The sequence below is a fragment of the Streptomyces sp. HPF1205 genome (genome assembly GCF_020400825.1).
Lineage (GTDB): Bacteria > Actinomycetota > Actinomycetes > Streptomycetales > Streptomycetaceae > Actinacidiphila.
Map to the genome: position 1 here is coordinate 346,028 of NZ_JAINVH010000001.1, position 57,671 is coordinate 403,698.

Below are 57,671 nucleotides of genomic sequence, written 5' to 3' on the forward strand. Positions count from 1 at the left end.
GACACCTGCCGTACGGCCCGACGACGTACTGTCCGGCCTCCAGGCGACGGCCGACCTCGCGCCGCCGGTCCCCGCAGCGGTGACCAGGCTGGCGCAGGGGCCGCTCGACGAGGAGTCCGGCACGGTCACCGACCCGCTCGCGAACGATCGCGACGCCGTGGCGGTGCCTGCCGGTTCCGTGTAGGTACGCCGTCGACGCGACGCCGACGAGACCGGGAGCCACCCGGGTCCGGCGCCGCTGACCACATGAGACTTTCGTCGGTTCCGCGAGGGCGGCCCGACGAGCGAGACAACAGCTCCCGTGCGGCGCCCGCGCCCGGCGGAGGGCGGCACCGCGCAACCAAGCGGCAGGCCGCCCCGGCCGACGGCACGGCGCCCGGGAGCATGACGGGAGCACAGCCCGAATGCCCGAGACCGATTCCACCGTTCAAGGTCGGACCCCCGAGACCCCTGACGCCGCCTCCGCCGCTTCCGCGGCCGAGGACAGCGCGGCCCCGCGCCGCCGCCGTCGTGCCGCGTCCCGCCCCGCCGGACCACCGGCCGGCACCGAGAGTGGCGGGAACGCCGAGGTGACGGCCGCCGGCGGCGTCGCCGAGCCCGCTGCCGAGGGCGAGGCCGCGCCCGCGCGGACCCGGCGCCGTACCACCCGCAAGGCGACCACGTCCGCCGCTGAGGCGTCCGCCGAGAGCCCCGAGGCACCCGCGGCTGACGAGGCCGCGCCCAAGCGGCGCCGTACGACCCGCAAGGCCACCGCATCCGACACGGCCGAAAGCGCCGCCGAACCCACGCAGCCCGCCCCTGCCGCTAAGGCCGAGGCGCCTGCCGCCGAGGAGGAGGCCGCTCCCGCGCGTACGCGGCGTCGGGCGACCCGTAAGCCGACGGCCCCTGCCGGTGCCCCTGCCGAGGCCGAAGCCGTCGTCCCGGCTGCCGAGGCCGAGGTGCCCGTGGCCGAGGAGGAGGCTGCTCCCGCGCGTACGCGTCGCCGGGCGACGCGTAAGGCGACGGCGCCCGCGGGTGCTCCTGCCGAGGCGGAGGTCGTCGTCCCGGCTGCCGAGGCCGAGGCCGAAGCGGCGCCCGCCAGGACGCGCCGTGCCACGCGTAAGACGGCCGCTGAGGCCGAAGCCGTCGTCCCGGCTGCCGAAGCCGAGGCGCCTGTGGCCGAGGAGGAGGCTGCTCCCGCGCGTACGCGGCGTCGGGCGACGCGTAAGGCGACGGCGCCCGCGGGTGCTCCTGCCGAGGCGGAGGTCGTCGTCCCGGCTGCCGAGGCCGAGGCGCCCGCTGCCGACAGCGAGGCGGCGCCCGCGCGGACGCGGCGCCGGGCGACCCGTGCGGCCTCCGCCCCCGCCGCTGAGGCCGAGGTGCCTGCCGCCGAGAGCGAGGCCGCTCCCGCGCGGACGCGGCGCCGGGCGACGCGGGCGGCCTCCGCCCCCGCGCCCGCCGAGCAAGCGGCCGCCGCCGTGACCGAGGCGCCCGCCGCCGAGGAGGAGGCCGCGACCGGGCGGACGCGGCGCCGGGCGACCCGTAAGGCCGCCGAGCCCGCCCCCGCGCCCGAGCCGACCCCGGCCGAGGCGCCCGCGCCCGCCGCCGGACGCGGCCGGGGCGCCCGCAGGACCGCCCCGCTGCCCACCTTCTCCGCGGGCGAGGGTTCGCGCCGGCTGAAGTCCGGAGCGCTCGCGCCCAAGGAGCCGGAGGCCGGGCAGCCCGCGCCGGAAGCCCGCGCGTACACCGGCATCGCCCTGCGCGACGGCGACCACTGGACGGTCGAGGTCGACGACGCCTACGAGATCCGCGGCTACGGCGAGACGATCGAGGAGGCCACCGCCGAGGCGGTGATCGCCCTCTCGACGGCCTTCGACGTGCCCGCCGAGTCCGTGGCGATCGACGTGCGCACCGAAGGGGGCGCGCGGGCCGAGCAGCGCGGCGAGCCGGCGGAGCCCACGGGACGCGGGCGGCGACGCGCCGTACGCCCCGCGATGGCCGTCTTCCAGGCGCCCGTGTTCCAGGCCCCGCAGGCCGGCGCCGGGCAGCCGGCCGCCGAGGAGCCCGCCGGGCACGGAGAAGCCGAGGAGCAGAGCGGGCGCGACGAAGCCGAGAAGCACGCCGAGCGCGGTGACCACGCGGAGGAGACCGAGGAGCGCCCCTCGCGCCGTCGCCGCCGCCGTCGCGGCCCGGGCGAGCAGGCGTTCACGGGCACGACCCCGGCCGACGAGCCGGAGGCCGAGACCGCCGCCGACACCGACCTCGACGAGGAAGCCGCGGAGATCGAGGCCGAGGCCGAGGCGGAGACGGGCGCCGAGGAGCGTCCCTCGCGTCGCCGCCGCCGCGGTGGCCGCCGCCGTCGGCGCGGCGAGGCCGCCGAGCACGGCGAGTCGTCCGCCGACGAGGACGGCGAGGACGAGACCGAGGCCGAGCAGGAGCACGAGGATGCGGAGGACGGCGAGGAGGACGGCACCCCCTCCAGCGCCTCCAGCCGTCGTCGTCGCCGTCGCCGTCGCCGCGGCAGCGACGCCGCCGCCGAGGAGACGTCCGCGGACGACCCGGAGCGCACGGTGGTCAAGGTCCGCGAACCGCGCCAGCGCGCCGAAGGCGGCACCGGCGTGGACGAGGTGCAGTCCATCAAGGGCTCGACCCGTCTGGAGGCCAAGAAGCAGCGCCGCCGCGAAGGGCGCGAGCAGGGCCGCCGCCGCGTGCCGATCATCACCGAGGCCGAGTTCCTGGCCCGCCGCGAGGCGGTCGAGCGGGTCATGGTGGTCCGGCAGAACGGCGACCGCACCCAGATCGGCGTGCTGGAGGACGACGTCCTCGTCGAGCACTACGTCAACAAGGAGCAGGCCACCAGCTACGTCGGCAACGTCTACCTGGGCAAGGTCCAGAACGTGCTGCCGTCGATGGAGGCCGCCTTCGTCGACATCGGCAAGGGCCGCAACGCCGTGCTCTACGCCGGCGAGGTCAACTTCGAGGCGCTCGGCCTGTCCGGCGGTCCGCGCCGGATCGAGTCCGCCCTGAAGTCCGGCCAGCCGGTGCTCGTCCAGGTCACCAAGGACCCGATCGGCCACAAGGGCGCCCGCCTGACCAGCCAGGTCTCGCTGCCCGGCCGGTACCTGGTGTACGTGCCCGAGGGCTCGATGACCGGCATCAGCCGCAAGCTGCCCGACACCGAGCGGGCCCGGCTGAAGACCATCCTGAAGAAGATCGTCCCCGAGGACGCGGGCGTCATCGTGCGCACCGCGGCCGAGGGGGCCAGCGAGGACGAGCTGCGCCGCGACGTCGAGCGGCTCCAGGCCCAGTGGACCGACATCCAGAAGAAGGCCAAGACCGGCAACGCGCCCACGCTGCTGTACGGCGAGCCGGACATGACCGTGCGGGTGGTCCGGGACATCTTCAACGAGGACTTCTCCAAGGTCGTCGTCAGTGGCGACGACGCCTGGGACACGGTGCACGAGTACGTGTCCCACGTGGCGCCCGACCTCGCCGACCGGCTCTCGCGCTGGACCTCCGACGTGGACGTCTTCGCCACGTACCGGATCGACGAGCAGCTGCTCAAGGCGCTCGACCGCAAGGTGTGGCTGCCGTCCGGCGGTTCGCTGGTGATCGACAAGACCGAGGCCATGGTCGTGGTCGACGTCAACACCGGGAAGTTCACCGGCCAGGGCGGCAACCTGGAGGAGACCGTCACCCGCAACAACCTGGAGGCGGCCGAGGAGATCGTCCGCCAGCTCCGGCTGCGCGACCTCGGCGGCATCGTGGTCATCGACTTCATCGACATGGTGCTGGAGTCCAACCGCGACCTGGTGATGCGGCGGCTGCTGGAGTGCCTGGGCCGGGACCGGACCAAGCACCAGGTGGCCGAGGTGACCTCGCTCGGCCTGGTGCAGATGACCCGCAAGCGGGTCGGGCAGGGGCTGCTGGAGTCCTTCTCCGAGACGTGCGTGCACTGCAACGGACGCGGCGTCATCGTCCACATGGACCAGGCGACGACCACGGGCGGCGGCGGCAAGCGCAAGCGCCGCGGCGGTCGCGGCGCCGGTGCCGCCGAGCACGAGCACGAGCACGTGCTGGAGCCCGCGGCCGAGGCGGCCGTGGCGGAGGTCGAGGCGGCCGAGGAACCGGCGGCGGCCCTGGCCGGGGAGCTGGAGGAGATCGAGGAGATCGAGGAGCTGCCCGAGCTGGAGCCGATCGAGGTCGGCGAGTCGGACCTGGTGCCGGCGATCGGCGACCCCGAGGAGGAGTGGTTCGGGACCGCCGCGGAGGCCGAGGCGGCGGCCAACGGCGGTCGCGGCAGGCGCCGGCGCGGCTCCCGCAAGGTCACCGCGCCCGCGGGCGCGCCCGCGGTGTCCGACCGTAAGCCGGAGCCGGCCGTCGTGGTCGTCCCGGTGAGCGAGCCGGTGGCCGAGCCCGAGCCGGAGGCCGAGCCGGAGGTCGCGACCGCGGCCCCCGCCCGCCCCCGCCGGCGCGCCACGCGCAAGGCCACCGCGCCCGCCGGTTCGCCCCCGGCGGCCCAGGAAGCGGCGATCGTCGTCGTGGGTCCCGAGCGCGCGGACGCCCCTGCCGCGGCGCCCGCCGAGCCGGAGCCGGAGGTCTCCACGGAGCCCCCGGCCCGTCCGCGCCGCCGTGCCACCCGTACGGTCGCCCCGGCCGGCGAGGACGCCGCGGTCGTCGTGGTGCCCAACGCCGGGCAGGCCCCCGAGGGCGAGGCCGCGCCCGGCGGCGCCGAGCCGGCCGACTCCGCCGAGCTCGCCGACTCCGCCGAGCCGAAGAAGCGCGCCGCGCGCAAGACGGCGGCCAAGAAGACGGCGAAGAAGGCCGCGGCCAAGAAGGCGACGGCGAAGAAGGCGGCCGCGAAGACGACGACGGCGAAGAAGACGTCGGCGAAGAAGGCCGCGACGAAGAAGGCGGCTTCGACGGCGGAGTGAGTCCGGGGCAACCCCGCGACCGGCCGGCGACCGGGCCGCGCGTCGTGACCGCCCGCAAGGGTGGTCGACGACCGCGGCCCGATCCCGTCGGTGGGTCGGCCGCGTCGGGGCGACCGTCGGTGGGTCGGCCGCGTCAGGCCGCCGCCGACAGTGGACCGTGTCCGCCCCCTCGCCCGGACCAGCGGCAATGTCCGGCCCTCGCCAATGGTGGGCCAGGTCCGGCCGCTCGTCGGCCCGCGGTGTCGCGTCCGGCCGCCGTCCCGCCGGCCGGCCGGTGGGGCCACGTACAACTCCCCGCCGGCCGGTGGACGGCTGCTCGCGGTGAACCGGGGCCGTCCCTCGGGGGCGCTCCCGGCGAACCGGGGTCAATTTGACCCCGCAGGAGGCGCTTCCGTAGTCTTGACCTTCGGCGTTTGTGCGCCTACCCCTGAGCACCTTCCTCCCGGCGGTCGGCCGGGAGAGGCCTCCCGACGCGCGTCATGGGGCGGCTGGCATCCGGGGTCCGATTCGAGCGAGAGAGTGAGTTCCGCGTGTACGCGATCGTGCGTAGCGGTGGCCGCCAGCACAAGGTGGCCGTCGGCGACATCGTCGAGGTTGACAGGATTCCCACCGGCAAGGTCGGTGACGCGGTCGAGCTCTCGACGCTGCTCGTCGTGGACGGCGAGGCCGTCACGAGCGACCCGTGGGTGCTGGCCGGGATCAAGGTCGAGGCCGAGATCGTGGATCACCACAAGGGCCAGAAGATCGACATCCTGCGCTACAAGAACAAGACCGGTTACCGCCGGCGGCAGGGTCACCGCCAGCAGTACACGGCGCTGAAGATCACCGGCATCCCCACGGCTGCGAAGTAAGGGACTGAGGAGAGATGGCACACAAGAAGGGCGCATCGTCCACCCGGAACGGTCGCGACTCCAACGCTCAGCGGCTCGGCGTGAAGCGCTTCGGCGGTCAGGTCGTCAACGCCGGTGAGATCATCGTCCGCCAGCGCGGCACCCACTTCCACCCGGGTTCCGGCGTCGGCATCGGCAAGGACGACACGCTGTTCGCGCTGTCGGCCGGTGCGGTCGAGTTCGGCACGAAGCGCGGCCGTCGCGTCGTGAACATCGTTCCCGCCGCCTGAGCCCAGGCCACGCGGAACTCCTAGAGGGCGGACCTCGCCTCCCGGTTCGTACGTCGTCCGGGACGCGGGTCCGCCTTCGCCGTCACAACCCCGTACCGCATCTGGAGGAAAAGCCACCATGACCACCTTCGTGGACCGCGTCGAACTGCACGTCGCCGCGGGCAACGGGGGCCACGGCTGCGCCTCCGTGCACCGGGAGAAGTTCAAGCCGCTCGGCGGGCCCGACGGCGGGAACGGCGGGCGCGGCGGCGACGTGATCCTTGTCGTCGACCAGGACGTCACGACGCTGCTGGACTACCACCACAGCCCGCACCGCAAGGCCACCAACGGCAAGCCGGGGGAGGGCGGCAACCGCTCCGGCAAGGACGGCACCGACCTGGTGCTGCCGGTGCCCGACGGCACGGTGGTGATGGACAAGCACGGCAACGTGCTGGCCGACCTGGTCGGCCAGGGCACCGCCTACATCGCCGCCCAGGGCGGCCGCGGCGGCCTCGGCAATGCCGCGCTCGCCTCGGCCCGCCGCAAGGCGCCCGGCTTCGCGCTGCTGGGCGAGCCGGGGCACAGCGGCGACATCGTGCTCGAACTGAAGACGGTGGCGGACGTGGCGCTGGTGGGGTACCCCAGCGCCGGGAAGTCGTCGCTGATCTCGGTGATGTCGGCCGCCAAGCCGAAGATCGCCGACTACCCGTTCACCACGCTGGTGCCCAATCTCGGCGTGGTGACGGCCGGCGCGACCGTCTACACCGTCGCCGACGTGCCGGGGCTGATTCCCGGCGCCAGCGAAGGGCGCGGGCTGGGCCTGGAGTTCCTGCGGCACGTCGAGCGCTGCTCGGTGCTGGTGCACGTGCTGGACACCGCGACGCTGGAGTCCGACCGCGACCCGGTGAGCGATCTCGACGTGATCGAGGCGGAACTGCGGGCGTACGGGGCGGGACTGGAGGACCGGCCGCGCGTGGTGGCCCTCAACAAGATCGACGTGCCCGACGGGCGCGACCTCGCGGACATGATCAGGCCCGAGCTGCTCGCGCGCGGCTACCAGGTCTTCGAGGTGTCCGCCGTCTCGCACGAGGGCCTGAAGGAGCTGTCGTACGCGCTCGCGAAGATCGTCGCCGAGCACCGCGCGGCCCAGCCGGCCCAGCAGGCCACCCGTGTCGTGATCCGGCCGCAGGCAGTGGACGACGCGGGCTTCACCGTCACCCACGAGGGTGAGTTCTTCCGGGTCCGCGGTGAGAAGCCCGAGCGCTGGGTCCGGCAGACGGACTTCAACAACGACGAGGCCGTGGGCTATCTCGCCGACCGGCTGAACCGCCTGGGTGTCGAGGACGAACTCCTCAAGGCCGGCGCCAAGCCCGGCGACGGTGTCGCCATCGGCCCCGATGAGGACGCGGTCGTCTTCGACTGGGAGCCCTCGCTGGCCGCGGGCGCCGAGATGCTCGGCCGCCGCGGCGAGGACCACCGCCTGGACGCCCCCCGCCCCGCCGCCACCCGCCGCCGCGAACGCCAAGCGGAGCGCGACGAGGCGGAGCAGGAGTACCGCGGCTTCGACCCCTTCGCCTGAGGGGGCCGGTCCGTACGGGCGGACCTCCTCGCCTGAGGGAGGCGGTCGCGCCCGGGCGGACCCCCTCGACCGGGGGACCGCCCCACCCGGGCGACGCCTCCGGGACGTTCGTTCCCCGGGCGTCCGTGCGGCGGCCTCAGCGCGTCGACAGCGGTTCGCGCGGCAGGTCGTCCGGGGCAAGGTCGGACGACCTGCCGCCCTCCTTGGCGGTCAGGATCCGCCGGGACAGCACGTACGTGAACGGGATCGCCGCGGCGGCCGCCGCCAGCGGCGCGATCTTGTCGTTCATGTGCACCCATTCCACCAGGACGAAGACACCGACGCTCGTCACCACGTAGTTGGTGAGGTTGGTGAGCGGGAAGAGCAGGAACTTCCGCCACGTCGGCCGGGTGCGGTAGGTGAAATAGGTGTTGAGGAAGAACGAGCCGATCATGCTCAGCACGAACGCGCACGTGTACGCCAGGAAGTACGGCAGCCACGGGTGCAGCGCCAGGTAGAAGCCGTAGAACGTGGCGGTGTTGACGACACCGACCAGCGCGAAACGGACCACCTGCATGCGCTGGGGCGTGAGGAAGGACCGGCGCACCCCCGCAGGGTGCGGCCTGGCGTGGCTCCCCGTCAACGCAGCTCCAGCGGCGACGAGACCCGCTGCTCCCTCCGCGGCGGAACCGGTGCCGCCGCCCCCGCTCCCGCCCCGGCGTCGTGCCGTCCCTCGTGCCGCGTCTCCGGCCGTGCCTCGTGCCGCCCCGCGTGCCGTGCCGTTCCGGTGAAGGTCCCCGCGGTGTTGGTTTCCTTGACCAGGTAGTGGGGGCGGCGTTTGGTCTCGTAGTAGATGCGGCCGATGTATTCGCCGATGAGGCCGAGCATGAGCATTTGCAGGCCGCCCAGGCCGGTGACGGCGACGAGGAGGGTGACGTAACCGGGGGCGTCGGGTCCCTGGATCATGGCCAGGACGGTGATGACGACGGCGTAGACGGCCGCGACGGAGGCCAGTGCCAGGCCGGTGTAGATGGCAAGGCGCAGGGGGCGGTTGTTGAAGGAGATCAGGCCGTCGATTCCGTAGTTGACCAGCGCGCCGAAACGCCATTTCGTCTCGCCCGCTTCACGGGCGGCGTTGTGGTAGTCGAACGTGACGGTGTCGTAGCCGATCCAGGAGAACAGGCCCTTGGAGAAGCGGTTGTACTCGGGCATGGCCAGCAGGGCGTCGGTGGCGCGGCGGGAGAGCAGGCGGAAGTCGCCGACCCCGTCGGTGAGCTCGACGTCGACCCACGTGTTGACCATGCGGTAGTACAGGCGGCTGAGGGCGGTGCGCAGGGGCTTGTCGCCCTCGCGGGTGCGCCGGGCGATGATCTGGTCGTGGCCGGCCTGGTAGAGCTCCAGCATGCGCGCGATGAGCTCGGGCGGGTGCTGCAGGTCGGCGTCCATGATGACGACGGCGTCTCCGGTGGCTTCCTTGAGGCCGGCCAGGATGCCGGCCTCCTTGCCGAAGTTGCGGCTGAAGGAGACGTAGCGGGTGGTGGCCTGGCGGCCGTCGGCCAGGGCGCGCAGGCGTTGCAGGGTGGCGTCACGGCTGCCGTCGTCGACGTAGCACAGCTCGTACTCGACCGGCAGGGTCTGCAGGGTCTCGCGGATCCGTGCGTCGAACCGCTCGATGACGGCTTCCTCGTTGTAGCACGGCACTACGATCGACAGTCGCATGAGTCTCAGGGTCACTTTCTGCGCCGTACCGTCGGTACGGAAGGGGCGAGGCGTGGCGCATCCCGCGCTGTTTCGCCAGAGTAGGGCGCACAGAGCCGGGTAACCGGGCGCTTGTCGTACGGGCGCTCAATGTTCAACAAGGCGTCCGAATGGAAACCGGAAGAGTTCACCGCGGCGTGGGCAACCGAATGCGGTAATCAATACTCTGTGGCCCCGAAGAAGATCGCGGAAGTGAAGTGCAGAAGTGAGGCCCCTTGAAGGCACGTGTCAGCGTCGTCGTGATCACATTCAATGACGCCGAGCATGTCACCGAGGCCGTACGGTCGGCACTGGCCCAGGGGGACGAGGTCGGTGAGGTGATCGTCGTCGACGACTGCTCGACCGACGCCACCCCCGACGTGCTCGCCGAGATCGCGCGGGCGCAGCCGCGGGTGCGGGTGCTGACCCGGACCACGAACAGCGGCGGCTGCGGAACGCCGCGCAACGACGGCCTGGGCGCGGTCCGAACGCCCTACCTGCTCTTCCTCGACAGCGACGACGTCCTCGCGCCGGGCGCGGTCGAAGCCCTGCTGCCCGTCGCCGAGAAGCGGGGCGCCGACGTGACGGCGGGCCGGGCGGTCCGCCGCGAACTGCCCGCCGGCCGTGAGACGCTGTGGGCGCGGCGCGTCTACGGCGACGGCGCCCCCCTGCTCGGCACGGTCGTCACCGGCATCGAGGACCACCCAGAACTGCTGTGGGACACCCTGTCGGTCAACAAGCTGTACCGCACCGCCTTCCTGCGCGAGCGCCGCGTCACCTTCCCCGACGGCGCCTTCCACTACGAGGACTTCGTCTTCACCGCCCGCGTCTACGCCGCCCGCCCGCGGATCGCCCTCACCGACGCGCCCGTCTACGTGTGGAACGTGCGCCGCGAGGCCGACCGCCCGTCCATCTCGCTGCGCCGCGCGGAGCTCGCCAACTGGCGGCACCGCATCGCCGCCCACCGCGGCGTGGTCGACACCCTGCGCGACGCGGGCATGTACGGCCTCGCCGAGGCCGCCCAGGCGAAGTTCCTCGACTACGACCTGCCCCTTTACGTGCGGGAGCTCCCGCGGCGGCCGGCCGGCTACGTCTCCGGCTGGTGGCAGATCACCCGGGACTACGTGGCCGGGTTCGACAAGGAGGCCCTCGCGCTGGCCGCCGTGACGTCGCGGTGGATGGTCCGCGCGCTGACCGCGCCCGGCGCGGACGAGCCGGAGCCGGGCGCCGCCGGCACGGGCCGGCTGGTCGAGCTGGCCGCCCGCCCGCCGCGCCTCATCCCCCCGTACGGCACCGTACCGCCCCCCGACCTGGGCGAACTCGGGCCGGCGCAGCTGCCGGTGACCGTGGAGGGCCGGATCAAGGCGGGCGCCCGCACCCGGCTGTCGCTGCGCGTGCACGAGCTGTACGGGCGGCTCGCCGCGCTGCGTCCGGTGTCGCTGCTGGTGGAGCTCACCGAGCGCGGCACGACCGGGCCCGCGATCGGCGTCGAGGGCCCGCTGATCGGCGAGCGCTCCGGCTGGACCGCCGCGGTCCGCGTCGACACCGCGGACCTGGCCCGCGGCGGGCGGGTGGCCGTCTGGGAGATCCGGGCGCGGATCCGGTACGCGGGCACCGCCGAGCGCACCCCCGTCGAGGTGCGGGCCGCCGACGGCCAGGAGGCGCGCCGGGCCGCCGTGTTCCGCCCCACCGGCCGGGTGCTGCTGGTGCAGACGCACGTCGCGCCGGGCCGCGCGCTGGTGCTGCGGGTCGCGGACGGCGTGCAGGGCGCCCGCCGTGTCGCCGGCGGCCGGCTGCGCAGGCTGCTGCGCAAGTAGCCTCCCCGTACACCGAACCCGGCGCACCGAACCCGGCGCACCGAGCCCGTGCACGCAACGCCGGGCGGACGTTCCCCGCGCACCCGACGCCGTGCGCCGAACCCCCTGTGGACGTTCCCGCGGGGTGTCCTGCCTCCCGTTTCACCCGGGTCCCGAAAATGTGATGGAACGACTGAGTTAACATCGGCCGTAGATTTTGCATCCGTCAGGTAATGGTCAGGGACGCCGGTGCCGCAAACGCCGGTAATCGAAAGGGGAGGGGGGCCCGTCGTGCGCAATCCAGAAGCGCCTCGGCTGCTGGGGGTCTACCGCAGAGCCGTTCCGGAAGGGGCCCGCCGGGCAATCGCCTCACGAGTCGACGCCGATCTGCGAAAGCAGGTGAAGCTGCGAATCGCCGGAGCCACCGCCGCGGCCGAACGGGTGCGCGCCGCCCGGGTCGGCAGGCGGCACCAGACACTTCTCGAGGGCGGGAACCGCACGGTGGTGACCGTCGGCGCCGAGGCGAAGATCGCCCTGGTGATGCCCGGCGCGACCCCGCTGGCGGCCCGCCGGGCCAACCTCGATGCCGTACTGCGCTGCCTGGACGGCGCCGGCCTCGACCACTTCTGCGTACGGGGCAGGTCGGACACCGCCGCCGCGGTCGCCGTCCACGCCGCCGACCGCGCCGCCGTGCTGGCCGCGCTCGCCGAACTGTGCGCGGCGGAACCCGGCTACGTCACCGTCGTCGACGGCAACAAGCCGGTGCCCGAGGCATCGGTGCCCGGCTACGAGCCTGTGGTGTGGCGGCGGCTCGCCAAGACCGACGTGATCCGCCTGACCTGGTACCGGACCGACGAGACCGGGCAGCTCGCGCTGGGCACCCGCTACGGCTGCGACGTGGAGTTCTGGAAGACCGAGGACGGCCTCCTGGAGGCGCCCAGGCCCGGCAGACTGGCCGCGGCCGTCCCCGCGGACTCGCGGACCGTGGACGCGCCGGAGGAGTTCTTCACCGACCTCGCCCCGCGCGTCGACAACGACCCCACCGGCACCGCCCCGCGCTTCGAGGTCCGCACCCGGGAGCACTTCGCCATCCGCGCCACCGAGGAGGTGCCCTTCCCCATCGACGTGGTCTACACGTGGGTGGACGGCTCCGACCCGGCCTGGCTCAGGCGCCGCGCGGAGTTCTCCGGCGAGAGCTACCACGCCGAGGCCGCCAACGCCGCCCGCTACCTCAGCCGGGACGAACTGCGCTACTCGCTGCGCTCCCTGCACATGTACGCCCCGTGGGTGCGCACGGTGTACCTGGTCACCGACGACCAGAAGCCCGAGTGGCTGGACCCGACGGTCCCCGGCATCCGGGTGGTCAGCCACAAGGAGATCTTCGCGTCCGGCTCCTCGCTGCCCACCTTCAACTCGCACGCGATAGAGAGCCAGCTGCACCGCATCGACGGCCTGTCCGAGCACTTCCTGTACTTCAACGACGACGTGCTCCTGGGCAACGAGGTCACCCCCCAGGACTTTTTCCTGGCCAACGGCCTGACCAAGTTCTTCCCTTCGCCCGCCCTGGTGCCGCTCGGTGAGAAGACCACCGACGACCCGCCGGTGGCCGCCGCGGGCAAGAACAACCGGCGGCTGATCGAGGAGCGCTACGGCACGGTGCTGGTGCAGAAGATGAAGCACATGCCGCACGCGCTGCGGCGCAGCGTCCTGGCCGAGATCGAGACCGAGTGGCCCGACGAGTGGCGGGCGACGGCCGCCAGCCGCTTCCGCAGCGTGACCGACATCTCCATAGCGTCCTCGCTGCACCACTACTACGCCTTCCACACCCGGCGCGCGATACCGTCCGACCTGCCGTACATGTACTTCGACCTGGCGCACCCGTGGACCGACGCCCGGCTCGGCCGGCTGCTCGCCAACCGCGACAAGACCGTGTTCTGCGTGAACGACACCACCTCGACGGGACACGACGTGCAGGGGCAGAAGGACCTGATCACGCCGTTCCTGGAGGCGTACTTCCCGGTGCCTAGCCCGTTCGAGAAGCCCCGGCCGGGCCGGTCGGCGGACGGCGGCGGGCAGGGCACGGACCAGGACGGCGAACGCGGCGGCAGGCAACTGGCCGGCAACGCCGGGCTCTGAGCGCGCAAGCGGACTCCGAGCGCGCACGAGGGCCCCGGGGCGGTCGCGCCGCCCCGGGGCCCTCGTCGTCCGCTCCGGTCGCCCGGTCGCGCTCGAAGCGGGTCGCTCAGTCGCGCTCGAAGCGCGAGCGCACCGGGAAGTAGGCGCTCAGGAACGCCCGCAGCACCCGGTCCTGCTCCTCGGCCGGCACCTCGGCGTCCGGCGACTCGCCGATGCAGAACACGTCGTTGCCGCGGGTGGCCAGCAGGCGGCTCAGCACCGAGTGGTGCTCGTAGTTGCCGGCGTTGACGTAGCTGCACGAGATCTGCGACGGCACGCTCGTGCCGGTCAGGTAGCCGTAGTGGTGGTGCAGCGACGACGTGATCGACAGGTCGGAGGCGGACCGGAACGGGTTGGCCGCCGTACGCGACACCTCCTGCGGGAACCGCTCCGCGATCTCCGCCAGCACACTGCGGCGCAGGGCGTGGGGCGTGTGCAGGAAGCTGTGGGTGGCCACCCGGCCGAACGCCTTCTCCAGCAGCGCCCGGTTGTTCTTCGCGGCGGCGAAGTAGGCCTCGTCGTCGTCCGACAGCTCGGTGGGCGGCACCGTCGTCGGCGAGCGGAAGAACTTCGCGGCGCCGTTGCTCAGGAAGAACGCCTCGGGTCCCACCGGGCGGCCGATGAACACGTCGTCGTTCAGGTACAGGAAGTGCTCGGACAGGCCCTCGATGCGGTGCAGTTGGCTCTCGATGGCGTGCGAGCTGAACGTCGGCAGCCACGAGCTGTCGGCGAAGATCTCCCGGTGCGAGACGACCTTCACGCCCGGCTGGGAGGTGTCCAGCCAGCTCGGCACCTGATCGTCCGTCACCAGGTAGATGGTGCGCACCCAGGGCGCGAACATCTCCAGCGACCGCAGCGAGTACCGCAGTTCGTCCCGGTTGCGGAACCGCTGCGCACCGTCGTCCGCCTTGTGCACGGGCATGCCGTGCGCCCGCCTGGTCGCGTTGCGCCGCTCCCGCCAGGCGGGATCCGTGTCGTCCACCCACGTGTAGACCACGTCGACCGGGAAGTCGACCTCCCACATCAGGGTCTTGGTGAACTGGGCCAGCGTCGGGTAGTCGCGGTCGCCCACCCGCAGTTTCGCGGTCGGCTCCAGCGAGGGCAGCCGCTTGCCGAGGAGGGTCGCGCCGCGCGGCGTCACCCGCCAGCCGTCCTCCTCGTCGGTCATCCAGAACTCCACGCTGCAGCCGTACACCGGGCCGTACCGCAGGGTCCGGCTGGCGCTGGTGATCGGCTTGAACACCCGCAGGCCCGCGACCTCGCCCACCCCCCGCAGCCGCTCGGCCAGCACGGCGCCGGGCGCGGCGGTGCGCGGCCCCAGCAGCTCGGCGTAGACGGGCCGGCCGTGCAGCGCGCCGGCCAGCGCCTCGATCACCCGCTCGCGGTCCTCGACGGCCACCGCCAGCCGGTACGCGACGCCGTCGGCCCGCAGCAGGATGTACGGGATCCCGGCGTCCTCCAGCACCTTGGTGGTCAGTTCCAGGTTGATCCTGGCCATGCCGCGGCTGGTGACGTCGTCGCGCTCCTCGGCCAGCCGGCCGGCCGAGCGGATCAGGCCGCGGTCCTGCGCCTGGAGCAGCACCTCCCTGGCCTTCTGCTCGTCGGCGGAGTTCGCCAGCGACGAGGCGGGCGCGGCCACCGTGAAGTTGCGGGTGCCGCCGGCGGCTATGCGCAGCGCCGCGCGGTCGGCGCGGCGGCCGTGCCGCTCGGGGTTGTCCCGCTCGGCCACCAGCCGCTGGAACAGCTCCTCCCACCGGGCCGTGATCTGCGCGCCGCCGAACCGCTCGTACACGCCCGCGCGGGCGGCCTCGCCGTAGGCGTGCCTCGTCTCGTCCTCGCTCATCAGCCGGGCCATGGCCTCGGACAGCCGCTCCACGTCCCCCGGCGGCACCAGCAGCCCGTCCACCCCGTGCCGGATGATCTCGGCCGGGCCGGTCACGATGTCGTACGCGATCGCCGGCACCCCCGCGGCGAACATCTCCAGCAGCACCAGCGGGAACGCCTCGTTGCGCGAGGGCAGCAGGCACAGGCTCGCCTTGGCCCACTCCTCCTCCATCTGCGCCGAGCGGCCCACGAGTTCGACCCGCAGGTGCAGGCCCAGGCTCTCCACCAGGCGGCGCAGCCGCACCTCCTGCGGGCCGTCGCCGAAGACCCGCAGCTGCCAGTCGGGGAAGTCGGCGGCGACCTTGTGGAACGCCTCGATGGCGTGGTCGATCTGCTTCTCCGGTGTCAGCCGGGCGGCCAGCACGATGAGTTTGCCCTCGCGGTCCGAGCGCGGCCGGTATCCGTCGGGCACCGCGTTGGGGATGGCGACCAGCTCGGGCGCCGCGTCGCCGAGCGACTCGGCGAACCAGTCGTTGGTGCGCTCGGTCAGCGACACCAGCGCGTCGATCCTCGGCCCGTACACCAGCAGCGGCTCGCCCGGCGTCCCGCGCAACTGGGAGGCGCGGTGCTCCTCGTGCACGGTCACCACCCGCTCGGGGGCGAGTTCGGCCGCGGCGGCCATCAGGGCCGGCGTCGTGGTGACCAGCACGTCGCAGTCCAGGCTGTGCAGCGCCGCGGTCATCTCGACGTCCGACAGGCGGTTGAAGGTGCTCTCCCAAACCGGCTTGATCAGCTCACTGGGCAGCGAGGCGAGGGTGCGGCACGCCTTCTCGTCGAGTACGGAGGAGCGCACCGGGCGCTCGTAGGACCCGGTGCGGTCGACCAGGTAGCGGCGCTTGACCTGAAGGGCCGCGCTGAAGAAGGGCTCGGGCCGGGTCTTGAAGACGCTGAGCACCTCGACGTCGTGCCGCAGCGACAGGTGCACCGCCTGGTTGTAGGCGGCCATCTCGGTGCCGCCCATCTCGTCGCCCCAGGTGAGCAGAAAGGTGATCTTCATGCGTCCTCGTCGGTTCCAAAAGCGGCGCAGGCTACGGCCAGGGCCCCGGCCGCGGTCAGATGGGCGTGCACGCGCGCAAGGGAGCCGTCCGCGAGCGCGACGATGCGGTAAGGGGTGCGGTACACCTGCTTCGGGTGGCGCACATGGGTCAGCCGCCGGGCCAGGCGCAGCCGGGTCCGGCCGGCCTGCAACTGCACCTCCCAGGTGCGCTGCACCCGCTGGCCCGCGATCATCGCGTCCAGCGGTACGTCGAAGGAGAACGTGTCGCCGTCCCACACCGGCCGCACCGGCAGGCCGCCCGCGGAGCCCCGGCGCACGATCTGGGCCGCGTACTCGCCGTGGGGGTGCCGGGGCGCGATCACCCTGCCGTGGACCGTGATCCGGTCCCAGCGCAGGTCGAGCCCGGTCAGTTCGGCCTGATGGGCAGGCGCGGACACCTTCAGCATCGCCCGGTTGTCCACCGACCGCACCACCCGGAAGACGGCGCCGCTGGCGCGGGAGACCGGGTTGGCGAGCGTCGGCCCGTCGGCGTTGCCGAACGGCGCTGCCGCCAGCCCCGAGCGCGTCTCGCGGCCGCCCGTGTCGGTGGTCACCACCGAGAAGCGCCACAGGCCGCTGTCGAGCACCAGGCCCCTGGACCCGCCCTCCGGGTACCCCGCGTGCCGCAGCGGCACGGTCGCGGTCAGCAGCAGCCCGCCGTCCTGCCACGGCTCGGCGGTCAGGTCGACGCTCATGCGGCGGCTGCCCCTGGCCAGTTCCAGGCGCGCGGCGGCCAGGCCGGCCCGGTCGCCGGCGAAGGGCACCGCGACGTTCAGCGTCCGGCCGCCGAGCACCGACAGGTGCACCGGGGCGAGCAGCGCGCGCGGATGCACCCCGCCGCCGAGAGTCGGCACGGTGTTCATCCGCTCGACCCTGCGCCGTACCTTCACCACCACCGTGCGGGCGCGCTTGGCCGCGCTCACCGCATAGGGCAGGAGCGTGTCGCTCACGGTATCCGTACCCCCCTGTCCTGCCATGGTGGGCAGCTCGCGCTGCCCGCGCCGTCCGTCGTGCGCACGGTCCCCGCCTTCCGCTCGGGCGTCTGGCCGCCCGGGTCGGCCATGTGACGTGGGTCACCGAGCCGGAGGAAACCCGCGGTCCCGGCCGCCCCTCTTTTGAACGGGGCGCCTGTAATAGTCGCACAACAGATGAACGGAGCAGGACGTTGGATCGTCTGCTGGGGCGGACACGGCCGGGGCTGACCCGGCGGTCCGCGGCGGGGGCAATGGGCGGGATGCTGGCGGCACTGGCGACAGGCTGCCGGGGTGGCAAGACGGCTCAGGTGCGGTACGGCAAGCCGTTCAAGTCCGCGGTGACACTGGCCGACCGGCCCGGGTTCGGCGCGGCGGGGCGGGCCCTGGTGCTGCAGGTCGTGGCCCATCCCGACGACGACCTGTTCTTCATGAACCCCGACACGCTCGGCGCCATCGAGCGCGGCGTGCCGGTGGTGACCGTCTACATCACCGGTGGCGGCTCCTTCGGCGTCAACCAGGTGCCGGGCGGGCCCAAGCCGCCCGCGAACATCCCCGCCTACGTCGGCGCCCGCCAGCAGGGACTGCACCAGGCATACGCGCGGATGCTCGGGGCCGGCCTGTTCACCCCCTGGCGGCGCACCGCGCTGGACCTGCCCGGCGGCCACCAGGCGGAGCTGCACAGCCTCAGCCACGGCGGCAGGAGCGCCGAACTCGTGCTGCTCAACCTGGACATGCACACGAAGGTGCCGGGCGGCAGGACCAACCTGTCGCGGATATGGGCCCAGTCCGACGCCAAGGGCAGGACCATCGTGGTCCCCGGCTCCCCGGTGCGCCGCTCGACCTGGTACGGGCGGCAGGACCTGATGGACGCCCTCGTCTCCCTCTTCCAGCGCTACCGGCCCACCCTCGTGTGCACCCTGGACCCCGACCCGGACATCCAGGTGCACGACAAGACCCACCCCCGCGGCAGCGACGCGGTGGGCTACTCCGACCACCCCGACCACACCGCGGCCGCCCAGCTCACCTGGCAGGCCCTGGCCCAGTGGGTGGACGCCGCGGTGACCCAGGACGGCCGGGTGCCGGCCTTCCTGACCAACGTCTACCGCGGCTACTACAACCAGCGGTGGCCGTACGATCTGCCGGCCGGCCTCGTGCAGACCAAGTCCGAGATCCTCAACGACTACGGCGGCAGCCCGTCGTGGCACTGCGGCTCGCCGCTGGGGTGCGGTGACTACAGCGTCGGCGACGACAGCACGCTGCGTTCCAAGAAGGGCTGGGTGCGCAGCACCCACTACCGCTACCCGACCGCCGGGCCGCAGGTCGTGCCCGCGCCGCCGGTCCTCTCGCGGTCCTCCCCGGGCAGCCCCAGGCCGAGCGACGCGCGGCCCGCCGGCCCCAAGGTGGCCGTCACCGAGGAGACGGACTGGACGGTGTACGGGGTCCTCGGCACACGCGCCGCCCGCTGGCGGTGGAGCCCGGCCGGCGGCGGGACCTGGAGCGCGCCGGACGACCTGGGCGGCGGCCCGCTGGCGCCCGCGCTGAGCGTCGTGCGCACCCAGGCCGGCCAGGACCTGCTGTTCGGCCTGCGCTTCTCCGGCTTCTCCGGCGGCGCGGCCGGCAACACCAGGGAGGTCGTGCTGCTCGACGGCGTGCCCACCGGGCCGCGCCCCGGCCGCTGGACCAGCCTCGGCAACCCCGAGCGCAGCCAGGTGCGCGGTCGGCGGGTGGGGCCCCCGACCGCCGTCGCCGCACCGGACGGCACCGTCCACGTCTTCGTCCGCAACGCCGCCAAGGGCCTCAGCACCCGCGTCCGCTCGGCCACCGGCCAGTGGTCGCGCTGGCTCTCACTGGCCGGCGGACAGGTGCAGGAAGGACTGGCGGCGGTCGTGGACAAGGCCGGCCGTATCCACGTGTACGCGGCCGGCGGCGACCACGTGCACGAATGGACCCAGGGCACCCCCGGCGGCCCGCTCGGCCACCGCGTGGTGGCCGCGCTGCCGCGCCCCGGCGACGTGCCCGGCGCAGCGGCCGGCCCGGACGGCTCGGTCCTGCTCGGCTACCGCGCACCCGACAGCGCGACCGTCGTGGTGGGCCGGCTCGAACCGGGCGTCGGACGCCCGCGCTGGAAGCGCGAGGCGCTCGTCCCGGGCAGCGGCTTCGGCCCGCTCTCGCTCCTGCCGGGGCCGCACCCCGGGGCGCCGCCCGTGCTCGGCGTGCGCGACGACCTCGGCGGCGCCCTGCTGGACGAGGGCAGGCGGACGCGGAGCACCACCAAAGGCCCGGGCGGCCTGCTCGTGCCGGCGGGCGCCCCGGCGCCGTACGCCGTCGGCCGTCCCGCGCTCCTCACCCGGGGGCCGTCCGGGGGCCCGGCGCTGGTCTGCCTCGGGGTCGACGCCGAGCCCCGGCTCGCCGGCGCCCCCGGTAAGGTGACGGAATGACCTGGATGATCACCGGCGGTGCCGGATACATCGGATCGCACGTCGTCAAGGCGATGACCGAGGCCGGGGAGCGGGTCGTGGTGTTCGACGACCTGAGCACCGGCGACGCGGGACGGCTGCCCGCCGGGGTGCCCCTGGAGCGGGGAACCGTACTGGACGGCGCGGCGCTGGACCGGGTGATGCGCGAGCACCAGGTGGACGGCGTGGTGCACATCGCCGCCAAGAAGCAGGTCGGCGAGTCCGTCGAGCGTCCGCTGTGGTATTACCGCGAGAACGTCGAGGGCCTGCGTACCGTACTGGAGGCCGCCGCCGGGGCCGGGGTGGGCCGCTTCCTGTTCTCCTCCTCCGCGGCCGTCTACGGGATGCCGGACGTCGACCTGGTCACCGAGCGGACCCCGTGCGAGCCGATGAGCCCCTACGGCGAGACCAAGCTCGCCGGCGAGTGGCTGGTCAAGGCGACCGGCCGGGCGCACGGCATGGCGACGGCGTCCTTGCGCTACTTCAACGTGGCGGGCGCGGCCACCCCCGAACTCGGCGACCCCGGCGTCTTCAACCTGGTCCCGATGGTCTTCCGCAGCCTGTCGCAGGGCAAGCCGCCGACGATCTTCGGCGACGACTACCCGACACCCGACGGCACCTGCGTCCGCGACTACATCCACGTCGAGGACATCGCCTCCGCGCACCTGGCCGCCGCCCGCCGGCTCGCCGAGGACCCGGAGGCCGAACTGGTGCTCAACATCGGCACCGGCAAGGGCGTCTCAGTTGCCGAAATGGTGGCGATCATCCAAGAGGTTTCGGGCCACACTGGTCTCGCACCCGAGGTGGCCCCCCGCCGCCCCGGCGACCCGGCACGTGTCGTCGCCTCCGCCGAGTCGATCACCAAGGAACTGGGCTGGACGGCGACCCGCGACGTCCGCCAGATGGTGACCTCGGCCTGGGCGGGCTGGCGGCTGCGGCACCCCGAGTAGCCGGCCGACCGACGCCAGACGATGAGGACGCACGTGACCGAGCCCGTACGCCAGGACGTCCTCGCCGCCCGCCGGATCGTGGTCAAGATCGGCTCGTCCTCACTGACCACCGCGGCCGGCGGGCTCGACGCCGACCGGGTGGACGCCCTGGTGGACGTGCTGGCCAAGGCCAGGGACGACCGCGAGATCGTGCTCGTCTCCTCCGGCGCCATCGCCGCGGGACTGTCACCGCTCGGCCTGGAGCGGCGGCCCCGGGACCTGGCCAGGCAGCAGGCCGCGGCCAGCGTCGGCCAGGGCCTGCTGGTGGCCCGCTACACCGCCTCGTTCGCCCGCTACGGCATCCGCGTCGGGCAGGTCCTGCTCACCTCCGACGACGTCAGCCGCCGCACCCACTACCGCAACGCCTACCGCACCCTCGACCAACTGCTGGCCATGGGCGCGCTCCCGGTGGTCAACGAGAACGACACCGTGGCCACCGACGAGATCCGGTTCGGCGACAACGACCGGCTCGCCGCGCTCGTCGCGCACCTGGTCCGGGCCGACCTCCTGGTGCTGCTGTCCGACGTGGACGGCCTGTACGACGGCGATCCGCGCACCCCCGGCACCAGCAGGATCGCCGAGGTCCGGGGCCCGGGGGATCTCGACGGGATCTCCATCGGCAGCGCGGGGAAGTCCGGGGTGGGCACCGGTGGCATGGTCACCAAGGTGGAGGCCGCGGGCATCGCGACCGGCGCGGGAGTGCCGGTGGTCCTCACCTCGGCCGTACACGCCGCCGACGCGCTCGCCGGGCGCCCCACCGGGACCTACTTCCACCGCACCGGCAAGCGCTCCGCCGACCGGCTGCTGTGGCTGGCGCACGCCTCCGCCCCGCGCGGCGCGCTGCGGCTGGACCCGGGCGCGGTCCGCGCGGTCACCGAGCGGCGCAGCTCCCTGCTGCCGGCCGGCGTGACCGCGGTGGAGGGCGACTTCACCGCGGGCGACCCGGTGGACCTGCTCGACGAGTCCGGCCGGGCGGTCGCCCGCGGCCTGGTCAACTTCGACGCCCGCGAGCTGCCCCGGCTGCTCGGCCGCTCCACCCGCGACCTGGCCAGGGAACTGGGCCCCGCCTACGAACGCGAGGTCGTCCACCGCGACGACCTGGTCCTGCTGGGCCTTTGACCTGCCGCTTCCCGTATCCGGTGGACGGATCCGGGGCCGCCGGCCGGCCCCTGGCGCGTCCTTCTTGGCCAAAACGCCCCCACCGCCTCCCGGAGCCTGGTCAACTCTTAAGCGGACCCTTTGTCGGGGAAGTCGTCCACAGGACAGGAGGCCGCCGGTGAAACGAGGGCGCCAAGGGCCGTTGTCCGGGAGTACGGCGCGGCGCGCGCTGGTCAGCGTCGAAGGCGTCGGTACCGGCGCCGGCGGCACCGACCGCGCCGACTGTGCCCGCGGCACCGCGGGCGTGGACGGCACCGAGGGCGCCGGCGGTGACGAGCGGGACGAGCGGACGGAGCGGTCCGAGCGGTCCGGGCGAGCGGAGTGGTCCGAGCGGTCCGAGCGAGCGGAGTGGTCCGAGCGGTCCGAGCGCGTGCCCCAGCAGGCGGTCTCGTCCCGGCTGTGGCACGTCACGCTCAGCGTCTCGGGGCCGCGCACCCCGCTCGCCGAGGTCAGACGCGGCCTGGAGCAGCTCGCCCACGACCACCCCTTCCTGCTGACCAGCCGCTACGCCACCGACCACGCCGAGATCCGGTACTGGGAGGAGGCCCGCGACGTGCACGACGCCGCCGCGCTGGCCCTGCGGCTGTGGGGCGAGCACCGCTCCACCGCCGGGCTGCCGCCCTGGGAGACCGTCGGCCTGGAAGTGATCGACCGGGCCACCTACCACCAGCGGCTGGCCGAGGGCTACGGTCCGCCGCCGGCGGTGCCGGTGGGCGTGCACCCGTTTTGAGCCGGGGCGGGCATTCGCCCGTCCGGCGCGGGGCCGTGCCCGGTACGCTGCACCCATGACCGCCAGCTCCTGGGAGATGCCCTCTCCGCTGCCCAAGTCGCCCGTCATGCTCGCGGCCTACCGGGCCCGTGCCGCCGCCGCCGACCTGGGCCCGCTGCCCCGGGCCGCCAAGGACGACGCGCTGGAGGCCATCGCCGACGCGCTGATCGTCCGCACCCAGGAGATCCTCGCGGCCAACGCGCAGGACGTGGCCCGCGCCGAGGAGGCCGGCACCAGCCCCGCGATCGTCGACCGGCTGACGCTGACCAGGGAGCGCATCGCCGCCATCGCCGCCGACGTGCGCCACGTGGCGGGCCTGGCCGACCCGGTCGGCGAGGTGCTGCGCGGCTCCACCCTGCCCAACGGGCTGGAGCTGCGGCAGATCAGGGTCCCGCTGGGTGTGGTCGGCATCATCTACGAGGCCCGGCCCAACGTCACGGTCGACGCCGCCGCCCTGTGCCTGAAATCGGGCAACGCGGTCCTGCTGCGCGGCTCGTCCTCCGCGTACGCCTCCAACACGGCCCTGGTCACCGTGCTGCGCGACGCGGTCGGCGGCGCCGGGCTGCCCGCCGACGCCGTCCAGCTCGTCCCCGGCGAGAGCCGCGAGTCGGTCACCGAGCTGATGCGCGCCCGCGGCATGGTCGACGTCCTCATCCCCCGCGGCGGCGCGTCGCTGATCCGCACCGTGGTCGAGGGCTCCACCGTCCCGGTGATCGAGACCGGCACCGGCAACTGCCATGTGTACGTCGACGCCGAGGCCGACATCGAGACGGCCGTGCGGATCCTGGTGAACTCCAAGGCACAGCGGGTCAGCGTCTGCAACAGCGCCGAGACGCTGCTGGTGCACCAGGACATCGCCGAGCGGTTCCTGCCCCGGGCGCTGGACGCGCTCGCCGAGGCCGGGGTCACCGTGCACGGCGACCCCCGGGTGGCCGCCCTGGCCGAGGCGCACGGCACCAAGGCCACGGTGGTGCCGGCCACCGCCGAGGACTGGGAGACGGAGTACCTGTCGTACGACATCGCCGCCGCCGTCGTGGACTCCCTGGACGCGGCCGTCGGCCACATCCGGCTGTGGTCCTCCGGCCACACCGAGGCGATCGTCACCACCTCCCAGTCCGCGGCCCGCCGCTTCACCCGGCTGGTCGACGCGGCCGCGGTGATGGTCAACGCCTCGACCCGCTTCACCGACGGCGGCCAGTTCGGCTTCGGCGCGGAGATCGGCATCTCCACCCAGAAGCTGCACGCCCGCGGGCCCATGGGGCTGCCCGAGCTGACCTCCACCAAATTCGTGGTCACCGGAGACGGTCACATCCGTTGACAGGCGTCCCCGGAGCCCCGTGAGAGCGCACAGGCAGCGCACAGCCGGGCACATTTCCCCTGCCCAAAGGGCCAACTTCCGCATTACCCTGAACAGATGCCGGACGATGACGAGTTCGCCTCCGTAGTCCTCGACGAAGATTTCGTACGGTCCGCCCTGTTCCACGAGCCCACGGCCCGGGAACGGATGCTTGCCGTCGCCGAAGGTCCAGTGCTCCCGCCCGGCAGGCCCGGACGGCACAGAAGGCCGGCCGTCGTCCCCGAGCTGGGCGAGGACGCCGCCGCCGATTTCGACGAGCTGTACGCGGCCGGGCACCCGTACCGCGGCAGCACCACCCGCTGGCACCGTCCGGTCGCCTGGGCACTGGCCGTGGTGATGGGCATCGGAGTGGTCGCCCTGACCTTCGCCGCGGTCTACCGGGGGGCGAGCGGCAGCCGGCAGCCCGGCCCGCCGGCACCCTCCAGCGGCACCGTGGGGAGGGTCGGCCCGGTGGGCAGCGGCGGGGCTGCCGCCACCGGCTCGGGACCGTCCGCCCCCCAGGGCGTGGGTCCCCTGGTCGGCACCTCGCTTCCGTGATCCCGTGTCCGCGATCCTGCCTCTGCGGTCCTGCTTGTGTGATCCCCCTCTGCGGTCCTGCCTCTGTGCTTGTGTCCCGTCGTCCCGTTCGTCGTCCCGTCGTCCCGCCGCCGTGCCTCCCGGCCGCTCCGGCAGGGAGGCACGGCCCGGCATCGTCCTGAGTTCCGCTCCCGGCCGATCGCCCGTCCGGCCCTCCGACCCGGCCTCGGTCCCCACCTCGGTCCCTGCCTCGGTCTCCGCCCCGGTCACCGCTCCTGGTCCGGGCCGAATTTCTGATCTCCAGTCAAGTTGACCGGTACCGGGGCGTTTATTCGTGTGCTCGGAGACTTAACCTTGTGATATGAGCGGCTCTGGAGAGCCCCCGGAGGGCACGCCCGAGGGCGTCCCCGGAGGCGACGACGAGTACCGATCCGTCGTCTTCGACGAATCGTTCGTCAGGGCTGCCCGGATCCAGGAATTCTCCGCCAGGGAGCGGCTGGACGGCGCCGCCCGGGCGGTGCGGGTCCGGCACGTGCTGCCCCGCGGCCTGGCCCGGCAGGCGACCGCCCTGATCCTGCTCATCGTGGTGGCCTTCGGCTTCGCGGTGTACATGGGGGTGCGGCACCCCTACCGCTCCGGCTCCCAGGACCCGGCCGTGCGGCTGCGCGCCACCGTCATCCCGCTGGTGCCCGCCGGCCCCGTACCCGCCGTGCCGGCCGCGTCGCCCTTCGCGGGCAGTGCGGCCGCGCATTACCGGGTCGGCGCGGAGGGCATCAACCCCGCCGACGGCTCCCGCGGCATCGGCGGCTACTCCGAGGCCGAGGTCGACCGGGCCTACACCCTCGCCAAGGAGTACCTGACGGACTCCGGGCTGGATCCCCGCACCACCCTCAGCGGTGACGTGGGCGAGGTCCGCAACCTGCTCGACCCCGGGCAGCTCGACCAGTTCGACTCCAGCCTGTCCCGGCCCGCCGACGACGGACTGCACGAGGCCACCGGCTGGCTGGTGCGCTTCGACCCGGCCGCCGGTGTGCGGATGGTCACCGACCAGGTCCGGGTCCAGGGCACCTTGCGGGCCGCCCGCGCCGACGACGACCAGCTGGAGGTCGCCGCCGACCACACCTACGTCTACGCGCTGCGCGGCCCGGACCCCGCGAGCGGCGTGTCGCTTTTCACGGTACGGCGCCAGTTGCGCTTCCGGTTCGACCACGACGACCTGCGGGACCATCACGTCCAGCTCGTCCAGGCCGACGTCGCGGCCGGTCCGCTGGCCTGCGCCGCCCCCGTCGAGGGCTTCCGCCCGGTACTCGCCGGGCAGACGGCGCCCGGCGGCCTGCCCGGTGACGACCCGTACGACCACGACCACCCGGCCGGCGAGGTGTGCGCCCCGCTGGCGTCCGCCGCCCCGGCCGGGCCGGCCGCTCCCGCCACGACGGCCCCGGCCACGTCGGCCACGACGGCCACCCCGGCATCGGCTACCGCGTCGGCGGCTCCTCCTCGCGGTCCTCTCCCGGCTCCTCCGGCGAGCCGGACCCCGGCGGCCGTTCGGCCGTCCGCGTCGCCGACCCCGAGCCCGTGAACACGTCGCGCAGCTTGCCGCCCAGGTCGCCCGCCCCGTTGGAGAGGTCCCTGATCAGGCCCATCAGCGGGTCCTTGCTCTGCTTCACCGTGTCCGCGTAGTGGTTCGCCGACTCCTTGAAGGCGTCGCTGACCGAGGTGTCCCGGTCCTCGGTGCGCCGCGGGTAGTGGCCGTCCATCAGCCGCTGGTAGTCCCGGCCGGCGGCCCACCGGCGCAGCTCGGAGGCGCGCACGGTGGTGAAGGGGTGGCTGCGCGGCAGCACGTTCAGGATCTTCAGGACCGAGTCGCGCAGGTCGCCGGCGGCCTCGTACTCGTCGGCCTGCTTCAAGAACGCGTCCACGTTCATCTCGTGCAGGTGGTTGCCGCCGGCTATCTTCATCAGGCCGCGCATCGACGCCTGCAGGTCCTGCCCCACCAGCAGGCCGGCCCGGTCCGCGGACAGCTCCGACTTGCGGAACCACTCGCGCAGCGCCGTGACGATCGCCAGGACCGCCAGGTTGCCCAGCGGTATCCACGCCACCCGGATGGCCAGACTGGTCAGGAACAGCAGTATCGTCCGGTAGACCGAGTGGCCGGACAGGGCGTGGCCCACCTCGTGGCCGACGACCGCCCGCATCTCCTCCTCGTCCAGCAGCTCCAGCAGGCCGGTGGTGATCACGATGATCGGCTCGTCCATGCCGATGCACATCGCGTTGGGCCGCGGGTCCTGCGTGACGTACATCGCGGGGACCTTCTCCAGGTCCAGGATCCAACAGGCGTCCCGCAGCATGTGGTTGAGGTGGGCGAACTGCTCGTCGCTGACCCGCACCGAGTCCGACAGGAACAGCAGCCGCAGGCTCCGCTCGGGGACGAGGCCGCTGAGCGCCTTGAACACCGTGTCGAACCCGCTCAGTTTGCGCAGGGCCACCAGGGCGGACCGGTCCGCCGGGTGCTCGTACGCGCGGGAGGAGATGTCGGGGAAGCGGCGGCGCTTTCGACCGGGCAGCTTTTCCGTGCTCACCCGGTCGGCTCCGGCCTCGCCGGTTCCCTTCGGCGCTTCGTTCGGTTCGGACATACTGGGCCCAACCCCCTGCTAGCCAACCGTTACACAGTCAGGACGCGCGGAGCCTGCGCGAAGTTCCCCCGGGCCCGCCCGTACGATGTGCCGAGAGTCATCATGACGTCCCCGAACGAGCAAAGGGTCCCGCCATCATGCCGACGACCGTCGCAGCCTCCGCCCTCACCCCGCTCACGACCCTCGCCGAGAACGGCGGCCACCACAACAGCCTCAGCCCGTACCTGACCGGATTCGGGGCGCTGGGCGCGCTGCTGCTCCTGCTGGTGATCGTGACCCGCTTCAACCGGGACTAGCATGATCGCGGCGAAGAAGCAGCGCATCGGTGTGATGGGCGGCACGTTCGATCCCATCCACCACGGGCACCTCGTGGCCGCGAGCGAGGTGGCGAGCCTGTTCCACCTGGACGAGGTCGTGTTCGTGCCCACCGGGCAGCCCTGGCAGAAGGACGAGCGCAAGGTGTCCGCCGCCGAGGACCGCTACCTCATGACGGTGATCGCGACCGCTTCCAACCCGCAGTTCTCGGTCAGCCGCAGCGACATCGACCGCGGCGGCAAGACCTACACCATCGACACGCTGCGGGATTTGCGCGCGGAGCACCCGACGGCGGATCTTTTCTTCATCACCGGTGCCGACGCGCTCGCCCAGATCTTCTCCTGGCGCGACGCGGAGGAGCTGTTCTCGCTGGCGCATTTCATCGGCGTGACCCGTCCCGGGCATACGCTGTCCGACCCGGGCTTCCCCGAGGGCGGGGTCTCCCTCGTGGAGGTCCCGGCGCTGGCCATCTCGTCGACCGACTGCCGCCAGCGGGTGGCCAAGGGGGAGCCGGTCTGGTACTTGGTTCCGGACGGTGTGGTGCGCTACATCGACAAACGCGCGCTGTACCGGGACGCGACCGGGTAGCCGACGCAACGAAACACGCGAAGGGGTTCCTCGTGAACGACGCAAACCCCCGTTGGCACTATGCCGAGGGCGGCCCGGACGACGAGACGGACCCATACGCGGAAGGGCCCTACTACCGGCAGCAGCCCTATGGTTACGATCAGTACGGCAGGCCGCTCCAGGCACCGCCGTCCCCCCCGCCGCCGCAGGTCCCCCAGCAGCAGGCGTACCAGGACCCCGGCCCGTACTACCAGGGCGGCCCCGCCCAGCCCTACCCGACCCAAGGCGGCCAGGCCGGCCAGGGCCGCTCGCCCGGCTGGATCCCCCAGCAGCCCCAGCAGCCGTACTACGAGCAGGGGTACGACACCGGGCAGCAGCCGGTGTACGACACGGGGCAGCACGCGGCGTACGAGACCGGCCGGCAGCAGGTGTACGACACCGGCCGGCACGCGGCGTACGACACCGGGCAGCAGCAGGTCTACGACACGGGACAGCACGCGGTCTACGACACCGGCCCGCAGCAGGTGTACGAGACCGGTCAGCAACCGGTCCACGACACCGGGCAGCAGCCGGTGTACGAGACGGGTGGGCAGCGGGCCGGCGGTGAGGCGGAGCCGGCCGGCCAGGGGGCGGGCGCCGGGGTGGACTACCGGACCGAGCAGTTCGCCTTCGTGGACGAGGACTCCGAGGAGTCCGAAGAGGTCATCGACTGGCTGAAGTTCACCGAGTCGCGCACCGAGCGGCGCGAGGAGGCAAAGCGGCGCAGCCAGAGCCGCAAGCGCGGCCTGGCGCTGCTGCTGGTGCTCGCCCTGCTCGGCGGGGCCGGCTACCTGTGGCGGGCCGGGAAGATCCCGGGCCTGGGCAAGGACAGGAAGACCACCGCGGCAGCGGCCGGCGGGGCGCAGAAACGCGACGTGATCGTCGTCCACCTGCTCCCGGTCAGCGGCGGCCCCAGCTCCACCGTGCTGCTGGTCGACAACGAGACCAACGGCCGCGGCACCACCGTGCTCCTGCCCAACTCCCTCGCGCTGACGGGCGACGACGGAACCCCCACCACGTTGGACAAATCGGTCGCGGACGGCGTCGGCCCGACCCGGGACTCGCTCAACACCCTCCTGGGCACCGACATCAAGGGCAGCTGGCGGCTGGACTCGCCGTACCTGGAACTGCTCGTCGACTCCCTCGGCGACGTCTACGTGGACACCGACGCCACCGTGAAGGGCACCGGCAAGAACAGCGGGAAGACCTTGGTGACGCAGGGCAAGCAGACCGAGCTCAGCGGGCAGGCGGCCGTGGCGTACGCCACCTACAAGGCGCCGGGCGAACCGCAGACCGCGGAACTCGCCAGGTTCGGGCAGGTCATGGAGGCGGTGCTGAAGAAGATGCCGAGCGACGCGGCCGACGCCACCAAGACCGTGCAGGCGCTCAGCCAGATCCTCGACCCCTCGCTCAGCGACAGCCAGCTCGGCGCCTCGCTCGCGCGGCTCGCCGAACTCGCCAAGACCGGCGCCTACGACACCGCGATGCTGCCGGTGGGCAGCGACGGCTCGCTCAGCCCGCAGGCCACCCGGAGCGTGGTGAGCACCGTCCTCGGCGGCAACGTCAAACAGGGCTCCGGCGCGTCCTCCGGGCAGCCCCGGGTCACGATCAGCGACGCCAGCGGCAAGGCGAAGGCGGCCTCGATCGCCCAGGCCGCGATCGTCAACGGGGGCACGTACACCTATGTGCCCGGCGCCAAGGCGAGCGGTACGCAGGCGCTCTCCCAGGTGCTCTACGCCGACCCGGCACGACTGGCCGCCGCGAAGGACGTGGCCGCCACCCTCGGGCTGCCGACGAGCGCGGTGAAGAAGGGCACGGTGCCGGCGAACGCCGACATCTCGGTCGTACTCGGCAGGGACTACAAGCCGCAGACCGGTCAGTGACGTGCCCGGCGCGGGGCGTGACGTCCGGCAGCGCGCCTGGTCACGCCCCGCGGGACTTGCGGGGCGTGACCAGGGGCGCCGGTAATCCGGTCGGGGCTGTCGGAGGGTCGTGAGACCCTGGAGGAAGACAGCCCCCGACCGGAAAGCCGTATCCGTGACCGCCACTGACCGTTCCATCGAGCTGACCCGCGCCGCCGCCCAGGCAGCCGCCGACAAGCTCGCGCACGACGTCATCGCGTACGACGTCAGCGATGTGCTCTCCATCACCGACACCTTCCTCGTCGCCTCCGCGCCCAACGACCGCCAGGTCAAGGCCATCGTCGACGCCATCGAGGAGACCCTGCTCAAGGAGCTGGGCGCCAAGCCGGTGCGCCGGGAGGGCGAGCGGGACGGCCGGTGGGTGCTGCTGGACTACGTCGACATCGTGGTCCACGTCCAGCACAGTGAGGAGCGGGTGTTCTACGCGCTGGAGCGGCTGTGGAAGGACTGCCCCGAGATCGAGCTGCCCGAGGACGCCGTGGCGACCCGCGGCAAGGGCGCGGAGCACGCCGCCGCGCACGCGGCCGCCGTCGGCGACGAAGGGGGCGTCCACTGAGCGGGCACCGCGGCCGGGGCCGCAGGATCGTGCTGTGGCGGCACGGCCAGACCACCTGGAACCTCGAACAGCGGTTCCAGGGCACCACCGACATCGACCTCACCGAGGCCGGCGTCGCCCAGGCGCGCCGCGCCGCCCGGCTGCTCGCCGCCCTCACACCGCACGCGATCATCTCCTCCGACCTGCGCCGGGCCGCCCGTACCGCCGAGGAGCTGTCCACCGTCACCGGCCTGCCCGTCACGCACTACGAGGGCCTGCGCGAGACGTACGCCGGCGCCTGGCAGGGCCTGACCCACACCGAGATCAACGAGCGGTACGGCGACCAGTACGCGGCCTGGAAGCGCGGTGAGCCCGTGCGGCGGGGCGGCGGTGAACTGGAGACGGAGGTCGCCGACCGGGCCGCTCCCGTGGTGCTGGCCGCGGCCGACAAGCTCACCGACGGCGGCGTGCTCGTCGTGGTCAGCCACGGCGGCACCATCCGCACCACCATCGGCCGCCTCCTCGACCTGGACCCGGTGAGCTGGGAGTCCCTCGGCGGCCTGTCCAACTGCTGCTGGTCGGTCCTCGGCGAGGGCGCGCGCGGCTGGCGGCTGACCGAGCACAACGCGGGGACGCTGCCCGAGCCGGTCCTCGGCGACGACTCGTAGCCGGCGCCGGGCCTGTACGCCGGGTCTGCGTGCCGGACCTGCGTCCCCGGCCTGTACGCCGGTCCGCGGCGGGCACGGACCGAACCGACCGAACCGATTTCGTTTCCGGTCCGCCTACCGGCTATGCTTCTTCCCGTCGCCCGGCGAGAACGGGACGGCGAGGGGCTGTAGCTCAGTTGGTAGAGCGCTTGCATGGCATGCAAGAGGTCCGGGGTTCAATTCCCCGTAGCTCCACGAGTGCGAGGGCGAGATGTGTCCGCGAAAAGCGCGGACCGTTTCGCCCTCGTCGTTTTCCGCGCGGGTTCCGCCCTGTGGGCGGTCAGGCCGTGATCGCGGGGAGGTCGTCCGTGTCCGCGCGTGCGGTGGCCGCCGCGACGCGTTCCGCGAGGACCACGGAGAGCCGGCGGCCGTGGACGGAGCAGCCGACGGTCTGGTCCTCCAGGGCGCGCAGCCGCTCGATCCGCAGCCGGTCCTCCTCGCCGACCGGCGTGTGGACCACGATCCGGTGCTCGGCCATCCCGTCGATGCTCAGCGACATCGTGGTCAGGTTGATGATCCCGACGTCCGCCTGCCGGAAGATCTTCACCCGCCGGCCGGGCGCCGCCACGTCCCCGCTGGCCCACAGCTGCGCGAACAGCGGACTTTCCTTGATCAGCCGGGCGATGAACGACTCCCACGCGGGCTCGCCCACGTGCTGCCCGTACGACCTGCGCAGCTGCGCCACCATCCAGGGCAGCTCCTCGTTGCTGTTGACCATGGTCGAGCAGCACTCCGGGATGGTGAAGAGCTTGTACAGGACGTTGCGCTCCTCCCGTTCGACGACCGAGCTCATCGGCCACAGCGCCCGGTACGTGGCGTTGGACGCCTGGACGTCGTAGCGGGAGTTGTAGACCGCCGCGGGCAGCGGGTCGAGCGAGCACAGGATGCCCAGCACCTCGTCGCCGACGACCTCGGCGTCCGAGACCGGTTCGCGGACGTACGGGATGCCCGCCAGCCGGTAGAGGTGCTCACGCTCGGTCGTGTCCAGTTGCAGCACGCGCGCCACCGCGTCCAGCACCTGGACGCTGGCGTTGATCGGCCGGCCCTGTTCGAGCCAGGTGTACCAGGTCACCCCCACCCCGGCGAGCTGCGCGACCTCCTCGCGGCGCAGCCCGGGTGTGCGGCGGCGCACCCCCGGCGGCATGCCCACGTCGGCAGGGGAGATACGAGCGCGGCGGCTGCGGAGGAAAGCGGCGAGTTCGCTGCGGCGGTACTGTTTGCCCTGCCTTTCCTGCCCCTGCTGCGTGGTCTGCTGCTGCGGCTGGGCCATACTCACCATCCTCACGCGCCGCCGCCTCCGCTGCCAGGTGCTGTCAGTACCAGGATCACGGGGCTCTCGTTACCCGTATCGCACCGGCGCCATGATCGTGGTCATGACCGAAACCGCAGTGACGAACAGCGCGACAGCCTCCCCGTCCCACGGCACCCCGGCCGGGTCCGCCCGCGGCCACGCCGGGCCGGCCGGCGAGGGCAGTGCGGGCCGAACCGGTACCGGCGAAAGGTCCGGCAGGGCCGGACCGCGGACCGGCCTGCTGCTGGCCGTGATCCTGGGCGGCCAGTTCATGTCCCTGCTCGATGTCTTCATCGTCAACGTGGCCGCGCCCACCATCCGCTCCGACCTGCACGCCTCGGGCTCCGCCCTCCAGCTCGTCATCGCCGGCTACACCATCGCGTACGCGGTGCTGCTGATCACCGGGGCGCGGCTGGGCAACCTGCTGGGGCACCGCCGGCTGTTCCTCGCCGGCCTCGCCCTGTTCACGCTGTCGTCACTGGCCTGCGGGCTCGCGCAGAACACCGGGGAGCTGATCGGCTTCCGCTTCGCGCAGGGCACCGGTTCCGCGCTGATGATCCCGCAGGTGCTCAGCCTGCTGCAGATCACCTTCACCGGCGAGGCCCGCACCCGCGCGATGAGCGTGTACTCCGCGGTGCTGGCCTCGGGCGCCGCGCTCGGCCAGTCGCTGGGCGGGGTACTGGTCAGCGCCGACCTGTTCGGCACCGGCTGGCGGCCGGTGTTCCTGGTCAACGTGCCGATCGGCGTGCTGATGCTGGTCGCCGTCCCCCGGGTGCTGCCCGCCGACCGGCCCGGTCCGCGGGCGGGCGGGCGCGGCCTGGACCTGCCGGGGCTGACGGTGCTGGCCGCGGCCGTCACCCTGTTCACCGTGCCGCTCGTGCTCGGGCAGGAGGAGGGCTGGCCGCTGTGGGGCTGGGTGTGCCTGGCGCTGAGCGCGGTGCTGTTCGCGCTGTTCATGGTGCTGGAGTCACGCCTCGCGCGGCGCGGTGGCGCCCCGCTGGTGTCCACCCGGGTGCTGCGGGCGCCGGGCATGGCCCGCGCGGTCGCCGTGATCGCGCTCAGCATGGCGGTCAACGCCGGCTTCCTGTTCGCCATCGCCCTGCACCTGCAGTCCGGCCTCGGGTACAGCGCGCTGCGTACCGGGCTCACCTTCGTGGCGTGCGCGGTCACCTTCGGCGGCGTCGGCCTCAACTGGTCGCGGCTGCCGGTCGCGTGGCGGCCATGGCTGGCGGTGACCGGTCTGGCGCTGGCGGCCCTGTCGTACGTGGACATGGCGCTGGCGCTGCGCGGTGGCGGTGACGGCGGCGCCTGGACGTACCTGGGCCTGATGGCCCTGGGGGCCGGTCTCGGCCTGGCGTTCAGCCCGACGTTCGCCCTCGCCCTGGCCAAGGTGGCTCCCGCGGACGCCGCCGACGCCAGCGGGCTGCTGGCCACGGTGACCCAGCTCGGGCAGCTCATCGGCGTGGCGACCTTCGGCACGCTCTTCCTGAACCGGCTCCAGACGGCCTCCGCCCACCCGTCGGCGCACGCCGTCGCCGTCACCCTGGCCGTGCTCGCCGCGGTGTCGGGGCTCGGCGCCCTCATCGCGGTGGAGCGGTGGCGGCGGACGACGCCCGCGCGCTGAACAACGGGCTGGCGGCTCGTCCCACTTCGTCCACCCTGCGTCCACCGTGCGTCCACCGTGCGTCCGCCGTTCCTCCGTCGTGCCGAGGGCCCGGGCCTGGAGCCCTCGGCATCCCGGCGCTGATGCCCTCGGCGCCGCACCAACGGGCGGGCGGGCGGACGGGGGTCCGGATCGGCGGACACGCCGACCGGCCGATGCGGTCCGACGGCCGCCGAGGCGGGCTGCGGCCGGGGACGCGGGGGATACGGACACCGGCGCCCGAACGCGGCCCCGCACCGCCCGGAGCTCATGAACTCCGCGCCGGTGAGCGGCCGCCGCGGCGGACCGGCGTGATCCGGCGGGGCCTGTCGCGCATGGCGCGTGCGGCCCGCGATCCCGCCATTGCCAGAAAGGCCAGGCCGACGAGCGGATAGGCCGCGGCGAGGACCATTTCGGCGGCGTTCTCCCGCAGTTCGGGCCGGTGGACGCCGTGCGGTACCGACCAGATCACGTAGCTGCAGAAGACCAGGGCGACCGCCATCGCGGCGGCGAGCCGGCCCGCGGAGCGGCGCCGCGATGCCGCCGCGGGTGCGAGCCCGGGCGGGTCCTGGGCACGTACGCGGGCAGCCGCAGGCGCGCGGTCCGCGGGGACGTCGTCCCGTACCGCCTCCGTCACCAGCAGGACCACCACGGGCACCGCCCACACCCAGTGGTGGGACCACGACACGGGGCTGACCAGGAGCGCGGTGACCGCGCAGGCCAGGGTCGCCCACGCGGTCCCGTTCCGCAGGGACCGGCCGGCCAGGAGGGCGGCGACCGCGCAGGCGAGGCCGGCCGCGGCCACCACCAGCGACAGCAGCAGCCAGGCCGGGCCCGGGGCGGCGGTGTGGCCGAGACGGGCCACGACCCCGCGCAGGGACTGGTTGGCGACGTTCTCGGCGCGGCCTGGACGCCCCGGCGCCCAGGCGACGCTCGTCCAGTACCGGCGGGAGTCGTGAGGCAGCGCCACCGCCCCGATGAGCACCGTGGCGGCGAATGTGCCCGCGGCGACCAGCGCGCGGCGCAGATACGGGGTGCCGCGCGCCAGCAGCCCCGCAACGGCGAGCAGCACCACGAACAACGCCGGGGTGAGCTTGATCCCCGCGGCGATCCCGATGCCGACACCCGCCCAGCGCTGGGCGGGGGCGCGGGTCAGGTCCCACAGCACCAGGACCGCCAGCAGCAGGTTGATCTGGCCGTAGCGCAGGGTGGTCCAGACCGGTTCGCTCCACACCGCGAGCGCGGCGACGGCCAGGACGGCGGCCGGCCGGCCCGGGCGGCCCACCAGCCGCAACGACAGGGCCGCGAGCGCGACGGTGAGCAGCAGGTTCGCGGCGGTCACCAGCGTCCGCATGGCGCCGACGCCCACCCAGGTCAGCGGTACGAACAGCAGACCCGCGAACGGCGGGTAGGTCATCGGCAGCCCCGCGGTCATCACCCGCAGCCCGTACACGTCCCCGCCGGACCGCACGGTCCAGCCCACCGCCCGGTACACCATCACGTCCAGCAGCGACACCCGCAGCGCACGCTGCGCCGTCCACACCGCGGCGAACGACACCAGGCACATCGCCGACGCCCCCCACGCCTGCCAGGCCCGCCCTCTCCGCCCCGGCCATCCCGACTGCCGCGTGCTCCCCGGCTGCCGCGACCACGACCACGACCGCGAGGCCCGCGGCCCGGAGGTCCGTCCGCCAGGCCGCGGCCCGGCCCGTCGAGCAGGGTCGTCGGGCCTCCGCCCGGGTCCGCGGGACCACCGCCGTACGCCGTCCACCGTGCCGACTCCTTTCCGCTTCCCTCCCCGCTCGTCCCTTCTCGTCCCCTCCCGGGCTTCCTTTCCGGCCCACCCCGGCTTCGGGTGCGGGCGACAGGTCCCGGTCCTCAGCCTCAGCCTTGGCCCGGGCCGTGGCCTTGCCCTCGGCCTTCGGGACCGTCGGCCACCGGGCCTGACGGCCCCTCGGGCCGGCCCGGTTCGCGCGGCGGCGGGCGGCGCCCGTTGTCCGGCCGTTTCCGCCCATCCGGGCCCGAACCCCGAGGTCGTCGCCTTGCCGCAGCCGCAATCGATTTGCCTCACCGGCCCCGGGGCCGTGTAAAGTGTCCCGAGTCGCCCGCCCCACGGGCCGACACCACGCGGGGCTATAGCTCAGTTGGTAGAGCGCTTGCATGGCATGCAAGAGGTCCGGGGTTCGAATCCCCGTAGCTCCACGAGTGCGAGGGCGAGGCGGTCCGCGGACAACGCGGACCGCCCCGCCCTCGCCGTTCCCCGCCCGGGTCGCGTCGGCGCGCTGCGAGCTTCGCCAGCCGCACTCCATTTTTGACCCGTGGCCGTGGCCGAGGCCGTGGGTGCGGGACGTCGGGGTCGTGCGGTCCGTGGGACGAGGGCGTCGCCGTCATGCGGGTACTCGCGGTTGGACGCATCGCGCACTGCGGCTCGGCGCATCGGGTGATCCGGTCCTGGGCGTTCCGCGCACTCCGGGCCGAGCGCACGCGGCATCCGGCGGTCGGCGGTGGTGCGTACGCGGGTCCCCCCGACGGGTCGGGCCGGGGTCCGACCGGGCCGCTGGTGTCACGCTCCCGTACCGGATCCCGGGCGACCGATCATCAGGACATGTGCCGGTGCCGAGACCGGACCGCGCCACCATGCCGCCGTGGTGGCCGCACGGCACCACGCCGCAGCGGTGGCCGCACCGGACCCGGACCGGCAAGGTTCGGCACCTGCTGGGGACGCCCGACCTGCCGGTCGAACGCATGGCCGTCCAGGTCGGATTCGGTTCCCCCACCGCCTTCCGTGACCGCTCCGAGCGTCCGACCGGAAGCAGCCCCTACGCTTACCTCCGCGCCTTCGGGTAGGGTCCGTGGCCGGGCCGATCACGGGCCGGCCGCCATGGACCGGGCCACGATCGGCTTTGACCGTCCGCTGTCACGGTGAGTTGTCAAAGCCCGCTTCTCTACGGTTCCTTGACCTTCTCTTGGTGATTTCATGCCCCTGGCATGAACTGATCGGCGAAAGAGTATCGCTCTGCGGTGCCTGCCGTACGCATAGCGGCAACGCGGAGCGTCAATGCACAGCAACGCCACAGCGCCAACGCACAGCGGCAACCGCGGCGCAACCGCGCAGCACAGCTCACGCGACAATTCGCTTCGCATGGGGGTTACATGAGATTCGAGCGCAGAAGAACGCGCACGGCACTGGTGGCGGCCGCCGCGCTGCCACTGGTCGCCGGCGCGCTCGCGCTTGGCAGCCAGTCCGCGTCGGCCGACCAGCCCGCGCGCCAACTGCTCGCCGGTACCAGGCCCGCATGGGCGACCGCGAAGGCGGACAAGGGTGCCGCGGCCCGCTCGGGCAAGGTGACGCTCCGGGTCTACCTGGCGGGCAAGGACGCCAAGGGCCTCGCGGCGTTCGCCCGGAACGTGTCGGACCCGAGTTCGGCTTCCTACGGTCACTACTTGACGGCCGCTCAGGCACAGTCCCGGTTCGGTGCCACCAAGGCTCAGATAGCCGCGGTCACCTCCTGGCTGAAGTCCTCCGGCCTGAAGGTGACCGGCACCAACCGGCACTACATCACCGTCACCGGTGATGTCGCCGCCGCCGAAAAGGCGTTCGGCACCCAGCTCCACAACTTCACCAAGGGCGGCCACGTCTACCACGCCCCGGCGAGCACGGCCTCCGCGCCGGCCTCCGTGCACGGCGCGGTGCTCACCGTCACCGGTCTGGACAACTCCCCGAAGCTGTCCCACCACGACGACACGCTGCCGCCTCCCGGCGCGGCATTCGTCAACGCCGGGCCGTTCTCCTCGTACTACGGCTCGAACGTCAACCCCAGCCTGCCGTCCGCGTTCGGCATCCAGGCGCCGTACGCGATCAGGGGCTACACCGGTGAGCAGCTGCGTGCCGCCTACGGCGCCGGCCGCTACACCGGCAAGGGCGTGAAGGTGGCGATCACCGACGCCTACGCCTCGCCGACGATCGCCGACGACGCCGCCACGTACGCCGCGCGGCACGGCGACAAGCCCTACAAGCACGGCCAGTTGCGCCAGGTGCTGCCCAAGGACTACAACTCCACCGACGCCTGCGACGCGTCCGGCTGGTACGGCGAGGAGACCCTCGACGTCGAGGCCGTGCACGCCGTGGCGCCCGACGCGGGCATCGTGTACGTCGGCGGGGCCTCCTGCAACGACAACGACCTGCTCGACGCCCTCAGCAAGGTCGTCGACCACCACCTCGCCGACATCGTCTCCAACTCCTGGGGCGACATCGAGCAGAACGAGACGCCGGACATCGCGGCCGCCTACGACCAGGTCTTCCAGATCGGCGCGGCCCAGGGCATCGGCTTCTACTTCTCCTCCGGCGACAGCGGCGACAACGTCGCCTCCTCCGGTACGAAGCAGGTCGACACCCCCGGGAACTCGCCGTGGGCCACCTCCGTCGGCGGCACCTCGCTGGCGGTCGGCAAGCACGACAAGTACGAGTTCGAGACCGGCTGGGGCACCCAGAAGGGCGTGCTCGCGCCCGACGGCAAGAGCTGGGCCACCCCCGCCTACACCTCGGGCGCCGGCGGCGGCACCAGCAAGATGTACGCACAGCCGTCCTACCAGCGCGGCATCGTGCCGGACTCGCTGTCGCTGGCCAACGGCGGCACGACCAAGCAGCGCGTCGAGCCCGACATCGCCGCGGTGGCCGACCCGAACACCGGCTTCCTGGTCGGACAGACCCAGACGTTCCTCGACGGGTCCGTCAAGTACGGCGAGTACCGCATCGGCGGCACCTCGCTGGCGGCGCCGGTGATCGCCGCCGTCCAGGCCTTGACCCAGCAGGCGCGAGGCGGTCTGCCGATCGGCTTCGCGAACCCGCTCATCTACGCCCGGTACGGCACCCCCGCGTACCACGACGTGACCGACCACCCCTACGGCCGGCAGACGCTGTCCGAGGTCCGGGTCGACTACGCCAACGGCGAGAACGCGGACAACGGCACCATCACCTCCCTGCGGGTGCTCGGGCGTGACGCCTCGCTCGTCGCCACCCGCGGCTACGACGACGTGACGGGTGTCGGCACGCCCACCAGTCACTACGTCCAGGCCTACGGCCGGCGCTGACCGAACGGCGGGGCTGTGCCGCGCGGCGACGCCCGGCACAGCCCCGCCACCGGCGGCGGGCAGGACCTGAGCGAGAGGGCCGGTCACCGGAGCGATCCGGTGCCCGGCCCTCCGCCGGGGCGGGCGATCCTCGGTGCGGCACGCCCCGGCGCTGCGGTAACCTGAGGTCATGCGAGCTGTGAGCCTCCTGCTTAGCGAGCCGCGCTGACCACGAACCACGTCAGTGCGGCACCCCTCCTGCGCGAGGGGCTTTTTTGTTTCCGAAAGGGCCGCTGACCAGGTATGCCGGCGCGGGCTCACAGCCGCAGCCGTCACGACATCGATGGAGTACCGAGGACGATGAGCGACACCACCCCGGCCGCCGAGACGGCTGCGCCCCATCGCTACACGGCCGAGCTGGCCGCGGAGATCGAGGGCCGCTGGCAGGACTACTGGGAGGAGCACGGCACCTTTGCCGCGCCCAACCCGAGCGGAGAACTGGACGGCGACCCCGAGCTGGCCGTCCGGCCCAAGAAGTTCATCATGGACATGTTCCCGTACCCCTCGGGCGCGGGACTGCACGTCGGCCACCCCCTGGGCTACATCGCCACGGACGTCTTCGCCCGCTTCCTGCGGATGACCGGCCACAACGTGCTGCACACCCTGGGCTTCGACGCCTTCGGCCTGCCCGCCGAGCAGTACGCCGTCCAGACCGGCACCCACCCGCGGGTCTCCACCGAGGCCAACATGGCCACCATGAAGCGGCAACTGCGTCAACTGGGTCTGGGCCACGACCGCCGCCGCTCCTTCGCCACGATCGACCCCGAGTACTACCGCTGGACCCAGTGGATCTTCCTGCAGATCTACAACGCCTGGTACGACGCCGCCGCTGGCAAGGCCCGCCCGATCGGCGAGCTGATCGCCGAATTCGAGGCCGGTACCCGGCGCACCCCGGACGGCCGGCCCTGGGCCGGGCTGACCGAGGCCGAGCGTGCCGACGTGCTGAGCGGGTACCGCCTGGCGTACACCTCCCAGTCCCCGGTGAACTGGTGCCCCGGCCTGGGCACCGTCCTGGCCAACGAGGAGGTCACCGCCGAGGGACGCTCCGAGCGCGGCAATTTCCCCGTCTTCAAGGCCAACCTGCGCCAGTGGATGATGCGCATCACGGCGTACGCCGACCGGCTGCTGTCCGATCTGGACGAGCTGGACTGGCCCGAGGCGATCAAGCTGCAGCAGCGCAACTGGATCGGCCGCAGCGAGGGCGCCCGGGTGGAGTTCCCGGTGCACGGCGCCGCCGACGGCGAGCACGCGATCACGATCTTCACCACCCGCCAGGACACCCTGTTCGGCGCCACCTACATGGTGCTGGCCCCCGAGCACGAGCTGGTCGACACCATCGTGCCCGCCGCCTGGCCGGCCGGCACGCACGAGGTGTGGACCGGCGGCCACGCCACTCCCTCCGACGCCGTCGCCGCCTACCGCAAGCAGGCCGCCGCCAAGTCCGACGTCGAGCGGCAGGCCGAGGCCAAGGACAAGACCGGCGTGTTCACCGGTGCCTTCGCCGTCAACCCGGTCAGCGGCGAGCCCGTCCCGGTCTTCATCGCCGACTACGTACTGATGGGCTACGGCACCGGCGCGATCATGGCCGTGCCGGCGCACGACACCCGTGACTTCGCCTTCGCCCGCGCCTTCGAGCTGCCCATGCGGTGCGTGGTCGAGCCCACCGACGGACGCGGCACCGACCCGGAGACCTGGGACGACGCCTTCGTCTCCTACGACGCGAAGATCGTCAACTCGGCGTCCGCCGAGATCTCGCTGGACGGCCTGGGCGTGGTCGAGGCCAAGGCCGCCGTCACCGCCTGGCTGGCCGAGCGGGGCATCGGCGAGGGCACCGTCAACTACCGTCTGCGCGACTGGCTGTTCAGCCGCCAGCGGTACTGGGGCGAGCCCTTCCCGATCGTTTACGACGAGGACGGCGTGGCGCACGCCCTGCCCGACTCGATGCTGCCCGTCGAACTGCCCGAGGTCGACGACTACAGCCCCCGCACCTTCGACCCGGATGACGCCGACACCTCCCCGGAGACCCCGCTGTCGCGCAACGAGGCCTGGGTCGACGTGGAACTGGACCTGGGCGACGGGCCGAAGCGCTACCGGCGCGAGACCAACACCATGCCCAACTGGGCCGGCTCCTGCTGGTACGAGCTGCGCTACCTGGACCCCCACAACACCGAGCGCGTCGTCTCGCCGCAGGCCGAGTCGTACTGGATGGGGCCGCGCGAGGGACAGCCGGCAGGCGGCGTCGACCTGTACGTCGGCGGCGCCGAGCATGCCGTACTGCACCTGCTGTACGCCCGCTTCTGGCACAAGGTGCTGTACGACCTGGGTCACATCTCGTCCTTCGAGCCGTTCCACAGGCTGTACAACCAGGGCATGATCCAGGCGTACGTCTACCGTGACGCGCGCGGGATCGCCGTGCCCGCCGTCGAGGTGGAGGAGCTGGACGGCCGCTACTACTTCCAGGGCCAGCAGGTCTCCCGGCTGCTGGGCAAGATGGGCAAGTCGCTGAAGAACGCCGTCACGCCCGACGAGATGTGCGCCGAGTACGGCGCCGACACGCTGCGGCTGTACGAGATGGCCATGGGCCCGCTGGACGTGTCCCGGCCCTGGGACACCCGCGCGGTCGTCGGCCAGTACCGACTGCTGCAGCGCATGTGGCGGAACATCGTGGACGAGCGGACCGGCGCGGTCACCGTTACCGACGCCGAACCGGACGAGGACACACTGCGCGCGCTGCACAAGGCGATCGACGGGGTCACCGGTGACATGGCCGGGATGCGCTTCAACACGGCCATCGCCAAGATCACCGAGCTGAACAACCACCTGACCCGGTCCGGCGGCGCCGTCCCGCGCGCCGTCGCCGAGCCGCTGGTCCTGCTGATCGCCCCGCTGGCCCCGCACTTCGCCGAGGAGCTGTGGGCCCGGCTGGGCCACACCGGCTCCCTGGCGCACACCGCCTTCCCCGTCGCCGACCCCGCCTACGTCCAGGACGAGACGGTCACCTGCGTCGTCCAGGTCAAGGGCAAGGTCAAGGCCCGCCTGGAGGTTCCGCCGAACGTCTCCGACACCGACCTGGAGGCCCTGGCACTGGCCGACCCCGCCGTAGTCGAGGCAGTGGGCGGCGCACCGGTCCGCAAGGTGATCGTCCGGGCGCCCAAGCTGGTGAACGTGGTGGTCTGACAGCGGTAGCGGGGCACCGGTCCCTAGGGGCAGGTTCGGGGATCCGCCGGATCCCGGAGCCTGCCCCTTTGCGGTTACGGTGGATGTGACGCACGGGACGGTTCGGTGCCCGCGGGCGCCGCGAGACCGGAGGAGTCGTCTGTGGAGATCGGCGCTGTGCTTGTGCTCGTCCTCTTCCTCGCCTTCGTCGTCCTGGCAACGGTGGCGACGGTCCGTACCGTGCGCAGGGTGAGACTCACCGTCGCTCGAAGCACCGCGCAGGCCCGCCGCGTGGTCGAGGACAGCCGGCTCCGCGCACGCCGCTACACGGTCATCGGCCCCGCTGCGACACTCGCCCAGTTGCGCCTGGACCTGCGCGCCTCCATCGACGGCACCTCCGCAGCCCTTGAGGCCGGCCACGGTGAGGACCCCTCCCTCTCCGAGGCCGTCGCGCTGTTCGGCCGCCTCAACGACCAGGCCCGCGCACTCGACTCCGAGCTGAAGCTCCTCGAACGCGAGCCCGACCGTACCCGCCTCGCCGAACGCCTTCCCGCTCTCACCGAACGGGCCCACCGCATCACCCGCGCCGCCGACTCCCTGCGCTGGGCCGCCCACGACCGCGCCCGCCGCTTCGCCGACGACGAACTCACCGCTCTCAGCCGCGACATTGAGCTCGAAGCGGACGCCCTGCGGCACTGGACGCCGGCGGCCGCCGCCGATCCCGGCCCGGAACCGGCCCCACGCCTTCGAAAGAGCCCCGGCCCGGCGGGCGCGCCCTCTCAGGCCGAAAGACTTCCGGAGCCGGAACCGCCGGCGGAGTGATCCCCGACCTGGCCCGCGGCAGGGAGCCGATGCGCCGACGGCCGCCCCGCAGCGGCAGACCGGGCCGAAGGATCCGCCGCCGGGACACGGCTGTTCCCGACTCGCGCAGACCGCAACGGCGCCGGCTCCGAAGCGGCCGACCGCGCGGCGCGGACGAGCCCGGAGTGTCGCCCGGCCGACCTGCCGGGTAACCTCCCGCACATGTCCCCGCACGTCGCCATCGTCACGGACTCCACGGCCTACCTGGGGCAGGACGCGCTCCTGCGCCACGGCATCAGCGTGGTCCCGCTCACCGTGGTGATCGGCGACGAAGCCTTCGAGGAGGGCACCGAGATCTCCGCGCCCGCCGTGGCCCGGGCCTTGCAGCGACGGCGCCCCGTCACCACTTCCCGGCCCGCTCCCGCCGAGTTCGCCACCGCCTACCAGGCGGCCGCGGCGTCCGGTGCCGAGGCCATCGTCTCCCTCCATCTGTCCTCCGACTTCTCCGGTACGTACGACGCGGCCACCGTCGCCGCCCGCTCCGCGCCAGTCCCGGTGCGCGTTGTCGACACCGGAATGGTCGCCATGGCCCTCGGTTTCACCGTCCTGGCCGCCGCCGAGACCGCGGAGGCAGGCGGCACCCCCGACGAGATCGTCGCCGCGGCCGAGAAGCGCGCGGCCGACACCTCGGCCTTTTTCTACGTCGACACGCTCGACTACCTCCGCCGCGGCGGACGGATCGGCGCGGCGCAGGCCCTGTTCGGCTCCGCTCTCGCGGTGAAGCCGCTGCTCCGGCTCGCCGACGGGCGCATCGAACTGCTCGAGAAGGTCCGCACCGCCTCCAAGGCCCTCGCCCGCCTCGAAGAGGTCGTCGTCGAACAGTCCGGCACCCGCCGGGTCGCACTCGCCGTGCACCATCTCGCCTCCCCCGATCGCGCCGGCACTCTCGCCGACCGCCTGCGCGAGCGTGTGCCAGGTCTGTCCACGCTCGTTGTGAGTGAAGTGGGGGCCGTGATCGGCGCCCACGCCGGCCCTGGTCTGCTCGGAGTGGTGGTCTCGCCCCACTGAGCCGGCATGGACAGCGTGCCACCGATCACACAGCGTGACACGCGATCGGCATCGAACTCACTCTCGAGAGTGATCGAGTTATCCACAACCGCCGAGTTGTCCACAGATTTCGATCAAGATCGTTCCGGCCGGTCCGCGCGGGCCATCATCGAGTCCATGAACACATCGGACTCATCGACCATTCAGGCCTTCGGGGCTCGTCGTGCCGCAACTGCCAGGGCGATCACGACCGTTGTCAGACCGAGTCGTGCCCGCGCGTCGCGGGAGGCGGCCGTGGCGCACACCCGTGCCCGGGCGGAAGCCGTTTTCGGCCCCCCGCACCCACCGGATCCACGGATGTGGCTTCGCGCACCGGCCAAGACAGTCACCGACGGTCATCGCGTCGGCGGCGGGACGACGGGCGCGGCCGTGCCGCAGCATCCCGATCGAGCCCCGACCGGGAGGCGGGGTGTCCCTCCCCGCGCCCATGCCCCCGCCGGGGGGACGCCTGCCCCCGCCCGCCCGGCCGCCGTCCCCGCGGGGCGGACGGCAGCGGGTCTCGGCGGCAGCGGCAAGTGGCTGGACATCACTGCCTTACACCCGACACCGCACGCACCGGCCCGGCCGGGACAAGGCCCAGGGCCGTCGCCGCTGCCGGACGCGCCCGCGTCCAGCGGTACACGTCTGGGACGGCTGCGTGCATGGTTGTACGTGCGCTGCGGCTTGGAGCCGAGGACAGTGCTGGCACTCGCCGTGGTCCTCGTCGTGGCCACGGGCCTGGGCTTCCACCACTACTGGACCGGGCGGCCCCGAACCGTGCGTGTGCCGCCGCCCGTGCCCGCCCCCGTCCGGGTCCGTTCCGCGGCGCCGGCTCTGCCCGCCCAACTCACCGTGGATGTCGCGGGAAAGGTGGCCCGGCCGGGCCTGCGCCACCTTCCCAAGGGTTCCCGAGTCGCCGACGCCTTGGCCGCAGCGGGCGGGCCACTTCCCGGCGCCAACACCACCACGCTCAACCTCGCGCGCCCCCTCGCGGACGGCGAACAGATCCTCGTCGGTGTCGCCGCACCCGCGCCCGCCCCGGACGACCCCGCGGCGCTCCCGGACGGGTCCGCTGCCTCCGCGCCGCTCGACCTGAACACGGCCGGCGTCGCCCAACTCGACGCCTTGCCCGGGGTCGGCCCCGTCCTCGCCCAGCACATCCTCGCCTTCCGCGCCCAGCACGGTCCCTTCACCTCCCTCCAGCAACTCCGCCAAGTGCCAGGCATCGGAGATCGTAAGTTCTCCACGCTCAAATCCCTGGTGCACCCATGACCGGCCGTCCCTCCCGCCCCCGCCCCGGCCGTCCTCCCGCGGGCCCCCGCCGACGGGCCGCCACCCCGCCGCGGGCTGCGGCGAACCCTCGCCCCGAGCACCGTCCTGGGACGGAGAGTGGTGCGCCGGCACCCCGTACGGCAGCGCATGCACCCGCTCGGCCCGGCACATCGGGTTCGCCCGGAGGCCAGGGCACCCAACCCTGGCTGAGGCCCGCGCGGGCGGGCACGCGTCACGGGCGTCCGGGCCAGGACAGCCGGCACGGTCGGCTAAGCGGGCACGGCCGACACGACGGGCCCGGTCAGGACGGCAACCACTGGCACGGGCCCGGTGAGGGCGGCCGGGGCGGCGGCCCTCACCTGCCCACCCCGCACGGCCCCGGCCATGACCGGCGGGTCGGCGGCGAGCGGGCGACGGTGCACGCGGCTGCAGCCTCACCCCTCGGGGCGTCGCATCCGCGTCAGGAAGGGCCGCCCGATTGGCGGTTGGTGGGGCCGGCGCTGGCGGTGTGGGGGGCCGCGGCGATGGCGCCGCGGTTCGGCCCCTTCCGGGCCCTGGCCGCGGTGGGAGCCGTCGTGGCGCTGGCAGCCGTACTGCTGGGACGCCGCAGGGGTCTCGCGCTTGCGGCCGCCGCGGCCCTGTTGTGCGCGGCGGCGGGCGCGGCGGCAGCCGTGATGAAGGGGGCCGATCTGCGCAGAGGGCCGTTGCCCGCGATGGCTCAGGCGCGGGCCACCGCGGAGGTGGAAGTGCGTGTGACGGGCGACCCGTTCGAACTGCGGCCCCGTGTGATGGGCGCGGTGGCGGCGCCGCCGACCGTGGTCGTACCGGCGGTGGCCGAAAAGGTGGGGACCAACCGGATCCGTACGCCGGTCACGGTGTTCGCCCAGGGCCGGACGGGCGCGTGGCTGGCACTGGTCCCGTCGACCAGAGTCGAGGTGCACGCGCGCCTGGCCCCGCCGCTCCTGCTGCGGACCCAGGGGTCGCCGAACGTGGTCGCGGCGCCGAGTGCCTACCAGCGGTTCGCCGCGCGCCTGCGGTCGGGACTGCGTCTGGCCGCGGCGCCTTTGCCCCGCGATGCCCGGGCCCTCCTGCCCGGCCTGGTGGTGGGGGACACGAGCGCCCTGCCAGCGGATCTGAAGGAGGACTTCAAAGCGACCGACCTGGCGCATCTGACCGCGGTCTCGGGCGCGAACCTGACCATCGTCCTGGTGCTCCTGATCGGACCGGCGGGCACGGCGACACTGGTCGAACGCCATGGCATGGCCGCCGCCCTGGGACTCTCCCTGCGGTGGACCGCTGTTGTGGGCGGGACCGTGACGGCCGCCTTCGTCCTCGTGTGCCGTCCGGGCCCCAGCGTGCTGAGGGCCGCGGCATGCGGCTTGATCACATTGCTGGCGATCGGTACGGGCCGCCGCCGTTCGCTGCTGCCGGCGCTCGCGGCGGCGGTGATCGCCCTGGTGCTGTACGACCCGGATCTGGCCCGCTCCTACGGGTTCGCCCTGTCCGTGCTGGCGACCGGTTCCCTGCTGACGCTGGCACCGCGCTGGAGCGCGGCGCTGCGGGCACGCGGAATGCGGCCGAGGCCCGCTGAGGCGCTGGCGGCGGCCGAGGCCGCCCAAGCGGTGTGCGGCCCTGTGATCGTGCTGCTGTCGGCGCACCTCAGCCTGGTCGCCGTTCCGTGCAACCTGCTGGCGGAGCCCGCGGTCGGCGCGGCCACGGTCCTCGGGTTCGCGGCGCTGGTCTGTGCCCCTGTGTCGCTGATCGCCGCCCGTGCCCTCGGGTGGCTCGCCGCCGGGCCGACGATGTGGATCGCGGCTGTCGCACGGAACGGGGCGGCGCTGCCGGGCGCGGTCATCGGCTGGCCGGGCGGGTGGCGGGGAGCCGCACTGCTCGCGGTGTTCACGGCCGCCGCGGCGGTCTGCGGCGGGCGGCTTGTTACTTCGCTGCGGCGGCCCTGGCTGGTGGCGGTGTGCGCGCTGGTCCTGCTGGTCGGGCTGATGCGCCCGGTGCCGTTGCCGAGGCCGGTTGCGGGATGGCCGCCCGCCGGTTGGCGCTTCGCGATGTGCGACGTCGGCCAGGGAGACGCCCTCGTCCTGTCCTCCGGCCCGGGGGCGGCGGTGGTGGTCGACACCGGACCCGACCCCGCGCCGGTCGACCGCTGTTTACGAAAGCTGGGGGTGAGGACGATCCCGTTGCTGATCCTCACCCACTTTCACGCCGACCACGTCGACGGCCTGCCCGGCGTGCTGCGCGGCAGGAGAGTGGGCGCGATCGAGACGACGGTCCTGGACGACCCGGCCCCGCAGGCCGCTCGCGTGCGGCGGGAGGCGGCAGCGGCCAGGATCCCCGTATTGCGCGCAGCGGCGGGGGAGCGGCGCCGGTCGGGCCGGCTGGACTGGCAGGTCCTGTGGCCGCCGCCCACCGCCGGTGAACTCCCCGACGACGGCCCGAACGACGCGAGCGTGGCCCTACTGGTCCGCACGGGCGGTCTGACCCTACTGCTGATGGGCGACCTGGAGCCGCCGGCCCAGGAGGAGGTGCTGTCGCAGGAGCCCGATCTGCCGCGCGTCGACGTCCTGAAGGTCGCCCACCACGGTTCCGCGTACCAGGACCCGGCGCTGCTGGCCCGGCTCCGTCCGCGGCTCGCGCTGATCAGCGTCGGTGCCGGCAACCCCTACGGACACCCGTCGGTCCGGACGGTCACCGAACTGCGGGCGCTGGGCGCCGTTGTGCTGCGCACCGACATCGACGGGCCGATCGCCGTCGCGGGGGACGGCCCGGCCGGGATGCGAACGGTCGTGGCGGGGCGGCACGGCATATAGAGGGATCTTTAGAAAGGAATGCTTGTAAAGAATTCTTTAGAAAGCTAGCTTGGGAGACATGGTGGAGAAGCCGATGCAGGACCAGGTGCACCTGACCGATCCCCGCGCCCTGCGGGCGTACGCTCACCCGACCCGGATGACGTTGGTGGGGCTGCTGCGGCGGGAGGGGCCGTGCACGGCGACCCAGGCCGCCCGGTCGATCGGGGAGTCGGTGGCGAGCTGCTCGTACCACCTGCGGATCCTGGCGAAGTACGGGCTGGTGGAGGAGGCCGACCCGGGCGGTCCGGGGCGGGACAAGCCGTGGCGGGCCACCGCGGAGTACACGAATTGGCCCAACCACTCCGACGACCCCGCGGTCGCCCAAGCGGCCGAGGCGTTGACGGCCGCCGTCCTGGAGAACCACTTCCACCGTGTGACCAGAGCCTTGGAGGTGAGGCACGAGCTGCCGCGGGAGTGGCAGGAGGCCGAGGTGTTCAGCGACCACGTGCTGTACCTCACGCCGGAGGAGCTGACCGAGCTGGGCGAGGCCGTCGACGCGCTGGTGGCCCGGTACCGGGACCGGGGAACGCATCCCGAGCGGCGTCCGGAACGCGCGCGCAGGGTGGCGTTCCTGCGGGTCGGCCACGTTCTGCCGGATCCCGGCGGTGTGCCCGGCGAGGAGGAGCGATGAACGCGGGGGCGGTGGCCCGTGGCGTGGGCACGCGCGTGCCGGAGTTGCTGCGGCAGCGGCAGTTCCGCCGCTACTGGACCGGTCAGACCGTGTCCGGCTTGGGCGACCAGGTGACTTTCCTGGTGCTTCCGCTCGTCGCGGTTCTCGTACTCCACGCCGACGCCGCGCAGATGGGGTGGCTGTCGGTGGCCGGGCTGCTGCCCGCGCTCCTGTTCTCGCTGCCGGCGGGCGTCTGGGCGGATCGGCGCGGCCGAAGGCGCCGGATCATGATCGCCGCCGACGTCGGCCGGGCCACGCTGATGGCCACGATCCCGGTGGTGTACGCCTGCGGTGGGCTGACGCTGACGCAACTGTACGTAGTGGCTTTCGCCGTCGGCACCCTTGCCGTCGTGTTCGACGTGTGCGACGCCACGCTGTTCGTGTCGCTGGTCGAGCCCGAGAAGTACGTGGCGGGGCAGTCGCTGACCAAGGGCAGCAGGGCGTTCTCGTTCATGGCCGGTCCGAGCGCCGGCGGTCTGCTCGTCCAGTTGCTGGCCGCCCCCCTCGCGCTGCTCACCGACGCGGCCTCGTACCTGGTGTCCGCCTGGCAGCTCGGCCGGATCGCCCCCGTCGAACCGCCCGCGGTCGCCCGGCACAAAGGCCACTTCACGGCGGGGTTGCGGTTCATCGCCCGTTCCCCGGTGGTGCGCGCGCTGCTGGCGGCCGGCGCCACGGTGAACTTCTTCAACTTCGTCTTCCACACCCTGGTGGTCCTCTACGCGGTGGACCGGCTCGGTCTGAGCGCCGGGACGCTGGGCCTGGCGGTGGGCGCGGGGGCGGTCGGAGGCGTCGTGGGCGCGGTCGTCACCGGCCGGGTGGTGCGGCGACTCGGCGTGGGTCCGACCATCGTCCTGGGGTTCCTGGGCTTCCCGACCCCCCTGATCCTGGTGCCCCTCGCAGGCGGGCCGGAGCCCGTGGTGGTGGCGGCGTTCTTCGGCGCCGAGTTCCTGTCCGGGTTCGGGCTGATGTTCCTGGACATAAGCAGCGGCTCGCTGCAGGCCGCCGTCATACCCGGCACCCTGCGCTCGCGGGTCAGCGGCGCCTTCCGCACCGTCAACTACGGCATACGCCCCCTCGGCGCGCTGGTCGGCGGCCTGCTCGGCGGCTCAGTCGGATTGCGTCCGACGCTGTGGCTGGCCACGGTGGGCGGCGTACTGTCCGTCCTGTGGCTCGTACCGTCCCCCATACCGGGGATGCGCGAGCTTCCGGCCGCCGCGGAGGGACCCGGTCAGGTCGCGGCTGCCGAGCCCGAACCGGAAGCGGCCTGAACGCGAAACGGGGCCGGATCGATGGGGCTACTCCAGCCAGCCCTCGAAATCGGCCGCCAGACCGTCCAGTTCCTCCGGGATCAGTTCCTCCCGCGGGTCGTCGACGACGACGAGCCATTGCGCGTCCTCGGCGTCGTCCTCGCCGGCGAGGGCGTCGCGGACCAGGCGCGGTTCGGCGTCGAGGGTGTAGCGGGCGGCGAGCAGGTCCGCGACCTCCTCGGCCGCGTCCCGGTCGGGCAGCACCAGTACGTGGGTCGTGTCGCTCACCCCGCCATTGTCCCGGTCCCGGCCGCCGCCCGTGCCGGCGAGGCACGTGCGCCGCACGTGTGCGGCCCGCGTCTGCGAAGCACGTGCGGCCGCGGTCGGCCGGCGCCCGGCCGCTCTGCCCGCGCCCGGCCTGCGGCCTGCCCGCGCGCGGCCTGCCGGCCCGCGGCCCGCCCCGGGCCGCGGTGTCGTACCGCCGTGGGATGCTGGACCGCGATGGCCAGGAAGACCGCTTCAGACGACGTCCTCGCACCGCTCACCCTCGCGGTCGGGCAGGAGGACCTGCTGCTCGACCGTGCCGTGCGTGAGGTGGCGGCCGCCGCCCGGGCCGCCGACCCGGACACGGACGTGCGGGACCTCCCACCCGAGGGCCTGCAGCCCGGGACACTGGCGGAGCTGACCAGCCCGTCGCTGTTCGCCGAGCGCAAGGTCATCGTGGTGCGCGGCGCCCAGGACCTGTCGGCGGACACGGTCAAGGAGCTGAAGGCGTACCTGGCCGACCCGGCCGAGGAGATCACCATGGTGCTGCTGCATGCCGGCGGCGCCAAGGGCAAGGCGGTGCTGGAGGCCGCGCGGAAGGCGGGGGCACGGGAGGTCGCCTGCCCGAAGATGACCAAGCCGGGCGACCGGCTGGCGTTCGTGCGGGGGGAGTTCCGTACCCTGGGCCGGTCCGTGACGCCCGAGGCGGCGCAGGCGCTGGTCGACGCCATCGGCAGCGACCTGCGGGAGCTGGCCAGCGCGTGTGCCCAGTTGGTCGCGGACACCGAGGGGACGGTCGATGTGGCGGTCGTCGCCAGGTACTACACCGGCCGCGCCGAAGCCACCGGCTTCGAGGTGGCCGACCTGGCCGTGACCGGCCGGGCGGCCGAGGCGCTGGAGCGGTTGCGCTGGGCGCTGTCGGTCGGCCAGCCGCTGCCCGGCATCACGTTCGCCCTGGCCTCCGGGGTGCGCGCGATAGGCAGGCTCGCGTCGGCCCCGCGCGGCGCGAACGCCGGCCAGCTGGCCCGCGACCTCGGCATGCCCCCGTGGAAGGTGGACCGGGTGCGGCAGCAGATGCGCGGCTGGACGGCGGACGGCGTCTCCGTCGCGCTGCGGGCCGTCGCCGAGGCCGACGCCGCGGTCAAGGGCGCGGGAGCGGACCCGGCCTACGCCCTGGAGAAGGCCGTCGTCACCATCGCCCGAGCCGCCCGCCCCGCCCGAGGCTGAGACGCCCGCCGTCCGTCCGGCCCGAGGCTGAGACGCCCGCCGCCCGCCGTCCTCGGCCCTCCCGTCCCCGGCCCCGGCCCCCGTCTCCGCCCGGACCGTGCCCGCCGGCCGCGGCCGCGGGCACGCCCTCGTCTCCGGCGGACACGGGGACGCGCGCCCCCGGCCCCGTACTACTTCAGCTTCGCCAGCGTCGCCTTCGTGGACGTCTTCACCCAGTCCGTCACATCGCTGACCGAAGGCGGGGTCTTGCCCGAGCTGGTGTCGTAGGAGGTGGAGTACTCGCTCCACGACATGGAGTAGGTCATCCAGCCGTCCCGGAGGGCGAGGGTGACGTAGCGGTCGCCGCTTCCGCTGGAGTCGACGGTGTCCTGGGTGATCAGGTAGGCCTGGTCGCCGAAGCCGCTGATCTCGCTGACCTTGTACGTGGAGTCGTGCTGCTTGTAGCCGAGCCAGGCGTCGGCGAACTCGGGCCCCGGGTCGGTCTTCTTGTGCAGGTCGACCTCGACGGACAGGTACGAGTCGGAGTACGACGACCCGGTCATCTTCAAGCCCTTGCTGCACGACATCTGGTCCAGGGCGTCACCCCTGGAGGTGTAGTGCGTGGGCGAGGAGTCGTCCTGCGGGAACTTCGTCCTGAACGCGGACTCGTCCACGATCGAGCACAGGTCGCTCTTGACGGTGTAGCCGCGCAGGTCCGCCTTGGTGGAGCCGGACCGCAGGAGCAGTACCCCGCCGCCCCAGGCGGCGGAGGCCACCACGGCCCCGACCAGTGCCCACAGCACCGCCCGTCCGGCGCCGCCGCGGCCGCCGCCGGAACCGCCACCACCCGGAACCGCGGCCCCGGGCTGCGGCGGATAGCCCGCGGGCGGCACGGGGGCGGCGTAGGGACTCTGCGGCCCGTAGGGAGTGTCCTGCGCGTAGGGGTTGTGCTGGGCCGGTACCGGCGTGCCGTATCCGCCGGGGGCCGGGGGCCCGGGCGGTGCGGAGGGCGCGGACGGCGGGTTCGAGTACGGAGAGGCGCTCGGCTGGTCAGGCGGCGTCGACATGATCCGAGGGTAAGCGGCGCCGGGGTCAACATGCTTACCGTGCCCGGGAATTGGGACGCGTGAGGCATCTGCGTCCATCGAGTCGTGGCCCGCCACCGTACCGCCCGGCCCTGCACCCCCACCTGAAAAAACCGCTGCCCGCCCGGGAGGCCCGGGCGGACAGCGGTTCATGTCGTACTCCCCGAGGCGCCGCACCACGCGTGGCGAACGACCGCGTGCGGCGCGCCGGTCCTCGTCGGTGCCGGTCCGGGCGGTAGAGGGGCCGCTGATTCCGGTTGCCGGCGGGACGGGACCGTGGTCCGTATTCGCTGGGGAAGGGACGGACGAGGGGTGGAGCGGGGCTCAGCCCTGCAGCGCGGAGACCGTGTGCGCCAGCGCCGACTTCTTGTTGGCGGCCTGGTTCTTGTGGATGACGCCCTTGCTCACGGCCTTGTCGAGCTTCTTGGCGGCCAGGCGGGCGGCGGCAGTCGCCTTCTCGGTGTCGCCGGCGGCCACGGCCTCGCGGGTGCGGCGGATCGCCGTCTTCAGCTCGGACTTGACCGCCTTGTTGCGCAGACGCGCCTTCTCGTTGGTCTTGTTGCGCTTGATCTGGGACTTGATGTTCGCCACGAAAGAGCCTTCTCAGGTTCGTTACGGTAACTGATGGTAACTGCGATCCAGGTGGGCACCTCGGTCAGAGGCCACGAGGCACAGCGCCCCAGGCTACCAGCCGCGCGGGGGCCGTCCCAAACCGGCACGGAGCCCGCTCCATGGGACTATGGAAGGCGACACACGGGCAGAGCCCCGAGAACCGAGAGCCCGGAAGCAGCACCCCAAGAAGCAGAACCGCGCAAGAAGCAGCATCCCAAGAAAATCAAGAATCTCAAGAAACTCAAGAAACTGGACCCTGCGTGCCCGCGATCCCTTCCCATGTGCCGCACCACGTGCCGGAGCCCAGCCGTACCGACCCGGCGCTGATCCGCAACTTCTGCATCATCGCCCACATCGACCACGGCAAGTCGACACTGGCCGACCGCATGCTGCAGCTCACCGGCGTCGTCGACCAGCGGCAGATGCGCGCCCAGTACCTCGACCGGATGGACATCGAGCGTGAGCGGGGCATCACGATCAAGTCGCAGGCCGTCCGGCTGCCGTGGGCGCCGACCACGGGCGCTGAGGCGGGGCGTACCCACATCCTCAACATGATCGACACCCCTGGGCACGTGGACTTCACCTACGAGGTCTCTCGTTCGCTGGCGGCGTGCGAGGGGACGATCCTGCTGGTCGACGCGGCGCAGGGCATCGAGGCGCAGACCCTGGCCAACCTCTACCTGGCGATGGAGAACGACCTCACCATCGTGCCGGTGCTGAACAAGATCGACCTGCCGGCCGCCCAGCCGGAGAAGTTCTCCGAGGAACTGGCCAACCTCATCGGCTGCGACCCCGACGACGTGCTGAGGGTCTCCGCCAAGACCGGCGTGGGCGTGGACGCCCTGCTCGACCGGGTGGTACGGGACGTGCCCGCGCCGGTCGGCGTCGCGGACGCCCCCGCCCGCGCGATGATCTTCGACTCGGTCTACGACTCCTACCGCGGTGTGGTCACCTACGTACGGGTCGTCGACGGACAGCTCACCAAGCGCGAGCGCATCAGGATGATGTCCACCGGCGCCACCCACGAGCTGCTGGAGATCGGCACCAACTCGCCGGAGATGCTCCCGGCCGACGGCCTGGGCGTCGGCGAGGTCGGCTACCTGATCACCGGGGTGAAGGACGTACGGCAGTCCAAGGTCGGTGACACCATCACCACCCAGGCCGCCGGAGCCACCGACGCGCTCGGCGGTTACAAGGACCCCAAGCCCATGGTCTTCTCGGGGCTGTACCCGCTGGACGGCTCGGACTACCCGGAGCTGCGCGAGGCCCTGGACAAGCTGCAGCTCAACGACGCCGCCCTGGTCTACGAGCCCGAGACCTCGGCCGCGCTCGGCTTCGGCTTCCGCTGCGGCTTCCTCGGCCTGCTCCACCTGGACGTGATCCGCGAGCGCCTGGAGCGCGAGTTCGGCCTCGACCTGATCGCCACCGCGCCCAACGTGGTCTACCGGGTGGTCATGGAGGACGGCGCGGAGCACAGCGTCACCAACCCCTCCGAGTTCCCCGAGGGCAAGATCGCCGAGGTGTACGAGCCGGTGGTGCGGGCGACCGTGCTCGCCCCGACCGAGTTCATCGGCGCGATCATGGAGCTGTGCCAGAACCGGCGCGGCTCGCTGCTGGGCATGGACTACCTGTCCGAGGACCGGGTGGAGATCCGTTACACCCTGCCGCTGGCCGAGATCGTCTTCGACTTCTTCGACCAGTTGAAGTCGAAGACCCGCGGTTACGCCTCGCTGGACTACGAGCCCACCGGCGAGCAGAGCGCCGACCTGGTCAAGGTCGACATCCTCCTGCACGGCGACAAGGTGGACGCTTTCTCGGCCATCACCCACAAGGACAAGGCCTACGCCTACGGTGTCCGCCTCGTCGCCAAGCTGCGCGAACTCATCCCGCGGCAGAACTTCGAGGTGCCCATCCAGGCCGCCATCGGCTCCCGGGTGATCGCCCGCGAGACCGTGCGCGCCATCCGCAAGGACGTCCTCGCCAAGTGCTACGGCGGCGACATCTCCCGCAAGCGCAAGCTGCTGGAGAAGCAGAAGGAGGGCAAGAAGCGGATGAAGATGGTCGGCAGCGTGGAGGTGCCGCAGGAGGCGTTCATCGCGGTGCTGTCCTCCGACACCGACGGCGGCGACGCCAAGGCGAAGAAGTAGCACCACCCGCGCGTACGGCGGCCCCGCCCCGCGCGTACGGCGGCCCGCCCGCGCGTACGGCCGGCGGCCCCCGCTGCCCGTACGAGTAGCCGAATCCGGCCATCGGGCCCATGGTGTGTGCAGATCCTGTACGCGTCATGGGCCCGATGTGTGTACGGGCCATGGATCCGCCAGGTCACGGTACGGATGCGGCCGCCTGCCCCCCTTACGGACCGGCCGCCCGCCCTCTACCCTGTTCCGACGGATAGTTACTGGTGAGTTAAGAACACCTTGGCTGCGCGGAGGTTGGCGTGAGCGAGACCCAGACGTTGATCGAGACCCGGCCGCCCTCCGTGGCCACGCTCTTCCTGGAACGGGTGGCCGCGACCCCGGACGCCGAGGCGTACCGCCACCCGGTGCCGTCCGAGAGCGGTGAGGGCCCCGATGGCTGGAAATCGCTCACCTGGGAGCAGGCGGCGAAGCGGGTGTACGCGATCGCGGCCGGCCTGATGGACCTGGGCGTCAGGCCCGAGGAGCGGGTCGCCATCGCGGCCGAGACCAGCGTCGACTGGATCCTGGGCGACCTGGGCGTCCTGTGCGCGGGCGCGGCCACCACCACCGTCTACCCGAGCACCAACGCCGAGGAGACCGCCTTCATCCTCGCCGACTCCGGCAGCCGGGTGCTCATCGCCGAGAACGCCGCCCAGCTCGCCAAGGCCCGCGAGCGCCGCGCCGAGCTGCCCGAACTGGCCCACGTCGTCGTCATGGCGCCGGGCGACGCGGTGGACGCGGGCGACGGCTGGGTGCTGTCCCTGGACGAGCTGGAGAAGCGCGGGGTCGCCTATCTGGAGCAGCACCCCACCGCCGTGACGGATGTCGTCGCCTCGCTCACCAAGGACCAGCTCGCCACCCTCATCTACACTTCCGGCACCACCGGCCGCCCCAAGGGCGTCCGCCTGGCGCACGACGCCTGGGCGTACATGGCCCGCGCCATCGAGGCGATCGACCTCCTCGACGAGAACGACGTGCAGTACCTGTGGCTGCCGCTCGCGCACGTCTTCGGCAAGGTGCTCACCGCCGGGCACATCGCGGTCGGGCACGTCACCGCCGTGGACGGCCGGGTCGACAAGATCATCGAGAACCTGCCGGTGGTTCGGCCCACCTACATGGCCGCCGTGCCGCGCATCTTCGAGAAGGTCTACAACGGGGTCGCCGCCCGGGCCCGCGAGGGCGGCGCCGCGAGGTACCGGATCTTCCAGTGGGCCGCCGAGGTCGCCCGCGAGTACGCGAAGACCACGCAGAACACCATGCGCCTGACCGGGGTCGCCAAGGCGCCGGCCGGCCTGCGCGCCAAGCACGCGGTCGCCGACCGGCTGGTCTACGCCAAGCTGCGGGAGGCGTTCGGCGGGCGGCTGCGCGCCTGCGTCTCCGGCTCGGCCGCGCTCGCCCCCGAGATCGGCTACTTCTTCTCCGGCGCCGGCATCCACATCCTGGAGGGCTACGGCCTCACCGAGTCCAGCGCGGCCAGCTTCGTCAACCCCGGCGAGGCGTACCGCACCGGCACGGTCGGCAAGGCGCTGCCCGGCCTGGAGGTGCGGGTCGCCGAGGACGGCGAGATCCTGCTGCGCGGGCCCGGCATCATGCAGGGCTACCACAAGCTGCCCGAGCAGACCGCCGAGGTGCTGGAGCCGGACGGCTGGTTCCACACCGGCGACATCGGCGAGCTGTCGCCGGACGGCTTCCTGAAGATCACCGACCGCAAGAAGGACCTGATCAAGACCTCGGGCGGCAAGTACATCGCGCCCGCCGAGGTCGAGGGGCAGTTCAAGGCGGTGTGCCCGTTCGTGAGCAACATCATCGTCCTCGGCGGCGGCCGCAACTTCTGCTCCGCGCTGATCGCCCTGGACGAGCCCGCCATCCTCGGCTGGGCCAAGGAGCACGGCCTGGAGGGCCGCTCCTACCAGGAGGTCGTGACCGGCGACGCCGTGCGCGAGCTCGTGTCGGGCTACGTGGACCGGCTCAACGAGGGGCTGCAGCGCTGGCAGCAGATCAGGCAGTTCCGCGTCCTGCCGCGGGACCTCGACGTC

42 protein-coding genes and 2 tRNA genes (2 of these 44 running past the window's edge) are annotated in these 57,671 nt (G+C 72.9%); 34 read left to right on the plus strand and 10 right to left on the minus strand.

All coding sequences use genetic code 11. From position 1 onward, the window contains the following. The 5 genes from K7G61_RS01435 to obgE form a co-directional block, all read left to right on the plus strand. Positions 1-184, plus strand: partial view of a TIGR03936 family radical SAM-associated protein gene (locus tag K7G61_RS01435; protein ID WP_225844613.1) — the end only. The gene continues 587 nt to the left of window position 1, outside the view; the window shows 184 of its 771 coding nt (coding positions 588-771); its start codon lies off the left edge, out of view; the stop codon is at positions 182-184. Positions 185-404: 220 nt separating this feature from the next. Beyond that, positions 405-4,913: an Rne/Rng family ribonuclease gene (locus K7G61_RS01440; RefSeq protein WP_225844614.1), complete on the plus strand. Its 4,509-nt coding sequence runs from the start codon at positions 405-407 to the stop codon at positions 4,911-4,913. Positions 4,914-5,443: 530 nt separating this feature from the next. Further along, positions 5,444-5,764, plus strand: coding sequence for a 50S ribosomal protein L21 (gene rplU, locus K7G61_RS01445; RefSeq protein WP_225844615.1), 321 nt, complete (start codon positions 5,444-5,446; stop codon positions 5,762-5,764). 14 nt (positions 5,765-5,778) lie between these two features. Further along, complete coding sequence (rpmA, locus tag K7G61_RS01450; RefSeq protein WP_031514533.1) at positions 5,779-6,033, plus strand: 50S ribosomal protein L27; 255 nt, start codon at positions 5,779-5,781, stop codon at positions 6,031-6,033. Between the two features lie 118 nt (positions 6,034-6,151). Continuing rightward, on the plus strand, positions 6,152-7,591 hold the full coding sequence (gene obgE, locus K7G61_RS01455; protein WP_225844616.1) for a GTPase ObgE: 1,440 nt from the start codon (positions 6,152-6,154) through the stop codon (positions 7,589-7,591). A 136-nt stretch (positions 7,592-7,727) separates the two neighbouring features. Here the strand turns inward: obgE and K7G61_RS01460 are convergent, their stop codons facing one another. Together K7G61_RS01460 and K7G61_RS01465 are read right to left on the minus strand one after the other, a co-directional pair. Beyond that, on the minus strand, positions 7,728-8,147 hold the full coding sequence (locus K7G61_RS01460) for a GtrA family protein (RefSeq protein ID WP_225844617.1): 420 nt from the start codon (positions 8,145-8,147) through the stop codon (positions 7,728-7,730). A 62-nt stretch (positions 8,148-8,209) separates the two neighbouring features. Next, complete coding sequence (locus K7G61_RS01465; RefSeq protein WP_225844618.1) at positions 8,210-9,289, minus strand: glycosyltransferase family 2 protein; 1,080 nt, start codon at positions 9,287-9,289, stop codon at positions 8,210-8,212. A gap of 254 nt (positions 9,290-9,543) precedes the next feature. On the opposite strand from K7G61_RS01465, the gene K7G61_RS01470 reads away from it, so the two are divergent. Both K7G61_RS01470 and K7G61_RS01475 read left to right on the plus strand, forming a co-directional pair. Continuing rightward, positions 9,544-11,124 carry a glycosyltransferase family 2 protein gene (locus K7G61_RS01470; RefSeq protein ID WP_225844619.1) on the plus strand — a complete coding sequence of 527 codons (1,581 nt, stop codon included), beginning with the start codon at positions 9,544-9,546 and terminating at the stop codon, positions 11,122-11,124. Positions 11,125-11,394: 270 nt separating this feature from the next. After that, a complete protein-coding gene (locus K7G61_RS01475; RefSeq protein WP_225844620.1) occupies positions 11,395-13,239 on the plus strand; it encodes a stealth family protein in 1,845 nt (614 codons plus the stop codon). A gap of 106 nt (positions 13,240-13,345) precedes the next feature. On the opposite strand, the gene K7G61_RS01480 is transcribed toward K7G61_RS01475, so the two are convergent. After that, positions 13,346-16,159: a stealth conserved region 3 domain-containing protein gene (locus K7G61_RS01480; protein ID WP_225844621.1), complete on the minus strand. Its 2,814-nt coding sequence runs from the start codon at positions 16,157-16,159 to the stop codon at positions 13,346-13,348. Continuing rightward, the gene (locus K7G61_RS01485) at positions 16,156-17,148 is read right to left on the minus strand and encodes a hypothetical protein (protein WP_225844622.1); all 993 of its coding nucleotides are present in this window, start codon (positions 17,146-17,148) and stop codon (positions 16,156-16,158) included. Before K7G61_RS01485 ends, K7G61_RS01480 begins: the two co-directional genes overlap by 4 nt. 284 nt (positions 17,149-17,432) lie before the next feature. Here K7G61_RS01485 and K7G61_RS01490 point away from each other — a divergent pair, with 284 nt between their 5' ends. The 7 genes from K7G61_RS01490 (at position 17,433) to K7G61_RS01520 (ending at position 25,996) form a co-directional block, all read left to right on the plus strand. Further along, on the plus strand, positions 17,433-19,610 hold the full coding sequence (locus tag K7G61_RS01490; protein WP_225844623.1) for a PIG-L family deacetylase: 2,178 nt from the start codon (positions 17,433-17,435) through the stop codon (positions 19,608-19,610). Beyond that, on the plus strand, positions 19,607-20,578 hold the full coding sequence (gene galE / locus K7G61_RS01495) for a UDP-glucose 4-epimerase GalE (RefSeq protein ID WP_225844624.1): 972 nt from the start codon (positions 19,607-19,609) through the stop codon (positions 20,576-20,578). The genes K7G61_RS01490 and galE overlap by 4 nt, the downstream gene beginning before the upstream one ends. A gap of 33 nt (positions 20,579-20,611) precedes the next feature. Continuing rightward, positions 20,612-21,736, plus strand: coding sequence for a glutamate 5-kinase (proB, locus tag K7G61_RS01500; RefSeq protein WP_225844625.1), 1,125 nt, complete (start codon positions 20,612-20,614; stop codon positions 21,734-21,736). 157 nt (positions 21,737-21,893) lie between these two features. Then, positions 21,894-22,505: a hypothetical protein gene (locus K7G61_RS01505; protein ID WP_225844626.1), complete on the plus strand. Its 612-nt coding sequence runs from the start codon at positions 21,894-21,896 to the stop codon at positions 22,503-22,505. A 76-nt stretch (positions 22,506-22,581) separates the two neighbouring features. Then, positions 22,582-23,862, plus strand: coding sequence for a glutamate-5-semialdehyde dehydrogenase (locus K7G61_RS01510; RefSeq protein ID WP_374204025.1), 1,281 nt, complete (start codon positions 22,582-22,584; stop codon positions 23,860-23,862). A 96-nt stretch (positions 23,863-23,958) separates the two neighbouring features. Next, complete coding sequence (locus K7G61_RS01515; RefSeq protein WP_225844628.1) at positions 23,959-24,438, plus strand: hypothetical protein; 480 nt, start codon at positions 23,959-23,961, stop codon at positions 24,436-24,438. A gap of 340 nt (positions 24,439-24,778) precedes the next feature. Continuing rightward, complete coding sequence (locus K7G61_RS01520) at positions 24,779-25,996, plus strand: hypothetical protein (protein WP_225844629.1); 1,218 nt, start codon at positions 24,779-24,781, stop codon at positions 25,994-25,996. Here the strand turns inward: K7G61_RS01520 and K7G61_RS01525 are convergent. Then, a complete protein-coding gene (locus tag K7G61_RS01525; RefSeq protein ID WP_225844630.1) occupies positions 25,893-27,050 on the minus strand; it encodes a M48 family metallopeptidase in 1,158 nt (385 codons plus the stop codon). The two genes, K7G61_RS01520 and K7G61_RS01525, sit on opposite strands and share 104 nt — an antisense overlap. Positions 27,051-27,187: 137 nt before the next feature. Here K7G61_RS01525 and K7G61_RS01530 point away from each other — a divergent pair, with 137 nt between their 5' ends. The 6 genes from K7G61_RS01530 (at position 27,188) to K7G61_RS01555 (ending at position 31,330) form a co-directional block, all read left to right on the plus strand. Next, complete coding sequence (locus K7G61_RS01530; RefSeq protein WP_225844631.1) at positions 27,188-27,346, plus strand: hypothetical protein; 159 nt, start codon at positions 27,188-27,190, stop codon at positions 27,344-27,346. Between the two features lies 1 nt (position 27,347). After that, the gene (nadD, locus tag K7G61_RS01535; RefSeq protein WP_225844632.1) at positions 27,348-27,953 is read left to right on the plus strand and encodes a nicotinate-nucleotide adenylyltransferase; all 606 of its coding nucleotides are present in this window, start codon (positions 27,348-27,350) and stop codon (positions 27,951-27,953) included. A 32-nt stretch (positions 27,954-27,985) separates the two neighbouring features. Further along, the gene (locus K7G61_RS01540) at positions 27,986-29,854 is read left to right on the plus strand and encodes an LCP family protein (RefSeq protein ID WP_225844633.1); all 1,869 of its coding nucleotides are present in this window, start codon (positions 27,986-27,988) and stop codon (positions 29,852-29,854) included. A gap of 154 nt (positions 29,855-30,008) precedes the next feature. After that, complete coding sequence (gene rsfS / locus K7G61_RS01545; protein ID WP_225844634.1) at positions 30,009-30,449, plus strand: ribosome silencing factor; 441 nt, start codon at positions 30,009-30,011, stop codon at positions 30,447-30,449. Continuing rightward, complete coding sequence (locus K7G61_RS01550) at positions 30,446-31,096, plus strand: histidine phosphatase family protein (RefSeq protein ID WP_225844844.1); 651 nt, start codon at positions 30,446-30,448, stop codon at positions 31,094-31,096. The genes rsfS and K7G61_RS01550 overlap by 4 nt, the downstream gene beginning before the upstream one ends. A 161-nt stretch (positions 31,097-31,257) precedes the next feature. After that, positions 31,258-31,330 (plus strand) — tRNA-Ala (locus K7G61_RS01555). 85 nt (positions 31,331-31,415) lie between these two features. On the opposite strand, the gene K7G61_RS01560 is transcribed toward K7G61_RS01555, so the two are convergent. After that, complete coding sequence (locus tag K7G61_RS01560; protein ID WP_225844635.1) at positions 31,416-32,405, minus strand: helix-turn-helix transcriptional regulator; 990 nt, start codon at positions 32,403-32,405, stop codon at positions 31,416-31,418. 103 nt (positions 32,406-32,508) lie between these two features. Here K7G61_RS01560 and K7G61_RS01565 point away from each other — a divergent pair, with 103 nt between their 5' ends. Then, positions 32,509-34,050 carry an MFS transporter gene (locus K7G61_RS01565; protein WP_225844636.1) on the plus strand — a complete coding sequence of 514 codons (1,542 nt, stop codon included), beginning with the start codon at positions 32,509-32,511 and terminating at the stop codon, positions 34,048-34,050. 286 nt (positions 34,051-34,336) lie between these two features. Here the strand turns inward: K7G61_RS01565 and K7G61_RS01570 are convergent, their stop codons facing one another. After that, positions 34,337-35,635 carry a glycosyltransferase 87 family protein gene (locus K7G61_RS01570; RefSeq protein ID WP_225844637.1) on the minus strand — a complete coding sequence of 433 codons (1,299 nt, stop codon included), beginning with the start codon at positions 35,633-35,635 and terminating at the stop codon, positions 34,337-34,339. Between the two features lie 562 nt (positions 35,636-36,197). Between K7G61_RS01570 and K7G61_RS01575 the strand changes: the two genes are divergently transcribed. From K7G61_RS01575 to K7G61_RS01620, 10 genes are all read left to right on the plus strand, one after another. Then, positions 36,198-36,270, plus strand: a tRNA-Ala gene (locus tag K7G61_RS01575). Positions 36,271-36,681: 411 nt separating this feature from the next. Further along, complete coding sequence (locus tag K7G61_RS01580) at positions 36,682-36,915, plus strand: helix-turn-helix domain-containing protein (RefSeq protein ID WP_308190567.1); 234 nt, start codon at positions 36,682-36,684, stop codon at positions 36,913-36,915. A 306-nt stretch (positions 36,916-37,221) separates the two neighbouring features. Further along, positions 37,222-39,159: a protease pro-enzyme activation domain-containing protein gene (locus K7G61_RS01585; protein ID WP_225844638.1), complete on the plus strand. Its 1,938-nt coding sequence runs from the start codon at positions 37,222-37,224 to the stop codon at positions 39,157-39,159. A gap of 339 nt (positions 39,160-39,498) precedes the next feature. Further along, a complete protein-coding gene (leuS, locus tag K7G61_RS01590; protein ID WP_225844639.1) occupies positions 39,499-42,375 on the plus strand; it encodes a leucine--tRNA ligase in 2,877 nt (958 codons plus the stop codon). Between the two features lie 141 nt (positions 42,376-42,516). After that, the gene (locus K7G61_RS01595; RefSeq protein ID WP_225844640.1) at positions 42,517-43,176 is read left to right on the plus strand and encodes a hypothetical protein; all 660 of its coding nucleotides are present in this window, start codon (positions 42,517-42,519) and stop codon (positions 43,174-43,176) included. Positions 43,177-43,377: 201 nt separating this feature from the next. Continuing rightward, complete coding sequence (locus tag K7G61_RS01600; RefSeq protein ID WP_225844641.1) at positions 43,378-44,223, plus strand: DegV family protein; 846 nt, start codon at positions 43,378-43,380, stop codon at positions 44,221-44,223. Positions 44,224-44,940: 717 nt separating this feature from the next. Beyond that, positions 44,941-45,513 carry a ComEA family DNA-binding protein gene (locus K7G61_RS01605; RefSeq protein ID WP_225844642.1) on the plus strand — a complete coding sequence of 191 codons (573 nt, stop codon included), beginning with the start codon at positions 44,941-44,943 and terminating at the stop codon, positions 45,511-45,513. Positions 45,514-45,998: 485 nt separating this feature from the next. Next, positions 45,999-48,335 carry a ComEC/Rec2 family competence protein gene (locus K7G61_RS01610; protein WP_374204019.1) on the plus strand — a complete coding sequence of 779 codons (2,337 nt, stop codon included), beginning with the start codon at positions 45,999-46,001 and terminating at the stop codon, positions 48,333-48,335. A gap of 58 nt (positions 48,336-48,393) precedes the next feature. Continuing rightward, positions 48,394-49,005, plus strand: a complete 612-nt coding sequence (locus K7G61_RS01615; protein ID WP_225844644.1) for a helix-turn-helix domain-containing protein — start codon at positions 48,394-48,396, stop codon at positions 49,003-49,005. Further along, positions 49,002-50,312, plus strand: a complete 1,311-nt coding sequence (locus K7G61_RS01620; protein WP_225844645.1) for an MFS transporter — start codon at positions 49,002-49,004, stop codon at positions 50,310-50,312. Before K7G61_RS01615 ends, K7G61_RS01620 begins: the two co-directional genes overlap by 4 nt. Positions 50,313-50,339: 27 nt before the next feature. Here K7G61_RS01620 and K7G61_RS01625 read toward each other — a convergent pair whose 3' ends face one another. Then, positions 50,340-50,579, minus strand: a complete 240-nt coding sequence (locus K7G61_RS01625) for a hypothetical protein (RefSeq protein ID WP_225844646.1) — start codon at positions 50,577-50,579, stop codon at positions 50,340-50,342. Positions 50,580-50,792: 213 nt separating this feature from the next. Here K7G61_RS01625 and holA point away from each other — a divergent pair, with 213 nt between their 5' ends. Further along, positions 50,793-51,782 carry a DNA polymerase III subunit delta gene (holA, locus tag K7G61_RS01630; protein WP_225844647.1) on the plus strand — a complete coding sequence of 330 codons (990 nt, stop codon included), beginning with the start codon at positions 50,793-50,795 and terminating at the stop codon, positions 51,780-51,782. A gap of 170 nt (positions 51,783-51,952) precedes the next feature. On the opposite strand, the gene K7G61_RS01635 is transcribed toward holA, so the two are convergent. Then, positions 51,953-52,828, minus strand: coding sequence for a hypothetical protein (locus tag K7G61_RS01635; protein WP_225844648.1), 876 nt, complete (start codon positions 52,826-52,828; stop codon positions 51,953-51,955). Between the two features lie 342 nt (positions 52,829-53,170). Continuing rightward, positions 53,171-53,437: a 30S ribosomal protein S20 gene (rpsT, locus tag K7G61_RS01640; protein WP_225844649.1), complete on the minus strand. Its 267-nt coding sequence runs from the start codon at positions 53,435-53,437 to the stop codon at positions 53,171-53,173. Positions 53,438-53,718: 281 nt separating this feature from the next. On the opposite strand from rpsT, the gene lepA reads away from it, so the two are divergent. Both lepA and K7G61_RS01650 read left to right on the plus strand, forming a co-directional pair. Then, positions 53,719-55,605: a translation elongation factor 4 gene (lepA, locus tag K7G61_RS01645; protein ID WP_225844650.1), complete on the plus strand. Its 1,887-nt coding sequence runs from the start codon at positions 53,719-53,721 to the stop codon at positions 55,603-55,605. Between the two features lie 290 nt (positions 55,606-55,895). Then, positions 55,896-57,671, plus strand: partial view of a long-chain fatty acid--CoA ligase gene (locus K7G61_RS01650; protein ID WP_225844651.1) — the 5' portion only. It continues 105 nt past the right edge of the window; only the first 1,776 of its 1,881 coding nucleotides appear in the window; its start codon is at positions 55,896-55,898; the stop codon falls past the right edge of the window.

Excerpts from the sequence above, each read along its gene's own strand:
- galE (WP_225844624.1), top strand. The coding sequence starts at position 19,607 with ATGACCTGGATGATCACCGGCGGTGCCGGATACATCGGATCGCACGTC.
- obgE (WP_225844616.1), top strand. The coding sequence starts at position 6,152 with ATGACCACCTTCGTGGACCGCGTCGAACTGCACGTCGCCGCGGGCAAC.
- leuS (WP_225844639.1), top strand. The coding sequence starts at position 39,499 with ATGAGCGACACCACCCCGGCCGCCGAGACGGCTGCGCCCCATCGCTAC.
- K7G61_RS01520 (WP_225844629.1), top strand. The coding sequence starts at position 24,779 with ATGAGCGGCTCTGGAGAGCCCCCGGAGGGCACGCCCGAGGGCGTCCCC.
- holA (WP_225844647.1), top strand. The coding sequence starts at position 50,793 with ATGGCCAGGAAGACCGCTTCAGACGACGTCCTCGCACCGCTCACCCTC.
- K7G61_RS01525 (WP_225844630.1), bottom strand. The coding sequence starts at position 27,050 with ATGTCCGAACCGAACGAAGCGCCGAAGGGAACCGGCGAGGCCGGAGCC.
- rpmA (WP_031514533.1), top strand. The coding sequence starts at position 5,779 with ATGGCACACAAGAAGGGCGCATCGTCCACCCGGAACGGTCGCGACTCC.
- K7G61_RS01490 (WP_225844623.1), top strand. The coding sequence starts at position 17,433 with ATGCTGGCGGCACTGGCGACAGGCTGCCGGGGTGGCAAGACGGCTCAG.
- K7G61_RS01515 (WP_225844628.1), top strand. The coding sequence starts at position 23,959 with ATGCCGGACGATGACGAGTTCGCCTCCGTAGTCCTCGACGAAGATTTC.
- K7G61_RS01615 (WP_225844644.1), top strand. The coding sequence starts at position 48,394 with ATGGTGGAGAAGCCGATGCAGGACCAGGTGCACCTGACCGATCCCCGC.
- K7G61_RS01600 (WP_225844641.1), top strand. The coding sequence starts at position 43,378 with ATGTCCCCGCACGTCGCCATCGTCACGGACTCCACGGCCTACCTGGGG.
- K7G61_RS01585 (WP_225844638.1), top strand. The coding sequence starts at position 37,222 with ATGAGATTCGAGCGCAGAAGAACGCGCACGGCACTGGTGGCGGCCGCC.
- nadD (WP_225844632.1), top strand. The coding sequence starts at position 27,348 with ATGATCGCGGCGAAGAAGCAGCGCATCGGTGTGATGGGCGGCACGTTC.
- K7G61_RS01460 (WP_225844617.1), bottom strand. The coding sequence starts at position 8,147 with ATGCAGGTGGTCCGTTTCGCGCTGGTCGGTGTCGTCAACACCGCCACG.
- K7G61_RS01565 (WP_225844636.1), top strand. The coding sequence starts at position 32,509 with ATGACCGAAACCGCAGTGACGAACAGCGCGACAGCCTCCCCGTCCCAC.
- K7G61_RS01570 (WP_225844637.1), bottom strand. The coding sequence starts at position 35,635 with ATGTGCCTGGTGTCGTTCGCCGCGGTGTGGACGGCGCAGCGTGCGCTG.
- K7G61_RS01620 (WP_225844645.1), top strand. The coding sequence starts at position 49,002 with ATGAACGCGGGGGCGGTGGCCCGTGGCGTGGGCACGCGCGTGCCGGAG.
- K7G61_RS01480 (WP_225844621.1), bottom strand. The coding sequence starts at position 16,159 with ATGAAGATCACCTTTCTGCTCACCTGGGGCGACGAGATGGGCGGCACC.
- K7G61_RS01530 (WP_225844631.1), top strand. The coding sequence starts at position 27,188 with ATGCCGACGACCGTCGCAGCCTCCGCCCTCACCCCGCTCACGACCCTC.
- K7G61_RS01560 (WP_225844635.1), bottom strand. The coding sequence starts at position 32,405 with ATGGCCCAGCCGCAGCAGCAGACCACGCAGCAGGGGCAGGAAAGGCAG.
- K7G61_RS01510 (WP_374204025.1), top strand. The coding sequence starts at position 22,582 with ATGCCCTCTCCGCTGCCCAAGTCGCCCGTCATGCTCGCGGCCTACCGG.
- K7G61_RS01465 (WP_225844618.1), bottom strand. The coding sequence starts at position 9,289 with ATGCGACTGTCGATCGTAGTGCCGTGCTACAACGAGGAAGCCGTCATC.
- K7G61_RS01440 (WP_225844614.1), top strand. The coding sequence starts at position 405 with ATGCCCGAGACCGATTCCACCGTTCAAGGTCGGACCCCCGAGACCCCT.
- K7G61_RS01635 (WP_225844648.1), bottom strand. The coding sequence starts at position 52,828 with ATGTCGACGCCGCCTGACCAGCCGAGCGCCTCTCCGTACTCGAACCCG.